Genomic DNA, 54,115 nt, shown 5'->3' on the forward strand with positions numbered 1-54,115 from the left:
ATGCGGGCGGCGCATCGCTTGCGATCCGCAGCACCGCCCCGCCGACCTCCAGCACTATCGCGCATCCTGCCGCGGGCTCAGGCTCGGCGCCGACCGTCACCGCCGCGAAGCCCGGCGACACCGGCTCGGCAAGATCGCGTCGCCACCGATAAAGCTGGCTCGGCCGCAGGTCGGCACGCCGCGCGATCTCCGCCACGCTCGCTCCCGGCTCGCAGGCCGCCGCCACCAGCGCCCGCTTCTGATCGTCCGTCCAAACCCGGCGCCGCTCCGCGCCCGAAATAATCGTGATCTGACTCATCGCACCATCGCTAACACCGGTGCAAACACCGTCGCTTGCACCAGTGCTACGTCAGCCGATCACCCGTTCCCGGCAAGGCGGTCCACACCGGAGGGGTACGCCGAAACGACGAGCTGCGCGCAGGAAATGAGGCACGCGATCGCCGCCGTAGGAGATCCCAACATCAGAAAATACATCGCGAAGGCGGCAGCGCCTGCACTCTGAATTTGGACGACCTTTTTATAGTCGCTGAAAAACGGCCAGCTGATGACGCACAAAAGAGCCATGCAACCGAACGCGGTGGCAATCACGACGGCCCCCGCGCGGTTGTTCCTGTGTTGATCTGCGTGCCGCGCTCAGCTCTGTCTTTTCCCATAGCTGAAGCGTGAAGGAACGAGGTTAATTACGCTTTAATGGCCCTCATGAAATCGACCATTCAAGGCTTCTTTTGGATTGCTGTCACCTCACCCGCACTGCCAACAAGCGTGACATCAAAATCGACCTTGTCGCCGACCTTGGCGGCATCGGTGATCCCAGGCGCTGCCTTGAACGCCATCGTCATCGCCGGCCATTTGGCTTCCGGGATCGGGCCATGGTCGAGCGTGATCGTGCCTGCCGCCTTATCGATCTCCTTCACCGTCCCCTGTCCCTTGGCCTTGATCGCGGATGTCGCGGAGGGCGCCATTGCCATATTCGCCATATCGCCGCTCATCGCCGCATCGGGCGATGCCTGATTGGTCTCGGTCGCGATAGGTGCTTCCGCTTTTTTGCCGCACGCGGCGGTCAGGGCGGCGAGGCCGAGGGCGATAGTCAGTCGTGCATAGTTCATGGTCTTCTCCTTGCATGTTAGGCGGGTTGATGGGTGGGCTTGGTCTTGGTCTTGGGCTTGCGCAGCAGCAGATAGGCGGCGGGCAGAACGAACATGGAGAGCAGCGGCGCGGTCAGCATGCCACCGATCATCGGCGCTGCGATCCGGCTCATGACCTCCGAGCCCGCGCCCGAGCCGAGGAGGATCGGCAGCAGGCCGGCAAGGATCACCGCGACCGTCATTGCCTTGGGGCGGACGCGGAGAAGAGCCCCCTCTCGAACCGCCGTCTCGACCTGGCTCGCATCGGGATCGTGGCCGCGCTCTTCGAGCGCGTTCTTGAGGTAGATCAGCATCACCACGCCGAACTCGGCGGAGACACCGGCGAGGGCAATGAACCCGACCCCGGTCGCAACCGACTGGTTGAAGCCAAGGAGGTACAGCGTCCAGATACCGCCGGTGAGCGCGAACGGCAGCGTGCCCATGATCAGGGCAGCTTCGTCGAAGCGCCCGAAGATCATGTAGAGCAGCACGAAGATGATCAGCAGCGTCGCTGGCACCACCAGCTTGAGCTTGTCGATCGCCCGCTGGAGATATTCGAACTGGCCTGAGTAAGCGATGCTGACGCCCGGCGAGAGTCTGACCTGCTTCGCCACCGCCCTTTGCAGATCGCCGACCACCGAGGCGAGGTCGCGCCCGCGCACATCGACATAGACCCAGGTCGATGGCCGGGCATTCTCGGTCTTGAGCATCGGCGGCCCTTCGGCGATCGATATGTTCGCAACTGTACCGAGCGTGATCTGCTGCCCCGAAGGGGTCAGGACCGGCAGTGTCCGCAGACCCTCCAGGCTGTCGCGCAGTTCGCGCGGATAGCGCACGGTGATCGGATAGCGGGCCAGCCCCTCGACAGTCTCGCCGATCGTCTCGCCGCCGATCGCGCCCGAGACGATCGCCTGCACATCGGTGATGTTGAGCCCGAACCGCGCGGCGGCAGCGCGGTCGATATCGACATCGACATAGCGCCCGCCGGTCAGCCGTTCGGCGAGGGCAGAGGAAACGCCCGGCACGGTCTTGGCGACCGTCTCGACATCATGCGCGATGCGATCGAGCTGGGCGAGATCGGCGCCCGACACCTTGACCCCGATCGGGCTCTTGATGCCGGTCGCCAGCATGTCGATGCGGTTCCTGATCGGCGGCACCCAGACATTGGCGAGGCCGGGCAGCTTCACCGTGCGGTCGAGTTCGTCGACCAGTTTGTCCGGCGTCATTCCGGGACGCCATTGGTCGCGGGGCTTGAACTGGATCGTCGTCTCGAACATCTCCAGCGGCGCCGGATCAGTCGCGGTCTCGGCGCGGCCGGCCTTGCCGAACACGCTCTCGACCTCGGGCACCGTCTTGATCAGCCGGTCGGTCTGCTGGAGCAGTTGCGAGGCCTTGGCCGCAGAGAGGCCGGGCAAGGCCGAGGGCATGTAGAGCAGGTCGCCCTCGTCGAGATTGGGCATAAACTCACCGCCGAGCCGGGTGAGTGGCCAGGCCGTTGTCGCGAAGACCAGCGCAGCGATCACCAGCACCGCCTTCGGCTTTCGCATCGTCCAGTCGATCGCGGGGCGGTAGAGGTTGGTCAGCCAGCGGTTGACCGGATTGGCCTGCTCGGCTGGGATGCGGCCCCGGATCAACCACCCCATCAGGATCGGAACGAGGGTCACCGACAGGATCACGGCGGACGCCATCGCATAGGTCTTGGTGAAGGCGAGCGGCGCGAACAGCCGGCCCTCCTGCGCCTCCAGCGTGAACACCGGAATGAACGACAGCGTGATGATCAGCAGGCTGAAGAACAGGGCCGGGCCGACTTCGGCCGCGGCTTCGGTGACGACGATCCAGCGCATCTCGCCCTCGAGATGCTCGTCCGGATGATCCTGCTCCCAGCGCTCGATCTTCTTGTGGGCATTCTCGATCATCACCACGGCCGCATCTACCATCGCGCCGATGGCGATGGCGATGCCGCCCAGCGACATGATGTTGGCGTTCACGCCCTGAAACCGCATGACGACGAACGCGGCGAGCACGCCCAAGGGCAGGGTCAGGATCGCCACCAGCGCCGAGCGGACGTGCCAGAGGAACAGGCCGCAGACGATCGCGACGACGATGAACTCCTCAATTAGCTTGTGGGTGAGGTTATCGACCGCGCGATCGATCAGTTGCGAGCGGTCATAGACCGTCACGACGTCAACGCCGGGCGGCAGGCTTGCCTTCAGGGCGGCGAGCTTGTCTTTGACCGCTGCGATCGTTTCGCGGGCATTCTTGCCCGAGCGCAGGATCACGACGCCGCCGGCGACGTCGCCTTCGCCGTTCAACTCAGCGCTGCCGCGCCGCATCTCCGGACCGATCTGGATCGTGGCGACGTCGCCTAGCCGGACCGGAACGCCACCGCTTGCTGTCTTCAACGGGATCGCCCGGAAATCGTCGAGCGTCTTCAGATAGCCCGAGGCGCGGACCATATATTCGGCTTCGGCCATCTCCAGCACCGAGCCGCCCGACTCCTGGTTGGCTTGTCTGATCGCCTGGACTGCTTGTTGATGGGTGACGCCGTAGGCAGCGAGCTTCACTGGATCGAGCAGCACCTGATATTGCTTCACCATGCCGCCGATGCTGGCGACCTCGGCGACGCCGGTCACGGTTTTCAGCTCGTAGCGCAGGAACCAGTCCTGAAGCCCGCGGAGCTGCGACAGGTCATGCCGGCCGCTCCGGTCGACCAGCGCATATTCATAGACCCAGCCGACGCCGGTCGCATCGGGACCGAGCGCGCTACGCGCGCTCGCCGGCAATCGTCCCTGCACCTGGTTGAGATATTCGAGCACACGGCTGCGCGCCCAGTAGAGGTCGGTGCCGTCCTCGAAGATCACATAGACGAAGCTGTCGCCGAAGAAGGAGTAGCCGCGCACCGTCTTCGCCCCTGGCACCGACAACATGGTGGTGGTGAGCGGATAGGTGACCTGGTTCTCGACGATCTGCGGTGCCTGGCCCGGGTAGCTGGTGCGGATGATGACCTGCGTGTCGGAGAGATCGGGCAGCGCGTCGATCGCGGTCGATCGCACGGCCCAGACGCCCACGCCGATGAGGGCCAGTACGCCGATCAAGACGAAGAAGCGGTTCCTGACCGACCAGCGGATGAGATGAGCGATCATTGGCCCGCCACCTTGGTCATACGTCGTATCGTTGGCCCCGCGGGAGGCCGGTCGAAGCCGAAGCGAACGCGGTCCCCTGTCTTCAGGCCACGCGGAATCTTCGGATCGGGAAGCTGGAACGTCATCGTCATCGCCGGCCAGCCAATCGCCGGCACGGGCTCGTGGCTCAGCGTCACCGAATTGGCGGTGATCTGTTCGATCTTGCCGACGGTCTCGTAAAGCGTTCCCGTAGCCGCGGGCTTCGCGGCGGCGGTTGGCGTGGCAGCTCCGATTGGCCGCGCTTCGACACCGGACAAACTTGCCTCGGAATCAATCAGGAACTGGCCCGAGGCGACAACCTTCTCACCTTCGGAGAGCCCGGCGAGGATTTCGGTGTCATCGCCGGATTCCCTTCCGATTTGCACCTCTGCGGGTCGGTAGCGGCCCTTGTCGAGGGCCAGCATCACCAAGGTCCGCTTGCCGGTGCGGATCAGCGCTTCGGAGGGCACAAGTAACGCCGGTTGCGTGGCTCCACCGAACGAGACGGTAGCAAACATGCCGGGACGCAGACGTCCTCCGCGATTGGGCAGCTCGATCCGGACAGTAAGGGTGCGGCTGTCGGCCTGAGTCTCGGGCAGGATCGCCGAGACACGGCCCGACAAGGTCTCGCCAGGAAAAGCGGCAAGCGTGGCCTGCACGGTTTGTCCGGGTTTGAGCGGACCGGCGATCGCCTCGGGTACAGCGGCATTGAGCCAGACCGTGCCGAGGCCATTGACCTCCGCGAGCGTCTGGCCTGCCATCATGGTCATGCCCGCCCGCACGTTCAATGTCTTGATGACCCCGCGGGTGGGCGTAGAGATTGTGATGACATTGTGCGGCCGTCCCGCTCGCTCGACCGAGGCGATCGTGCCCGACGACATGCCGAGCAGCATGAGCCGCTGGCGCGCGGCCTGGGTCAGCGCCGCGTTGCCGGTGCGGCGGACCGCAAGGAATTCAGCCTGCGCGCCGCCCCATTCCGGCACCAGTAGGTCGGCAAGAGGTGCCCCTGCCCCGATGATGTCGCCAGGTGCGCGCGCATAGACGCGCTGGACGAAACCTCCAGTGCGTGCCTGGACGACTGCGATATCACGCTGATTGAAATCGATCGTCCCCGTCGCGGTCACGCTACTCGCCAAAGCGCCACGTCGGACCAGGACGGTGCGCAGCCCGAGCGCCTGAGACGCGGAAGGATCTATTGAAATCCCCGGCGCTGCCGAGCCTGCCCCCGCCTCATCTGCATAGCGGGGGATCGTCTGCATCCCCATCGACGAAAGGCCGGGACCGTCATGATGTTCGGCCGGGATCATCGGGTCGTACCAATAGAGAATCTTGCGCGCGGCGGGCTTCGCGCTCTCCGGATCGTGCGAACCTTCCCATTGTTGGGCCACGGTAAAACCGATCCCGCCAGCAGCGAGCGCAAGAAGAGCAGCGGCACCAAGAAGGCGGCTGCGGGTAATTGTAACTTGGCTCATCGCGGTGCGCTCCCGTAAGTAAAGTTCAATCCGGCTCCGTCCGCTGCGACCTTGGCTTCGCGATCAACGGTCGTCAGGGTGGCATCGGCGAGCGCGGCAAAAGCGTCCGCGACGTCAATCAGACTGGCGCGGCCCGCACCATAACTCGCTGTTTCCAACTTCACGCGCTGCTCGGCGAGCGGTTGCAGCGTGCCCTGCGCGCGCATCCACTGCTCATGATGCATGACATGGTCGGCGATATCAGCGTCAAGGTCGGCGGCAAGCGTGCGCCGCGCGGCCTCGCGTTCGGCCAAGACCCGCCCGGCACTGGCCTGGGCCGCCGCGATCCCGGCATTCTGGCGATTGCGGGTGAAGAACGGCAGGCTGACCGTCACGCCGGCCGAGATAAAGTCGCCGAAACGGGGGTCGCGGCGTTGATAGGCCAGGTTGACACCGAAATCAGAGCGCCGACCGGCGTCGGCCACACGCACATCGGCATCCGCCTGGTCGGCCTGGGCATCGATCATCTCGATGGTGGGATGGTGATCAAGGCCGGCACGCAGCTTGGCGGCATCGACCGGGAATTCAGGGATTGGTCCAGCGATCTCAGGCGCGGGATCGCCTGTCCAGCGGGTCAGCGTCGCGCGGGCGCGCGCCACGTTGGAGACCAGTTCGCTGCGGCGATCCTGCATCGCCGCGACCGCCTGCTGACCGGCAAGCGTCTGCGCCGGCCGTGCGTTGCCCGAGGCGACAGCCCCCGGCGTCGTTCCCACCACGCGCTCGAGCCGGGAGAGAACATCGTCGAGAGCGGCAAGCCGGCGTTCGGCGTAGGCGAGATTGATCCAGGCAAGCGCGGTGCCCACCTCGACGGTGCGCGCCTCGACCGCGGTATCGGCCTCGGCCACCTTGATGTCGCTATCGGCGCGCGCCTGCTGGGCATGGCGCTTGGCGAGGTTGGGAATGTCCTGGGACACGCCGACCCGCGCCATGGTGAAATCGTCGCGATTGGGCTCGAACGCGAGCGGTCCCGAGATCGGGAAGCTTTCGACGCTCACGCCGAGCGTCGGATCAGGCAGAGCTCCGGCCGCGCCGCGCGCGTAACGCGCGGCATCGGCGCCGAGCGCCTTGGCCTTGATCGACGGGGCTTCCTGTCGGGCGCGCTGGAGCGCAGCTTCGAAGGTGAGCGGACCGGCGAATGCAATGCCGGGGATCGCCGCAAGAAGCGGCGCGCAAAGAAACAATCGCATGGAAAACTCCTGATCGGAGGGTCAGGCCGGCATCGCGCAATATGACAGGCATGTCAGTGGCGGCGGGATGGGGGGCATCCCGCCGCCACTGCTGGCCTAGCCGTCTATGCGACCTGTAGCGGCCAGAACCTGTGCTTAGCCGGCCGAAGGGGTCGACGAAGGCTGTGCCATGCTGTGCATCTGCTTCATGCAATCAGCAGCGTCTGTGCTGCTCATCTTCATCATGTCGCAGTCGCAAGTCGCCACTTGCGTGGCATCAGGCACCCAGACGCGCCGCTGGGCCGGTCCCGTGGCACGCGGGCCATATTGCGGGACCGACTTCCACTCATAGTGGCCGGACTGTTGGCTGTGGTTGGGCTGGCCGGCGAATGCGGCGCCAGGTGCGGCAAGGGCTACGCCGAGCAGGGCATAGAAAACACGGTTTTTCATGACTGTAATCCTTTGGCAAAACATCGTGGTAGCCGCAGATCAGACGGGATGTTTGGGTGCGCAAAGGCGCAACGATCCTGTCAGCCTGACGGCCGGTTTCGATCAGCCAAGGAGAGTCGGTGGTTCCGGTTCGGGCGTAAGGTCACTGCCGCGTAGGACCGTGGTGGTCGGCCAGAAGGCCAAGATTGGATTCGCCTCGCGAGCCGCAAGCGCTGGCGAGTCATTGCGAACGGCCATGGGAACTACGCACCCCATCGCGGCTATGCAGGCAAGGGTCATGCCCTTGCAGGGCTTCTGCGCAGGCTGTTGTTGCTGCGCCATCATCTTCATGCAGTCCTCGGACATGCTTGAAGCGGCCATACTCGACATCGCCACCGGCGCGGACACTGCAGGCGGGCCGGACGCAAAGGCGGCTTCCTGGCCGAGCAGACCGATCAGGGCTCCAAGCAGGAGAAAGAGATGAAGCGCACATTTCACAGACGTAACCGGATACACCACTCATGATCCAGGGACAACGCGATACTCATCCGCCGTGGCGTGCAAAGATGGTTTCGCGTTCCGCGCCAAAGGCAATGACATTGAAGGGTTGGGCGGACTGTCCGGGAACTTCCATGCCGGGTGATCCGACAGGCATACCAATTACGGCGAGACCGCTCACACCACGCGGACGCAACGCAAGAACGCGCTTCATGTCCGCGATGGGGACGTGTCCCTCGAAAACCATGCCATCGACGATCGCTGTGTGACACGATGATAGCCGAGCCGGTACGCCGTGTACCCGCTGAAAGGCGGGTCGCCCCCGATCGTCGATCATGTTCACGCGTCGCCCGAATTGTTGACGGACCTGGGCCGCCCATTGCTCGCAGCAACCACAGCCGGGATCCCGGTGAACGACGATCGGCTCAGCAGCAATGCTGACGACGGAGAGTGACGCGCCGAGCGCAGCAAGTACGATCTTGAGTTTCATATCAACCTTCAATGGTCCCTGCGGGACGGGGGAAATCTCCTACTGCGCGCGCTTGCCGTGGGCTTTTAGCCAGCCCTCGAGTTCGCCGACCTCACGCGTCTGCTCGGCGACGGCTTTGTTGGCCATCATCCGAACCTTTGAATCTTTGGTCTCTCGCAGAACGATGCGCGACATTGCGATCGCGCCGCGATGATGCTCGACCATCTTGCGCACCCAGGTTTCGGTGGCATCCGCGCCCATCGCGGACGTCATCTTCTGGTGCATTTCCATCTCAGCCGACGGGTAGGGGTTAGCAGGGTTCGGCTTCATCATTTGACCCATGTCCATCATGGAATGGTCCATGCCCTGCATTTGCGCGATACCGGGCGTGGCCAACAATCCGACGATCATGACGGCGATTATTTTCTTCATAATATTCTCCTCATCGTCCCCGCACTGTTAATACGCGCGAGCGTGCTTTCCCCCCCCCCCCCGCGAAACGCAGACATTTCCAGGAATTAGGGATCAGGCTGCTATTTACGGGCCAAAATTGCCTTCATCTCGTCGATCTCGCGCCGTTGAGATACCTCGATGCCGCTGCAGAGACGAACGACTTCCGGATCTTTGAGAGACGCCTCACGACACATAAGGATCGCCCCCGAATGGTGGGGGATCATTGACCGCAAGAACGCGGTATCGCCGATCGTCGTTTGCGTCCGGATGAGCGCGAACGATCCAGCAAATATCGCGACAGAGCCGATCAAAAGGGCGGCGTTCGCGGTTTTCGATGGAAACATATGCCCCATTGCGAGGATCATCAACACCACCATGGGTGCGACCATCATAAGCGTCATGTAGACCATGTTGAGGTTATTGTAGAAGCTTCCCAGACTATCGATCATGACGAACATCACCAAATACATGATAATGCCGCCGACGAGGGTCTGCAGCGCGAGGCTGGTATAAGCGTTCTTCATCATCGGTCGTCTCCTTCGGCCCCCGCCCAAGAATCCCCCATGGTCGTTCAACTCTTGCGGCGCCGCTTTCGCGGCCAGCGGAAATACAAAAGAGCAGAACCCGCGATCGCGAGCGCAAGCCCCCCACCGGCAAATCCAATCAGCCAGGGCGTGTTGAAATCTTCGTGGTTCTTCCAATCCATGATGTGGAGGCCCCAGAAGAAGTCATAGAGACGCCAAGTGCCGTTCCTGACGGCAACGATCCGACCACTATTTTGCGCAATATAGACGCGGGTCGAATCCTGATCTGGAAAGTCGATTCGCCATGCCGGAAGCACGCCCTTATATTCGGTGCTCGCGGACGTAACGGCACGGACGCTCGGCGGCGCCGACTTCCCACGATATGATCGCACCGCCACCGCGCGAGCCATCGCGGCGTTGACGCGCGGGATGGCCGACGCTGTTTCTGCGTCGTGGAGCCGTACCGAGCCGTCAGCCATCTCGACCTCTGTAACCTCTCGCCCGGCGAGCATACGGTACCGCACCTCACGGACAGGAGCGCCCGCTTGGCGTAGAACGATATCGAGCGGCGCCCGGGCATGGCCCTGGGCGAGCGTCGCCAGCGATGCGCGATCTACGACATGTTCACCGCGGACCCGATCGATGGGCAGCACGCTCATGATCAAGCCGCTCGCAAACCACAGTAACAACTGAACGCCGATGATCAGGGCCAGCCAGCGGTGCACCCGGCTAACCCCGACATGGAGGCGAAGCCGATTGCTCCTCAGAACCAGGTCCGCACGCCAATGACAAAGCTTGTCGCCTTGACACCTTCGCCATCAGCTCGCGCATAATCCGCGGTCTTGCCCAGCTTGCGATCGTAGGAGACGCCAATATAGGGCGCAAATTCGCGTCTGACTTCGTAGCGCAGACGCAGCCCAAACTCGGCGTTCGATATACCAGCGCCGATGCGGGTTTCCGGGACGTCCTGGGCTGATAGATTCAATTCGACCCGGGGCTGAAGGATCAAACGTTGCGTAATGCGCTGATCGTAATAGCCCTCGATCCGCCCCAGGACCTCGCCCTTGTTCGACAGGAACAAGGCTGCCTCCGTTTCGAACCAGTAAGGCGCGACTCCTTCGATCCCGACTGTAGCGTAGGTGCGCGAGGGATTGGGTTTGAAATCATATCGGACACCAGCCTGCAGGTTCCAGTATGGATCGAGCGCGCGGCTGTAGAGCGCCTGAATCTCCGCAGTTTCCATAAAGGTGCCGTTACGACCGCCTAGGACGCCCTCGCCTTCTGACTTGATTGTCAACCGATCGAGATCCTTGCCGAACCACGCTTCGCCATCCCAGCGATAACCGTCCCGACCATTTCGGACCTGATATTCCGCCAGATTGAACAGGATCATCGAGGAGGTGCTGGCGCCATGCTCGTTGTGCAGCATGGACCGTGAATCGACCATCGCACCGTTCTGATAGATCCGATCGGCATAATGATCGCTTGGTGCTGCCGGTGCCGGTGCATTGCCCGGTGCAAGGCTCGTGCCCCCTGCCCCATGACCGGCCATCTGCCCGTCCATCGACATGCCGGGCATGGACGACATGTCATGCTCCATTGGCTGACCGCCTCCACCAGCAGGCATATTCATACCGGGCATATCGTGGTTCATGGCGCCACCCGCCGTGTCCGGCATTGTCATGCCAGGCATGCTCGACATGTCATGTCCTGCATGGGGATCGGGCTTCGGAGACGCCTTGCTTCCTACCGTTCCCGACATATCCATTCCGGGCATGGCGCCCATTCCCGACATGTCATGGGCGGCCGCTTTAGGTTTCGCGACGGGCGCCCCGCGCTTTGCTGAAGTTGGTTTAGCAGCCGGTTTGGCGGCCGTTTTGCGCTTAACGGGAGTCGCGGGTTTGGTTGCCGGCTTTTTCTTCGGAGGTGCTTTGGCCGCAGGCATGTTCATGCCCGGCATATTCTGCATCGATTGCGCGTTAGCCGGAGCCGCGAGGGCAAGCGGCGCTACGCTGATGAGGAGAAGCAATGCCTTCATGCTGCGTCTCCCCGAGGCCGGACAGAGACGACGCGCATCATCCCGGCATGCATGTGATAAAGCATATGGCAGTGGAAGGCCCAGTCGCCGATCGCGTTGGCGGTGACGTCAAAACTCACTTTGCCGCCCGGCGCGACGTTGACCGTATGCTTGCGCGGCGAATATTCGCCATGCCCGGTAACCAACTCGAAAAAATGTCCGTGAAGATGGATCGGATGCGACATCATCGTGTCGTTCACCAGCGTCACACGCACCCGTTCGTTTTCCAGGAATGGAATCGGCTCGCGCTTGTCGCTCATCTTCACGCCGTCGAACGACCACATATAGCGTTCCATATTGCCGGTCAGGTGGATTTCCATCGCCCGATCAGGCGCTCGCACGTCGGGGTTGCGATCCACCGCCATGAGGTCGCGATAGACCAGGACGCGGTGTCCGACATCTTCCAGGCCCTGCCCGGGCTCTCCGGTGCGATCCATCGGCATAGGTGAAATCGTCTGGACGCCAGGCCCCATCTTGACCTGCGGGGCTTTGCTGCCGTCGCGCATATTCATGCCGCCCATCCCGCCCATCGCCATGCCTGCCATAGCGTCGCCGGCCGGGGCGCCCATTCCAGGCATGCTCGCCATCGAGCCGCCGGGTGTCTTGTCCGTTGTCGGCATGGATGCGCCGGAGCCCATGTCCATGCCCGCCATGCCACCAGCAGCGGCGCCGCCTGTCGGCATGTCATGACCCATTGCTGCATGGTCCATGCCGGCCATCGTAGAACCGCCGGAAGCGTCCATGCCTTGCATGCCGCCCATGTCCATCTCGCCCATGCCCATATCCTTCATATCGGCAAGGGGACGTTTGCGAAGCGCGGGCACCTGGGCTGCCATGCCTTCGCGCGGGGCCAGAGTTGCGCGCGCCATGCCAGACCGATCAACAGATTCGCCGATCAGAGTGTAGGCACGGTCATCAGTCGGGGTGACGATGATGTCGTAGGTTTCCGCCACCGCAATTTGGAACTCGTCGACCTCCACCGGCCGCACGTCTAGACCATCGGCCTGAACGACCGTGAGCTTGAGTCCTGGAATCCGGACATTGAACGTCGTCATCGCCGAGGCGTTGACAAAACGTAGTCGAACTCGCTCGCCGGGCCGGAAAAGCGCTGTCCAATTGTCCTGGGGACCATGGCCGTTGACGAGATAGGTGTAGGTTGAACCTGTGACATCAGAGACGTCCGTGGGGTCCATCCGCATTTTGCCCCAGTCGAGACGATCCTTGAGCGGTTGATCTTCTTTTGCCATCAGGCCAGCCAGCGTCTGGCGCTGATAGTTGAAATAGCCCCCGCCCACCTGCTTGAGCTTTCTGAAAATCGCGTGCGGATGCATCTGGCTATGGTCGGACAGCACGATCACATGCTCGCGATCCGACTTGATCGGATCTTCGCCTGCCGGATCGATCACGATCGGCCCGTAATGGCCCATCTGCTCCTGCAAACCCGAATGGCTATGATACCAATAGGTGCCCGCCTGGACGATCGGAAACTCATAGACGAAGGTCGATTTTGGTTTGATGCCGGGGAAGCTGATTCCCGGTACGCCATCGAACTGGAACGGTACCAGTAACCCGTGCCAGTGGATCGAACTGTCTTCTTCAAGATCGTTGATCACCGACAGGCGCACCGTTTGCCCTTGGCGCAACCGGATCAAAGGCGCCGGCACGGTTCCGTTGATGCCGATCGCATGGCTTGCGCGGCCATCGATCATCATCATCTGATGAGCGATCTTGAGAGTGATATCGTTGCCGGTAACGGTCGGGAGCGGCTTCACAATACCCGCCGAGACGGGTTGAGCCCATGCCGGCATCCAGGCCGACAATGCCAGGCCACCGCCGGTCAGCGCGGCACCGCGGAACAGATCGCGGCGGTTCAATACCGGGGGCATATAATCTCCTTGTTCATTGTTCAGCACCCTCTTGTCCACAGCGAGGCTCGAGCGCGGTATCTCTCTCATCCTTACGCACGAGCGCGGCGCACCCCTCAAATGTCGGCCAAGATTTCAGCAAGTCGGACGCGAGCGCGGTACAGCCGCGTCTCGACAGCCTTCCCGCTGATCGAAAGTGCCAACGCAGCTTCCGATTGGTTCAACCCTTCGACGGTGCGGAGCAGCAGAACCTCTCGCAACGAAGATGGCAAGGCAGCGATCGCAGTCGAGAGTTTTTCGAGTTCCATCTTCGAAGCTGCGCTGGCATGAGCCGAAGGTGCGTCGTCTGGGACCTGTTCAATTTCGTCGTCGGACGTGGCGGCACTGAAGATGAAGAGCTGACGCACTCTTTGGCGACGGCGCCAATCACGGCATTTGTTGATCGCGATCCGCGACAGCCAAGCGCGCAGCGGTCGGGCACCATCATATTTCCGCAAATGGCTGAACGCCGAAACGAAGCAATCCTGGGTAAGGTCAAGCGCCTCTTCCGCATTGCCTACGAGTCCGCGGACCAGCCGGAATATCGCGGATTGATGCCGGTGCATGATCTCTGCGAATGCCGCTTGCCGGCCACCGAGCGTCAGCGCGGCAAGTTCACCATCGGAGCACGACTGGAGCTCCAGACTCACCGCGCATCGTCGGTAAGCGCATGTACTACCGCCTGGTCGAAGGTCTTGGCCTGATCCGGACGTAAGATCTGGCGCATGGCGAAGATATGGCCGAGCGTCTCCTTTTGGAGCTGACCCATTGCCTGATGCGACTGATCGACGGCCGCAGCGACACCCGGACCGTTGCCATGTTCAGTTTCGATGGCATCGGCAAGCCGTGCATTGTCGGCTCTCAGTTCGAGTTCCAGCGCCCGTCGGCGCACGGCAAACCGCTGCTCAAGCAACTCGATCTGAGCCTTCTGACGATCGTCCAGGTCGAGCTTGCTGTGCAATACGTCATGCAGTTCGACGCCGCCAGCCACAGGATGTGGCAGGAAATGACGGCCCAGAAACACGCCCGCGACGGCTGCGACAAAGGCGACAATCGCGACCAGAACGAGCAGCCGCGGCTTCATCGCGGACCTGCGAGCAACGTGGAGGGAGCAAGCGGATTGGATGGCCCAAAAGGCGAGAGCGTAACGGAGGCCTCGACTGGCGTCGTAACCCCGTTGCTGGCAACACCCAGCAGCACTGCGCCAAAGGCGGCGACCGCGCCAAGCCTCAACTGGGAGCCCGCCGAAACCTGCGTCCTGGCGGCAATGCGCCTGAACACTGCCTCTTCAAGACCGGCCAGACCGGGATGCCCCGGTTCGTTGCGTAAGCGGCTCAAGAGCCCATCCAAGTCTACATTCATCTCAAATTCCTATTTCTTCAATCCATCCGACGCGCTGGCGCAAGACCCGTCTTTTCCACCTCCGCTATCAGCCCGTTCGTCAAAAGCGCCCCTCGGTTTTCGGGGGGCTGAACGACGACCTTCAAGGCACGGTGCCACATAGTTACGGCATCGTCTTTGTCATGCCAGGCATATCCTTCATCATCGCATCGTGATCTTCAGGCGCACTGGAAATCACCGCCTGATATTGCGCAGGACTCATCTTCGGCATCTGCCGCACGAAAGCCACCATGTCCCAGATCAGCTCGTCGCTATGGGTTTTGCCCCAGGCCGGCATCGCTGTGAGCTTGACCCCATGCTTGATGATCCAGAACTGCTCCTTTGCCGATCTCTGCGGCTCACGGAAAAGCTCGGGAGCCCTGGGATAGAGGCCCTGGCTGATCTCGGACTTCTCAAGGCCCGGCGCGAGATGGCAGCCGCTGCACATCTCGGTATAGAGCCCCGCTCCGCTCTGCAGACGTTTCACATCCATCAGGTTTGCCGGGACGCTGATGTCGCGAGACCTTACCGCGATCGAGCGATCACGGAATTGCTCCACGAGCCAATAGACTGGTTTGCTGTGGGGGGCATCAGCGCCAATATCGTAAGCGCCGACATACACGACGATGCCGGCGAGCGCGCCACCGGCCAGCGCCGCCGCCGCGACGAAGCCCACGCTCGGAAAATGTCTCCGGAGCCATGCTTTCCTTGAATCTTCCATCGCGTCCTCCCCAGCAGAAAGTCTTTGGACGATCGATGATTTCACACCCCATCCAATTGATCATACGCGCGGCGCGCCTTCACCCCTCAACCCTACGCCGATCCCGCGCGCCGGCCGGTTTCCATACAACCGCCGAAGAAATTTCGCGGGTTTGATGAGGGGTTGCACTCTGCGGTGCGTAAATCGCTGTGTCGGCAGTATCGCCGCCTATGGAGAAATCGATGTTTCGTAAAACAGCTTTTGCCGTCGCCATGGCGGCTTCTGTCTTTGCCGCTACCGCCGTCCAGGCTCACCCCAAACTGAGCAGTGCCACGCCAGCCGCCGACACCGTCGTCGCCGCCCCGACGAAGATCCAGCTCGTCTTTTCCGAAGCGCTTGTCGCGCAGTTCTCCGGAATCGACCTGACGATGACCGAAATGCCCGGCATGAAGATGGGGCCGATGAAAATGAACGGCGTCAAGGCAACGCTGGCTCCCGACGGCAAGACACTCGTTGCCACGCTCGCCAAGCCGCTGACAGCTGGAACGTACAAGCTCGATTATCATGTCGTCTCGACCGACACCCATCGCATCCAGGGCGGATACACGTTCAAGGTCAAGTAAGACCATGCCGGACATGGTGGCAATCGCCGTCAGGCTTGGACTCTATCTTGACCTGATGCTTCTTTTTGGGCTGCCGATGTTCGGGCTCTACACATTGCGCGGGACCGAACGGGAATCCGGCTCGGTCCTGCGCTTCCGCTCCGTACTCGCGTCCATCGCCTTGGCCGGCATAGGTCTGTCGATCCTCGGCATGATGGTTTTGGCGGCCTCGATGGGCGGCGTGTCGGTCGATCAGGTAGACCGCGCCACAATCAACATGGTGATCTCGGGCACCTCGATCGGAACGATATGGCAGGTACGAGTGGCCGCACTCTTGCTCGTCCTTTATTTTTCGATTGTCGGATGGCGTCGTCCCGCTTTTGCTCTCGGTTCACTTTCGTTCACGGCAGCGATCGCTCTTGCAACATTGGCCTGGACCGGTCACGGCGCTGCCGATGAAGGCTTGCTGGGATGGGTTCATCTTGGCGCCGATATCACCCATTTGTTGGCAGCAGGGATATGGGTCGGGGCGTTGGCTGCTCTATGCCTACTCATATTTCGCCCCGCCGACCGAATGGCTGTGGACCATATTCACCTTTCGCACCGAGCCTTGGACGGCTTCGCCAGGATCGGCTCAATCGTGGTCGGCCTCCTCATCCTCTCTGGTGTGGTCAACAGCTGGATACTGGTGGGGCCGTCCAGATTGGGATCGCTTTTCACAAGTCTCTATGGTGCGCTGCTGACAGCGAAATTGCTGCTGTTTGGCGCAATGCTCATCCTTGCAGCAGCCAATCGCTTCTTCCTCACGCCTGCGTTGGCGATGGCTGTCGAAAGCGGTGACGCACCAGCCGCGATACGGTCGCTTCGCCGAAGTCTGATTGTCGAGAGCGGGTGTGCGCTTGCAATCCTTACGCTCGTTGCCTGGCTCGGACTATTGGCGCCTCCCGCCTCCGGCGTATAGACATTCGCCCATCACGGCAGCGCGCGCGATATGGCCTTGATCGCTTTCAGGCCCGAACCAAAACGGGAGATCGCTTCCTTGTGGCGTTCCAGCTCACCATAGGGAAGATAGGCGATCTCAAGATCTGCGATACGGCTGAAGGCGGGCCGTGCGAGTTGCGCCCGCACCTCGCTCTCGCGGGCATCGGGTGCGACAAGGAACAGCCCGGCGGTGGCGTGCAACTCGCTGCCGCTCAGGGCCAGGTCGAGCATCCGGACGATGCCCGAATAAATCGAAGTCGAATGCTCGACTTCGAAGGCCGCGGCGACACGATCGCTCGCCCGCTCCAGCCACAGTACATCAATAAGACGGATGGCATCGGCACCGGTCGAAGTGGAAATCGACTCCGGCAGGCACTCAAGGCATCCCTCACCAAGACGCACCCCATCATGGAGACGCCCGCGGTCGTTGGCTGCGATCCAGACATCATAGCCTAGCGCATGACCGATGTCGCGAAGCCAGGCCTGAATCTCCGAATGGGTCCGATCGCTTTCGCCCTGCTTCTGAAGGGCCTTGTTGAGACTTTGCGCCTCGGTCCTGGCCTGTTCGAGCCGCGCCGCCCAGGAACCGGCTGCCTGATCGCCCTCGTCGCGTGGTGGCGCAGGATAACGCCCCGAGCCGATATCAAACAACAGCCCCCCAATGGCGCCGAGATCGTTCGACAGCAAATCGCGGAACTGCTCGTTCAGATCAAGGACGCCCGAGCGCATCGCGAGAAAATGCTGCCAGCTGCCCAGCTTCACCTTCCCGCCCGTCAGCTTGTTATAGCCATTGACGATCGCCGTGTTGAACGGCGGGACCAGCGTGGGATGCAGGAAGTAGAGGAGATTGGCGACCGCTGGTCCCAGGCCTTTGATGTTCAGGCGATCAATGGTGTGGATTCCCGCGATAATCTCTTCAGCGGTATCACAGCACGCGCAATGATCCAGCAACCGGCCAAAAGCGCGCTGGTTCGCTGGGTTTTCATAGATGTCAGGGATGCGCAATTTTGGCTTCCAAAGAAACGCATGATCCGCACCTTTGAATATCTGCCGTTGCTCGGCGACCGAATGAACGACCGTTTCCAGCGAAGATCCGCGATAAGCGACGCCGAACCTCCCGGCTTCGATTTCAGCGACCACCTGGGCGAGGCCCCGTCGGATCGAGCGGAAATTCTTGATGCGCTCGTCCCAAAGAAACCAGCTCTGATAGGTCGCGTTCGGGTCTTCCTTCCATCGCTGGATCAGTTGCCGCGCCAGCAATTCAAAGTCTGCCAAACCCTGCTCCCCCCTTCGCCCCAATCTCCTCGGACGCTAGCACTCTGTTTCGCGGACCACCAGATTTGCGGGAGCCGCCCGGGCCTAATAAAAGGCCTGCGATCAACGTATGTCGTCCGGAATATGCATCAGCAGGTCGCGGGTATAGTCGATCAGGAGATCGCCGACGGTAGCCCCGTAGATTGCAAGAAACAGGATGAACGCCAGAAGCTTCGGGACAAAGCTGACCGTCTGTTCGTTGATCGATGTCGCGGCCTGGACCATGGAAATAACCAGCCCGACGACCAGCATCAAAATGAGCGGAGGCCCTGCGATGATCATGATGACCCAGAGTGCTTGGCCCATCGAAACCGAAAAAGGACTGTATGTCTCCAATTCGCCTCCCCCGGTGACGGGGTCGCGGCGCCAGGACGTGCGCCTAGCGATCCTTGCGGGGCGAGTGGCGTGGAGAGAGATCATTGCTTCCGATCCGTCTTCGCCACGTCCACTCGCCCCCGCGCCACGCTGCGACCCGTGGGCACCTCATTTGTCCATCCTGTCGGTTGATGGGCTACATCTGACTTACGCATCGACGGCTCTGACCCCTCGCGCCCATCTGCATTTTCTCGAGAGAAGCGCCTGCTTTCGAGGGCACGTGCCGCATGCCGCGTAATAGCAATGTCGATCAACGTCAGCGAAAGGCATGCATGTACGACTGCATTATCATTGGCGGAGGTCCCGCAGGCCTAACGGCTGCCACCTATCTGGGCCGGTTTCTGCGAGCTACGCTGGTCGTCGATGCGGGGCCGGGCCGGGCGGCCCGAATCCCAACGACACATAACCTCCTTGGATTTCCAGACGGAATATCTGGCGCGGATCTGCTGTCGCGTATGCGTCAACATGCAGTTCGCTACGGTGCCGAATTGGCCAATGGAGTCGTCGAGCGCGTCGAACGCGCCGATACTGGATTTATCGCCTATACGGGCTCCCAGGCCATCGAGGCACGAACCATATTGCTCGCCCAAGGCGTGACAAATCATCGACCGAGAATAGAGCAGGAAGCGCACGATCGAGGCGTTGCCCAAGGGTTGATACGCTATTGTCCGATCTGCGATGCCTACGAGATCCGCGGCAGGAGAGTCGCCGTGCTGGGCTGTTCCGACCACGGCGCGGCCGAGGCGATTTTCGTTCGCCACTACAGCGATACCGTCACCCTGCTCACTCAGGATGCTTCGGAACTCTCGCAAGCTGACGAGGCAAATCTGGTTCGGAACGCTATTAGGGTCGAGCGAGCACCTGTCAGCGATTTGTCGGTCAACGAGAAAGACCTTCTCGTCCATTTAGCCGATGGCCGATCGCTCCAACTCGACACTCTATATGTTGCTCTTGGGACCTCCGCTCACTCAGAACTGGCGCGGATGGCTGGTGCCGAATTGGCTCCGTCAGGTTGCATCGTCGTCGATGAGCATCAGCAAACGACGATCAGCGGTATGTTCGCCGCCGGCGACATGGTCGAAGGGCTGGACCAAATCGCGGTAGCGGCGGGCCAGGCGGCCAGGGCGGCGACCACCATTCACAATCGATTGTCTGGATGACCCTGTAGACGGGGTCGAGCACGCAAAAATATATGAGAGGTGGGGGTTGACCCTGACATGATGTCAGACCCCACATTGCCTTTCGTCGATAAGGAGACGAGCCGTGACTGATCCTATTCCTGCGAGCAAATCTGGTGCGCATAGCTGCTGCGCGGGCAAGCACGATGCCACCACGGGCGCGAAGACGGCCAAGGATCCGGTATGCGGCATGATGGTCGATCCGGCTGTCACCTCTCATCATGTCTCGGATGGGGGAAAGGAATATTATTTCTGTAGTGCGGGATGCCGCGCCAAGTTCGCCGCCGACCCCGAGCGCTATTTGTCTGAGGATAGTAACAGGCCCGCGGCGGCCCAGCCCGGCGCCATCTGGACCTGCCCCATGCACCCGCAGATCCGTCAGGATCATCCCGGGCCATGCCCGATCTGTGGCATGGCCCTCGAGCCGGAGGTTGTAACTGCAGACTCGGGGCCAAGCGCTGAACTGCTCGATATGTCTCGCAGGTTTTGGATCGCTTTGGCGCTTACGGTGCCCATCTTCGTACTGGAAATGGGCGGACACCTGTTCCCGGCGCTGCACAGCCTCATTTCCGAGCGCATATCGGGCTGGCTCCAGTTCGCTCTGGCAACCCCGGTCGTGATCTGGGCGGGCTGGCCATTTTTCGAACGTGGTTGGGCCTCTGTCCGGACGCGCAACCTCAACATGTTCACCTTGATCGCGATGGGGACGGGCGTGGCCTGGGCTTATAGTGTGGTGGCCACTGCAGCGCCGGGCATATTCCCTGCAGCTTTTCGTATGATGGACGGCACGGTCGCGATCTATTTCGAGGCGGCTGCCGTGATCACCGTCCTTGTCCTCCTGGGCCAGGTTCTTGAGTTGCGCGCTCGCGAGCGTACCTCGGGCGCAATCAAGGCTCTTCTCAATCTCGCTCCCAAGACCGCGCGCAGGATTATGGCGGACGGGAATGACGAAGAAGTCGCGATCGACCTGATCGCTGTCGGCGACCGACTGCGGGTCCGCCCCGGCGAAAAAGTACCCGTAGATGCCATCGTCGAGGAGGGCCGCTCCTCCATAGATGAATCGATGGTCACCGGCGAATCCATGCCGGTGACGAAAACGGTCGGCGCCCATGTAGTGGCCGGAACGGTGAACCAGACGGGATCGCTCATCGTGCGCGCCGACAAGATCGGCCGCGATACAATGCTGGCGCGGATCGTTCAAATGGTCGCCGATGCGCAGCGATCGCGCGCTCCGATCCAGCGCATGGCTGACAAGGTCGCTGGCTGGTTCGTACCCGCTGTGCTCGGCATCGCGCTGCTCTCCTTCGCGATTTGGGCGATCTGGGGTCCAGAGCCGCGATTGGCACACGGCCTCGTTGCGGCCGTTGCGGTATTGATTATTGCTTGCCCCTGCGCGTTGGGGCTTGCGACTCCGATGTCGATCATGGTCGGTATCGGGCGCGGCGCTGGGCTTGGTGTCCTGATCAAGAATGCCGAGGCGCTCGAGCGAATGGAGAAGGTCGATACGATCGTCGTCGACAAGACCGGCACCCTGACCGAGGGACGCCCTTCCCTGACCGCCATCGTGGCGATGGACGGCTTTTCGGAGGATGATATTCTTCGGTTGGCCGCTGGCGTCGAACGGGCATCCGAACATCCCTTGGCGCTTGCGATCGTCGCTGCGGCCAAGCTCCGCCAGCTCGACATTCCTGAAGTTTCGGATTTCGACTCGCCCACGGGCAAAGGCGCTGTCGGCACCGTCGGTGGCAAACGCATATTCCTGGGTGCTGGAGCTTATCTAGACGAGAATGGCATCGATGTATCGACAGAAGCCACGCAGGCAGATGACATGCGGGCGGACGGCGCCACTGCGATCTTCGCGGCGGTCGATGGCCGCGTCGCAGGAATTCTCGCAATTGCAGATCCTATCAAGGCAACAACTGCTGAAGCGCTGGCGGCGCTGCGAAAGGAAGGCATCAGCGTCGTCATGCTGACCGGCGACAATCGAACGACAGCCCAGGCCGTGGCTCGTAAACTTGGTATCGACGCGGTTGAAGCGGAAGTCCTGCCCGATCAGAAAAGCGCAGTCGTGCTGCGCCTGCAACGCGAAGGCCGTGTGGTTGCAATGGCGGGCGATGGAGTGAACGATGCGCCAGCGCTGGCGGCGGCCGACGTCGGCATCGCCATGGGTTCGGGGACGGACGTCGCCATCGAGAGCGCAGGCGTGACGCTGCTCAAAGGCGATCTCAATGGGATCTTGCGCGCGCGACGGCTGAGCGAGGCGACGATGGCCAATATCCGCCAGAATCTTTTCTTTGCCTTCATCTACAATGCCGCAGGCGTCCCCATCGCTGCAGGTTTGCTCTACCCGGTGTTCGGCATTCTTCTGTCGCCCATTATCGCTGCAGCAGCGATGGCCCTCTCGTCCGTCAGCGTCGTCACCAATGCGCTGCGTCTCAACCGCGTGGCACTGTGAACATCGGCGGCGCATCAGCGGCGAGCAGCGTCTCGCAGCGGATGATCCGCCACTACGAGAAGATCGGTCTCATTCCGCCGCCGCCGCGGCGTGACGGTGGCTATCGAGACTATTCTGACGCTGACGTACATCGGCTGCGTTTCATCGCCAATGCCCGCGATCTCGGTTTTCCGATCGAAGAAATCCGAAAGCTGCTTGGTCTCTGGTCTGATCGCGATCGCGCGAGCGCGGAAGTCAAGGCGCTGGCGGAATCGCGCGCCGCGGACCTCGGCCGGAAGGCGGACGCGCTCAATGCGATGCGCGAAGCATTGCTCGACCTGGCGAAGGGCTGCCACGGCAACGAGCGGCCCGAATGTCCGATAATCACGCGCCTGGCCTCCTGAGCCTATCTGGCGGGGTCGGAAGATCGCCAGCAGGGCACGCTAGCCGCAAGGCTAGCCGATTCACTTGTGCAGGCCGCGTCCTGCCAGCTTCGCGAGCCGGCGCGGTAGGTCGGCAGCGATTTTGCGTTGCTATTGCGGCTGCGCCTTCTTCCATGTCCTGCATTCGGGTTTGGACCTGCCGCACCCTCGGCACCAGCCGGTCGAACCGTTGAACGCGCACAAGTCTATGCACGGGGACTTCACGCGTGCGCTTTCAATGGCATTCGATTGTCAGATGCTTCAACTCGTGGACGGGGACGAGCCGGTTACGGATAACACCCGCATCGATGCCCACGCCACCAACAACACCGACGATCGCGGCATGGGCGTCAGGGCCGACGCGCCAGACATGGAGATCGGAAATGCGCGCATCTCCTGGTCCTTCGACAAGATCCTGTATTTCCTCGGCAACGTGATTGTCTGTCGTATCGAGAAGGACTGCGGCGGTATCGCGCATCAAGCTCCAGGACCAGCGAGCGATCACCACTGCCCCGACGATTCCCATGACAGGGTCCATCCAGACCCAGCCCAGATAGCGGCCTGCCAGAAGAGCCGTGATCGCCAACACAGAGGTGAGAGCGTCGGCGAGGACGTGCACATAGGCTGAGCGGAGGTTATTGTCGCCGCCATGGGCATCATGGTCATGGGCGTGATCGTCATGACCGTGATGATGGTGGCTACCCGAGAGCAGGAATGCACTGACGATGTTCACGCCGAGCCCAATGACCGCAATCACCGTTGCTTCGCCAAACGCGACCTTGATGGGTTCGAACAGCCGCAGGATCGATTCGACCCCGATCCCCAAGGCGATAAGGCCTAGCACGAGCGCCGAAGCGAAGCCTGCCAAGTCGCCGACCTTCCCGGTTCCGAAGCTGAACCGTCCACTGGATGCATGCCGCTTGGCATAGGCATAGGCAATCGCTGCGACACTCAGCGCCCCGGCATGGGTCGCCATATGAAAACCGTCGGCAAGGAGCGCCATCGAGCCGGTAACATAGCCGGCGAAGATTTCGCCGATCATCATCACAGCCGTCAGCACCACAACCCACAAGGTCCTGCGGGCGTTCTCGTCGTGAGAGGCCCCAAGATACACATGGTCGTGTGTAAAGGCTTCAATGTCGCGGGACGTGGTCAATATCTCAGCCTCATTTTGCGTAGCGGCGTATGACCGCGATCAGTTCTTCCGCCCCTGCGGCGCGCTCCTCGGCCGGAAGATCGGGATGCGCCACATGGGCGCGGACATGCTCTTCGATAATCTCGTCCATGAGGCCGTTGATGGCACCGCGTGTCGCTGCAACCAGGTGCAGCGTCGTCGTGCAGTCCGTCCCTGCCGCCAGCGCTTTTTCAATCGCCGTGACCTGACCGGCGATGCGGCGCACCCGCTTCAGGAGTTCATCATTGCCTTCGGTCAAATGTCCCATAGCATACCCCCCTATCCTATAGACAGGCGCGCCGCCATAGCGATCAACTGGAAAATTGATTCACTGAATGGGGCTGGCGTCCGCACCATATATCTATAATAGCGGATATATGGAATCGGTATCTGCTATCTCGGCGCTAGGAGCGCTTGCGCAAACAACGAGGCTCGATGCCTTTCGTCTTCTGGTTCGGCACGAACCCGATGGACTCGCCGCGGGCGAGGTCGCGCGGGCGCTCGACGTGCCGCAGAACACCATGTCAGTGCATCTGGCGACCCTCGCGCGCGCTGGGCTCATTCGTTCCGAGCGACGCAGCCGGATCATCAACTACCGTGCCGACCTCGACCAGTTGAAGGCGCTCACGCTGTTCCTCGTCAAGGATTGCTGCGGCGGCAAGGCGGAGCTGTGCGAGCCGCTGATCGCCGAACTTTTCCCCTGCTGCTGATGGAGCCCATCATGTCCGATCGCGTCTTCAACATCCTCTTCCTGTGTACAGGTAACTCGGCACGCTCGATTCTCGCGGAGAGTGCGCTCACCAAGCTGGGCAACGGACGCTTCCGTGCCTTCTCCGCTGGGAGCTATCCCAAGGGTGCGGTCAATCCCGACGCCATCGCCTTGCTCGAACGGACCGAATATCCGACCGATGGCCTGCGATCGAAGAGCTGGGACGAGTTCTCCGGACCTGACGCGCCGGTGATGGATTTCGTGTTCACCGTCTGCGACGACGCGGCCGGCGAGACCTGCCCGATCTGGCCCGGCCATCCCGTCACCGCCCATTGGGGGATCGAAGATCCGAGCCACGTTCTGGGCACCCCTGTCGAACGTGAGCGCGCCTTCGGCACGGCGCTCCGCTACCTCGAGAACCGCATCAAGCTCTTCATCGCGCTCCCGTTCGAGAAACTCGAGGCTCGTGCGCTGCAAGCCCAGGTTCGCGAGATCGGCCATGGCGAAGGTGCGAGCAGCCGTCGCGGGGATGCGGCCTGATGCCAATCGACATGATCATCTACCACAACCCTGAGTGCGGCACCTCGCGTAACACGCTGGCGATGATCCGTAATGCCGGGATCGAGCCGCATGTCGTGGAGTATCTGAAGACCCCGCCGTCGCGGCCTATGCTGGTGTCGCTGATCGAACGTATGGGGATCGCACCCCGCGCTCTCCTGCGCGAGAAGGGCACGCCGTTTGCGGAACTGGGGCTTGGTGATGTGTCGCTCGGCGATGACCAATTGATCGATGCGATGATGGCGCATCCGATCCTCATCAACCGCCCGATCGTCGTATCGCCGCTCGGCGTGAAACTCTGTCGCCCTTCCGAACAGGTGCTCGACCTGCTGCCGAACGCGCAGCTTGGCGCCTTCGCCAAGGAGGACGGCGAACAGGTCATCAACGCAGCCGGCAACAGGGTCGGCGCATGACGGCCCCGATCGCGGCGCCGGCCAAGCCGGCGATCAGCACGTTCGAGCGCTATCTCAGTGCCTGGGTTGCGCTCTGCATCGTCGTCGGCATTGCCCTTGGCTACGCATTGCCAGGCTTGTTCAGGGCGATCGCATCGGCCGAAGTCGCGCGGGTCAACCTCGTGGTCGCCGTGCTGATCTGGTTGATGATCATCCCCATGCTGCTCAAGATCGATCTCGGCGCGCTGGGGTCGGTCAGGCGGCACTGGAAGGGCGTCGGCGTGACGCTCTTCATCAACTGGGCGGTGAAGCCGTTCTCCATGGCGCTGCTTGGCACGGTCTTCCTTGGCTGGCTGTTTCGGCCGCTCCTGCCGGCCGCCGACATCAGTTCCTATATCGCCGGCCTGATCCTGCTGGCGGCCGCACCCTGCACCGCGATGGTGTTCGTCTGGTCGAACCTTTGCGACGGCGACCCGACCTATACGCTGAGCCAGGTCGCGCTGAACGACGTCATCATGGTGTTTGCCTTTGCACCGCTGGTCGCCCTGCTGCTCGGCGTCGCATCGATCACGGTCCCGTGGGACACGCTGCTGATCTCGGTGGCGCTCTACATCGTGGTGCCGGTGATCGTTGCACAACTTGTCCGTCGCGCCCTGCTGTCGGCGGGCGGTCAGCCGACACTGGATCGGATGTTGGCCCGGCTGGGTCCGGTGTCACTCATGGCGCTCCTGACGACACTCGTCCTACTGTTCGGCTTTCAGGGTGAGGCAATCATCGCCCATCCATTGGTGATCGCCCTGATCGCGGTGCCGATCCTGATCCAGGTCTATTTCAACGCTGGCCTCGCCTACTGGCTCAGCCACCGGTTCGGTGTCGCCTGGTGCGTGGCCGCGCCCGCCGCGCTGATCGGCGCATCCAACTTCTTCGAGTTGGCGGTCGCCGCTGCGATAAGCCTGTTCGGGCTCAATTCGGGCGCGGCGCTTGCGACCGTGGTCGGCGTGCTGGTCGAGGTTCCGGTCATGCTGTCGGTGGTGAAGATCGTGAAGGCGACCCGGCCCTGGTATGAGGAGCGGGTGCCGGCATGATCGCGACAGCGCTCGACACCACCGTGCTATCCGATCTGGCGGCCGATCTTGCTGAAGCCGGCCTGCCGACCAGTGACCTTGCCGAACCGGGACGTCGCTTCTTCCGGTTCGAGGATGCTGCCGGTATCGTCGGATATGCTGGCATGGAGGGCGACGGGCCTGATCGGCTGCTGCGATCGCTGATCGTGAAGCCTAATCGGCGCAGCGGCAGCATGGGCACTGCCATTCTCGGCGCGATCGAGCAGGCGGCGACCGAGGAAGGCGTTGCTTCCCTCTATCTGCTGACCACCACGGCCGAACCGTTCTTCCGGCGGCATGGCTATGTCATGGCCAACCCTGCCGATGCGCCCGACGCCATAACCGGATCGGCCGAGTTTCGGTCGCTGTGCCCGGCGAGCGCCGCCTTCCTCTCCAAGCGGATTGCCTGATGTCACGTCTTCGTATCCTTGCCGACCCCGATTTCACGCCGGCGCTCGATCGCGACGTGATTCGCCCTGATTTCGCGACGGGGCTCGGTTCGCTCGATCATCCGCCGCGCATCCTGCTGCTCTACGGTTCGCTCCGCGAGCGGTCGTTCAGCCGGCTTGCTGTCGAGGAAGCGGCACGGTTGTTGATCCTGTTCGGCGCCGAGGTGCGAATATTCGACCCAAGCGATTTGCCATTGCCCGATCAGGTGAAGGCCGATGACCACCCCGCCGTCCACGAATTGCGCGAGCATTCCTTGTGGTCGGAAGGTCAGGTGTGGTGCAGCCCGGAGCGGCACGGCCAGATCACCGGCATCATGAAGGCCCAGATCGACCATCTTCCACTGGAGTTCGGCGGCATGCGGCCGACACAGGGCCGAACGCTCGCTGTCATGCAGGTGTCAGGCGGATCGCAGTCGTTCAATGCCGTCAACACGCTTCGGCTGCTTGGTCGCTGGATGCGGATGTTCACGATCCCCAACCAGTCGAGCGTCGCGATGGCGTTCAAGGAGTTTGACGAAGCGGGGCGAATGAAGCCGTCCAGCTATTATGATCGCATCGTCGATGTGATGGAGGAACTGGTTCGGTTCACTGTTCTTACCCGGGGTCATGCGGATCAACTCGTCGATCGATATTCCGAGCGCAAGACGGCGGCCGCCAAGCGCGACGCCGTGAAGGACCTTGCGTCGCAGTCGGTCGGCTGACCTGATCCGGACAGCCTCCGGGTCTACCGCGCTTCTGCAGTGCAAAGCGTTTCTAGCAAGGGACAGCCCAAGGTGTCGCCGGCTTCGCAGGCGGCGACGGTGTCGCCGAGCACTTGTTCCATACGGCGAAGGTCGGCGATTTTCAGGCGGATATCCCGCAGATGCTTGCTCGCCAGATCGCGCGCCTGCGCGCACGAGGCAACGCCCCCGTCGGCAAGTGCCAACAGCGCTCGCACCGCGTCGATCGGGAAGCCCAGTTCGCGCGCACGTCGCACGAACGACAGTCGCCGAACATCCGACGGGCAATAGGCGCGGTATCGCCCGCGGCGCAGCGGTACCGGGAGGACACCGATGCGTTCATAATAGCGGATCGTCTCGATGTTGCAGCCCGTGCGCTGCGAGAGTTCGCCGATCGGGATCGTGGTACCGGACGTCGCCATCATCAAATTTCCCTTGAGTCTGTAGTAGCTACAGACACTAGGCTAGGATCGCACCGGTCTCAAGGAGTCGCCATGTCTGAACCTTCTTCCAATCCACATTCGCCGAAGGGATTGGGAACCGCGTCTCTCACTCTCGGAGGAATCGCGGCAGGTTTCGGCGTTGCAGCTTGCTGTGCCCTGCCGATGCTGCTGGCTTCAGTCGGTATCGGATCGGCATGGCTGGCCGGAATCGCCATGGCCGCGCTCCCCTATCGCGTGGCGCTCCTTGCGATCGGCGCACTATGCCTCCTTGCAGGCGCCGCACTTCTCGTTCGTCAGCAAGCGGCGGCAGCGCGCTGCGCATCGGACGCCGCATGCACCTCTCGCGTCACGCGGCTCATCACTCTTGCCGGCCTGCTGATCGGTGCCATCCTGCTCTGGCTGGGCTATGTCTATGTCTGACATCAGCCCGGAGCTAAGTTCGACGATCACCTGTCCCGAGTGCGGCACGATGACGACCGAGCAGATGCCAACGAACGCCTGCCAGTTTTTCTACGACTGTACTGGCTGCAACGCTATGCTTCGGCCCAAGCCCGGCGATTGCTGTGTGTTCTGTTCGTATGGAACTGTTCCCTGTCCGCCGATTCAGATCGATGGCAAGGGCGCGCACTGTTGCAGCTAGTTTCCGGTGTTGTCGTGGACGAAGTATAATAGAACGAAGGATCGAAGCGAAACGGCCTGCAACAATCTGTGTCGAGGTCGCGGTCAGGTGTCCGCAACGTAAAGGGCGTCACCTCAAGGTTTGTTCGCCAGACAACGATTTCTCGGACATAAGCGGAACATGGGCTACGCTACACGCTTCAACCGCGCCATTGGCTCGTTGAGTGGGTGGAATTCACCTGCTGGAAGTCGCCTGGCCTGCTCCCAGAGGTAATCGCCGGTCAGACTGATGTGCGCCCAGCCCATCGGAGAAAGGTGCGCAAGCAGTGCCGCATCGAACGTCGTGCCGACAGCGTTGAGGTGCTGGGCGGCCCGGTCGAGATAGACCGTGTTCCAGTAGGAAATCGCCGCAATCAGCAGGTTCAGCCCAGATGCGCGAAATTCCTGATTTTCCAGCGAGCGATCGGTGAACCGACCCTGCCGGTTGGTATAGATGGCGGCGGCAAGCGTGTGCCTCGCCTCGCCTTTGTTGAGACCGGCCTGACAGGCACGTCGCAGTTCCGGTTGTTCAAGCCAATCGAGCGTGAACAAAGTGCGCTCGATACGGCCCAGTTCAGCCAATGCAAAATCCAGCCTGTTCTGGCGTTTGTAGGCGGCAAGTTTTCGCAAGATTACTGACGGCGCCACCGTGCCATCCTTGATTGAGGCGACAATCCTGACGATGTCATCCCAATCGGCCTCGATCGCTGCCGTTTTGATGGTACGGCCAATCAGATTTTCGATGCCCTTGTATGTCGATGGCGCAGCGATCGAACCCAGCTTGCGGTCGCCAATATCGCGCAGCCGGGGCGCGAAGCGGAACCCGAGTAGGTGGCAGAGTGCGAAAACATGATCGGTGGCGCCGCCGGTATCGGTATAGTGCTCATGCAACGGAAGGTTGCCGGCGCCCAGGACAAGCCCGTCGAGCACGTAAGGCGCTTCACCTGCCGTCGCGGACATGATCCGTGATCCGAATGATGCGAAGTGATCGGAAAGGTGAGAATAGATTTTCACGCCAGGTTCGGCGCCATATTTGGCATTGACGTCCGCCGCCCCTGAACGGCTCCGCCCCGACCGGAAGAACTGGCCATCGGACGACGAACTGGTGCCAGCGCCCCAATGCCGCGCGAAGGGTAATTCGTGATGGGCTGAGATGATCATGGCCAGCGCGGCCTGATAGTTCTCGGGTGAAAGATACCAGTTGTGGGTCCATGCGAGTTGGGCATAGCTGACGCCTTCGCTGGCATTGGCCATCCGCTCCAGCCCGAGGTTGGTGCCATCAGCCAGAATTGCGGCGAGTACCGTGCTGGGGTTGTCGTGCTCCTTGCCTGAGCGCAGGTCACGGAATGCGTTCAAAAAACCAGTGCGTTCGGCGACTTCAAGCAGCAGCTCGGTGATGCGCACGCGGGGAAGCAGGGTATCGAGCTTGCGATCGAGGGCTTCAGCTTCCGGTGGGGTGACAGGCGGCATTTGCTGAAGCTTGAGCCGGTCTCGTTCGAGCGACACTCCCTCAAGCTTGTTTGTTTTCAACTGCTTGGCAAATCGGCGCAGCCGCCAGTCAAGATTTCGTGCCCGGTCAGCGAGGTAGGATGCAGCATTTGAATCGAACGGAAGCACATCCGCCACTTTGGCGGCGTCGCGCCGACCCAGCAAATAGGCATCGAAGCGCTGATAGTTGCGGGTTCCCTCGATCCATACATCACCGGCGCGCAAACGATCACGCAAGGTTGCCATGATCGCAATTTCATAACGTCGGCGGTCGATACGGCCGCTTTCGGTGATGAGACGCTTCCACTGCCGATTGGGGAATGGCAGTGGAACGCCATCGGGAAGGTCGCGCGACTTTCGTGTGTTCGCATCGCGAATGACATCGATGGCTTTGATCAGTGCCGTCCCTGTTCCAGACGCCTTGAAGGTGAAGGCGTCCAGAAATGCCGGGCTGAAACGCCGTAGCGTGGCGTAACGCTCGGTTGCCGTTACCAGTGCGTCCTCGCCGGCAAGATCAGCAAGGGCATCTACTTGGGCCTTTGCCGCAACAAGCCGGTGCCAGCCCACCGCTTCGTCAATCAATTCGAGCGGATCGCCGCCATTCTGGACAGCCTCATCAAGTGCTGTAATCGTGGCGCCAAACAGCCGCATGAGTTGCCCCACCGACTGAATACTATCTTGGTAGCGACGCTCGCGCCCACGCCGCGCGCGCGTGAACATGCCGCCGATAAGTCGGTCAAACATTTGGATCGCGCCATCGGCAAGTCTGGCCTCAAGGTCGATCACTGCGGCCGTCAACGTCGCCCGCCTGCGATTGACGCTGTAATCCGAAAGCAGGAATGCCGGTGCCACGCCGCCCTCGCGGACAAATTGGGCAAAGCGGAATTCCGGAATGGCGCCCCCAACTACCGGGTGGATACCTATGCCGCGAACATAGCGCAGGCGCTCAAGCAAGCCATTGATATTGGCCGCAGTCGGGGCTTCTTCGAAATTACGCAACCACGCCAGCGGTGTCATGCCGAAATCCGGGTTGTTGATTACGAGTTCGTCTAGCCGTGTCAGTTCAGCAGAGCTGAGGCCTTCGACGATTGCGGCTGCGGCAGCTTTGCGTGCGCGTGCCCGGCCAGCAAGACCGGCGCGTTCCAGTGTGTCGCCTGACGGAAGAATGAACCGCTCACCCTTCAGGCCAACCATGAGGGCGCGAACAATCGGTTCACCTCTGTCTGTATACTCGGCGGCTTGCGCGGCAAGATTCAGGGCAAGTGCCAGGTCGCCGCGTCGAAACGGGCGTATGCCAAGATAACGCGCCACGAGATCGGCATGATCGGTACGGGTTTGCGCGCGCTGACCATATGCAGAGAAGGAGGAAGGATCGACGAATAACTGTGCCGCGAGGTACTGAAGAATGACGTCGGGAAGCCCGATCTCGGGTTGCAGACCAAAGCCGGGATGTCGCATCAAAGCGATTTGTGCAGCCAGACCGAGGCGATTTGCTGGACCATAGCGGCGCCCAACCAATTCAACATCTTCCGCAGAAAGGGTATAATGCCCAATGATCGCGGTTTCTTGGACAGGAGGATCGAACAGGCGCCGGCGCTCGTCTCCGGTCAGAAGTCGGCGTCGTGCCATTTTGCTCTCCCGCTGAGGCGAATAACAAAATTGACACCAAAGCGGCTTGCACTGGAGGGAGGCCATTCGTTGCCGGTTGATCCCCGAGCAATCACCCGGCGCAGCAAGACAGTTTGGCGACATCCTTATCAAACGTTTGGGCCGCCAGTTTGAGGCCTTCCACAGTGGTCAGGTAAGGAAATATCGTTGCACCCAATTCCAGGGTGGTCATGCCGTGTTTGATCGCCAGCACCAGTGTCTGGATCGAATCCGCGCCTTCGGGTGCCATGATCTGGCCGCCCAGCAAACGGTCGTTCGCCTTGTCGGCAATCAGTTTGATGAGACCCCGCGTATCGCGTGCTGCCAGTGCCCTTGGCACAGCATCGAGCGGGAGCAGCGAAACCTTGATGTCCAGGCCTTGCGCCCGTGCTGTCGTTTCAGTGAGGCCGGCGCTGGCGACTTGCGGGTCGGTGAAGACGACGGATGGCATGGAGGAATTGTCGTAGCGGTATTGGTTGCCCGTCACCGCGTTGCGCGCGGCCAGTTTTGCGCCATAGGCGGCCATGTAGACGAACTGGTCCCGTCCCGTTACATCGCCCGCCGCGTAAATGCCTGGAACCGACGTTTCGAGGTGGTCATCGACGACGATTCCACCATTACGGGCAAGCACTATGCCGCGCTCCTCCAGCCCAAGCCCGTCGCTATTGGGTCGGCGTCCGGTGGCGATGAGCACCTGTTCCGCCGCGACGGTGTCACAATGCCCCTCGCAGGTCAATTCGACCCCGCTCTGTGTTTGGGCGATACGCTGATAGCCGACACCTGCGCAAACCCGCACGCCCTCGGCTTCCAAATAGTTTTTCAGCGCGGCACTCACTTCCGGGTCCATTTCGGGGAGCAGGCGGCTTCGGCAGCAGATGGTGACATCAACGCCCAGACGCGAAAACATCTGTCCCAGTTCTACCCCGATCACCCCGCCACCGATCACCAGCAGCGATTTGGGCAAGCGATCCAGCGCCAGCGCCGATGTGCTGGTTAGGTAGGGCACGCTGTCCATCCCCGGAATCGGCGGCACGGCGGCGTGCGCACCCATCGCCAATATGACCTTGCCGACCTTCATGGGCGCATCGCCGACAATCAGCGCACCATCGGCAAAGCGTGCCTTGCCCTCGATATAGCTCACACCGTCATAGGCGGGCAGCAGATCGACATATTTTTTTTGGCGCAGCGTCGTGACAAGATCGTCCTTCGACGCCGCCAATACGGACCAGTCATCCATCTGGACAGCGCCCCCAAGGCCGGGAAAGCGCGCGGCGGCAAGCCCACCATGCACCGCTTCGGCGGCGCGGATCAGCGTCTTGGAAGGAACGCAGCCAACATTGACACAGGTGCCGCCAATCGTGCCGTGACCGACGAGCGCCACTTTCGCGCCCAGATCGGCAGCGGCGATCGCGGCGGAGAACCCGGCAGAACCCGCGCCGATGACGGCCACGTCAAATCCTTCCTGCCCGGGGCGGTTGCAACAGTCGTTCATTGCTTATCGCTTTCTTGAGGCGCTGGCGGCGCCCCGCTCAGTTTTGAATAGCGCGCGCCGGATAACCCGCGTTGGTTGATGCAGCGGCAATCGCAGCAGCATTGGTGCGGCGCGGGTTATAGGTTGCGCGCGCGGTCTTGGCTGCGAAATCGACCGTGACCGCCGTTACCCCGGCGACGCCTTCCATCGCCTTCTTCACGGTGATCGGGCAGGTGGCGCAGGTCATGTTCTCTATGGCAAAGGTGGTTTGCTTCTGAGCGGTTGCGGTAGCCGCGGGGCGATCTTGCGCCGTGCCACTAACTGCATAGGCGACCCCGCCGCCAGCCATAGCCAGCACGGCCATAGCGATACATACTGTCTTTTTCATGGGTATTTCCTTTCAATAGAACCAGGGTGCCCACCAGTCGATGGTGAGCGCCAGGATGGCGACGGCAAGGCCCAGCCACAGCACCGCCTTGGTGGTCCAAGCCGATTGTGGACGAGCGCAGTAGGAACCGTCTTCACAGGGCGGTTTCGGCTTGAAATAGACATGCCAGAAGCCGTAGCCGAGCAGCGCGAGCGTTACGCCTGCGACATAGGGCTTGTAAGGTTCGAGCGCCGTCAGGTTGGCGATCCACGCGCCGGAAATTCCGAGCATAACCAACAGTAGCGGGACGACGCAGCAAGCCGAGGCGAGCCCCGCGCCGATCAATGCGCCCGCCGCAACCCAGTTTGCCTGCTTCGGCTCGTGGTTTTCGGTGAGGGCTGGCTGTCCCGCTTCCGGCGTTGAGACCATGGCTTGAATCCCTTGTTCCAACTGAGTGATTCGCAGTGTAGGCTCTGTAGCCACTACAGACTCAAGAGGTATTTTCATGGAGCAACAGGTCGGCATCTTGCGTGCCCAGCTTGCCCGGAAAACAGGCTGCAATCTCGAAACCATCCGCTATTACGAGAAGGTGGGATTGCTGCCGGGGCCGCCTCGCAGTTCCAACGGCTACCGCGTCTATTCGCCGGAACTGGTGCAAAGGTTGCAGTTCATCCTGCGCGCGCGCGACCTTGGCTATGCAATGGATGACATACGGTCATTGTTGTCGCTCACCGATACCGGTGCACAAACCTGCGCGGAGGTTATGGCGAGAACCGAACTCCACCTTGAAGATGTCCGCCGCCGCATTGCAGATTTGCAGAAGATAGAGGTGACGCTGGCGACCACGTTAGCCAGATGCACTGGAGATGACGTTGCCGAATGTCCCATCCTGGAAGCACTCCAGTTTTTACCCCATCAAGGCAATTGACGCCATCTTTGAGGGATTTGATTTTGTGATGTCAGCTTGGAGTATAGCCTAACCGGACGTCAGGGCGCTACCGCGGTTTCTGTCAGATTAGGGTACTAAACGGAATTTGTTGACGAATGTCGTTGCGTATCATAGATTTCAACCTGACATTTTGATGGAGAGAGTGCGCAGTGAAGGGGCAACGGATCGGCTATGTCCGGGTCAGCACGTTCGATCAGAATGTGGATCGCCAATTGGAAGGTCAGTCGCTCGATCGGACCTTCACCGACAAGGCATCGGGCAAGGACGTCAACCGCCCCCAGCTTGAGGCTCTGCTCACTTTCGCCCGCGAAGGCGATACCGTCGTCGTCCACAGCATGGATCGGTTGGCCCGCAATCTGGATGACCTGCGCAAGCTGGTCCAGGGCCTCACCAAGCGAGGTATCCGGATCGAGTTTGAGAAGGAAAGCCTGTCCTTCTCGGGGGAGGACTCCCCGATGGCCAATCTGATGCTCTCGGTCATGGGTGCGTTTGCTGAGTTCGAGCGCGCCCTGATCCGCGAACGGCAACGCGAAGGCATTGCGATCGCTCGGCAGCGCGGCGCCTATCGGGGGCGGAAACGGTCGCTCTCGGATGAGATGATTGCCGATCTGCACCGCCGCGTTGCCGCCGGTGAACGCAAGGCGACCATCGCGCGCGACATGGGCATCAGCCGCGAAACCCTCTACCAGTACCTTCGCGCCGCTGCCTGACACCAATGTTCACATTATGTCCGGAAAATCGTTGTTCAGCGTACAAAGCTTGAGGTGACGCCAGTCCAGGCGCTCGCCTTCCAGCAAGCCGATGGCCAACAGCGCCAGTCCCAGCGGCCCGGTCGCAAACCCGAGCCAATCGATCTCACGAAAGCGCTCGGTGCGCACCGGGTCCTGCGGCAGGCCCCACCAAACCGCCCAGAGAGCGAGCAGGCCGGCCGGGATGATCTGCCAATAGACCAGACGCCAGTCGCCGAGATCATCCACCCAGGCGGACGCAAGCCAGGTGGCGAGGTTGGGCGCGAAGGTTGCCGTCAGCGAGTACAGGCCGAGCCCGTGCAGCTTGATGGAAGGGGGCAGGAAGCGCAGCGCTGCGGTCATCAGCAGCGGGATCATTGCTCCGCCCAGCAGGCCTTGCAGCGCGCGGAGCGTCAGCAGCGAGCCGTAATCCGGCGCGAGCGGGAGCAGCATGCCAAGGGCCAGGAATCCAGCTACCAAGCCGAGGTGGAAGCGGCGGAACGAGAGGGTGACCGCGAACCAGGCAGCGATCGGCATCGCCGCAAGTTCGGCCGCGGTATATACGGTACCAAGCAGATGACCCGCATCGGCGCCAAGGCCGAGGGCGCCTTGCACATCCGTAAGGCCAAGCGCTCCGACCCTGTTGTTGAGGCCGGACATCATCGCGGCGATGAGGACGCCCGTTAGGCCCGTGGCAAGCTTAAGACCGAATGGAGCGGGCGGCGGAGCGCCGACAGGTGGCCCATCAAGCGATGGAGGCGCGTGGGTGATGGTAGTCACGAGGACTTCCCGACTGGTGCGGCGGGCGGCACCCAGCCACCGCCGAGCGCTTTGTAGAGGCTGGTCACCGCCACCGCGTGGGCCGCGCGGGCATCCGCCAATTCTACTTCGCGCTCCAGCTCGGCGCGCTCAGCGATCAACACGTCGTTATAGCCGGTGGCGCCGCTGCGATAGCGCCGCTCGGCGACATGGACGGCAATACGGCTTTGCTCGACGCCCTGCTGGGCCGCCGCGTAGCGGGCGCGTTCAGCGCGCATCGTCTCCAGGGCATCATCAATCTCGTGCCAGGCGCGCAGGACGGTGGCGCGGTAACGGATCGCCGCTGCCTGCTGGTCGGCCTCGACAAGCTGAAGCTGTCCCTTGAGGCGCCCGTTCTCGAAGATCGGCAGGTGCAGGCTGGGTCCGACGATGAACTGTCGCGCGCTCCAGCCTGCGAGGTCGGACAGGCCGAGCGCCTGCGTGCCGAAGCTTCCGGCCAGGGTCAGGCTCGGATAGAAGTCCGCCTTGGCGACACCGATGCGCGCCGTGGCGGCGTGTAACGCCGCTTCGGCGGCCAGGATATCGGGACGTGCACGCGCCAGATTGGAGGAAAGGCCCCCTGCGAGATCATCCGGCACGGTGACAAGTTCGGCAGCGGTCGACGCGAGAACGGTGTCGAGTGCATGCGGCTCCTGCCCGCAGAGCAGAGCGAGGGCGTTGCGCGCCGCAGCTGCTTCGCGAACCGTGCCGGGAATGCTGGCCTCGATCGCGGAGAGCTGAGCGGCTGCGGTCGCCGCGTCATACTGGCTGGCAGCGCCCTGCTGCTGGCGCTGCCGTGCGATCTCCAGCCCACGGGCCACCGTGCCGCGGTTGCGCTTCAGCACCTCGAGCCGGGCTTCGGCACCGCGGAGGGTCGCATAGACGCGTGCGACTTCAGCGCTCAGCGAAACCTGGAGCGCCTGCTGGTCATAGAAGGAGGCCTGAGCGTCGGCACGCGCAGCTTCACGATTGCGGCGGTTCTTGCCCCAGAGATCGATTTCCCACGACGCATCCACGCCGACTTGGAAGAGATCGTAAGCAGGTGAGCCGTTGCTGCCTGGCAGTGTCGTCGCACCGAACGGGTTCGAACCACCGGCGGCATCCGACGCGGGAGCTTCCGCTCCGGTCAGACCGAGGATACCCTTTGAGCTTGCCCGTTCCCGCATGTAGGACGCTGCCGCACCCGCACGCGGGCCCAGGTCGGCGCCGGCAATGCGCAAGGCGGCGCGGCTTCGCTGCACGCGCGTTGCCGCTTCCTGGATATCGAGGTTTCCCGCCAGCACCTGTTGTTCGATGGCGTCGAGGACTGGATCGCCAAATGCCTTCCACCAGTCCGCTGCGATGGGCCTGGTTGCGGCAAGGTCGGTGTTGATGGACGTAGAGGTCGCAGCAGGCGGCGGTGTCACTGTGGGACGGGAGAAATCCGGCCCGACAGTGCACGCCGCCAGCATCGACGTCGCGAGCAGGGCGATAAGGCGCCCAGTGCGGCCAGCAGTTGAAGCATGGCCAGTCATCCCTGCGCCGCTTCCTTTTTGGCGCCGCCTTTCAGCTGCTTCATGAACGTTCCGAAGTGCGGGAAGAGGTCTGCAAACAGCGGCTCGCGGCGATGGCGCAGCATGACCTCGCTGAACAGCTTCAAACCGATGGTGAACTCGGCCACCTCTTCTTCCGGCAAGACGCCACCACCTCGAACGCGCTCGATCAGTTGGAAGAGTTCGTCATGGTTGGTCACATCAAAGCTGAGACCCTCAGGATGGATCGCCGGAGGATCGGTCGCGAGGCTCTGGACGGTAATGCGATAAGAATGAGGCATGTGCGAATCCATCAGTTGATAGAATCAAGTGACATGGTTGCTTGATAGTGTCAACTGATATGGTATGATGAGTCATGGACGAATTGGTCAGCCTCCTCGGGGAAGTCTCCGCCGCCTTTCAGGCCCGCCTTCAGGAACTTGGGGCTATCCGGGTATTGGGGCTAGCGCCCTTTCAGGGGCGATTACTCGCAATCCTTCACCGGCGTCCCGGCAGCTCCCAGCAGGAGTTGGCCGCGTGGACAGGGCGTGACAAGGCGCAGATCGCACGCACGATCAAGGAACTGGAGGCCGCTGGCCTGCTTGCCCGCACCGCGCATGAGTCCGATTGGCGATCACATCGATTGAGCCTGACCGGCGATGGCGAGCGAGCGTGTGCTTTGTTGCTGAAAGAACGTGCCGCTCTCAGCGCCGCGGCAATGGCAAATCTGTCAGTGGAAGAGCGTCACCTGATGGCTGGCGCCCTTAGCAAGATGAAACAGCAACTCGACAATCTCGATGCCGGCGAGACGAACCACTCAAGCAGCGAGTAGAGAAGGAAAGAACCTTAGCCATCACAGCCGGGGCCCCGTATGTGGCAATCTACGCGATCTACGTGTCACAACCGGACGGTTTGACAACTTTACCCCCTAGCTCATCCAACGGCTTGCAGGGGTCAGAACGACCCCCAGAATGTCGGCTTCCGAAAACGGCAAATTGCCTCCGTTATGACCGCCTTTGGCTCGACAACCGGCAGGTCATACGCCGGAAGCCGCCATACGACCGAGCCGCAAGGAACGGCAGATTTTTCCCAAACCACATTATTCCCGACGGCTGTCCGACAAACAGGTGTTTGCCGACACCTGAGCGGGTCTGTCGGCGCTTAGCGTATATCTGGGTCCGTTCTATGTACTGACCCCGTGACGGCCGATCGCGAATATCGAGCAGCCTGATAGTGCTAAAACTCAGTGATGCGCGATCGAGCCCTGCCCGACTTCAGACCATCATAGCGCCAAGACCCTTCGCGACGCAGCGAAGGGGTTCGTCGGCGACGTGCGTTCGCAGGCCTGTCGCCTGCGTTATAGCATGCTGAAGAATCTTCACTGAGGCACTGCCACCGCTGAGGTAGATCCCGCGATCATGAATATCGCGGGATAGCTCTGGCGGTGTCTCGTTCAAAGCGTCTCGAACAACGTCTACGATAAGAGCCGCATGGCGGTCGATAACGCCGATTAATTCTTGCGCGCTGACACAAAAAGTAGCGGGGCCTCCCGACAAAACGTTATGGCCTTTCAATTCCAGATCCGACGTATTGGATTGATCGTCAAAGAGTCGCTCAGAGATCTCCAGCTTTACGCGTTCGGCTGTTTCTTGCCCGATCAGAAACTTATGCCTGGACTGAAGATGATCGATGATAGCCTGGTTTAGGGCATGCCCGCCGATACGCACCGACCGTTGAACGCAAAGTGCACCAAGTGAGAGCACGCCGACTTCCGTCGTCCCGGCGCCACATTCTATGAGCATCGAACCTTCCGGCTCTTCCACGGGTAGTCCCGCCCCGAACGCTGCTGCGAGCGGCTCGGGCACCAGTTCAACAACGCGGACACCGGCATCGTTGGCGGTTGTTACCAAGGCGGTTCTCTCGGCATGTGTCGCATCGGCGGGCACTCCGATGATCGCGCGCGGTGATCGGAGTCGACGGCGACCGATGCTTGCATGGATCGCATGGCGCAACATTTCGCGGCCAGCTTCGATGTCGTTCAACACCCCACGGGCCAAGGGACGCGCTATGCGAAGCGGCCCCGACGTTCGACCGACGATGCGAGTGACGGCTTCACCAACAGCGAGCAACTTCGGTTCCCAGGTCTCATCGCTGAAACAGCAAAGCGAGGGTTCTTCGAACACGATTCCAGAACCGCGCACATAGATCCGCGTGTTCGCTGTTCCAAAATCGATCGCAAGGTCGGCAGCACCTCTTTTGAGGGCTGCATGCTGTGTCGTTGTCATAAGGACGCGCTAGCAGAATCTAGCTGGTTTGTATTCCTCGTGGGCATCGCGTGCGTTAACACCACGGTAGCCCGACATGCTGCCAGCGTTCAGGTCGGTTCGCTCAGCTTGTTGTGGTGCCGCCTTTCCTTAACGATAGAAACTTCACCCTCTCAGTCTTGCTATTTATATCGTAACGCGATATATAATGAGAAGCAGAAATGGAGGGGATTGCGGTCGAGCGAGTCACCGGAATCGGTGGCGAACTGACCCGTCCACATTCGATGAACATGCTTGATATCGCTTTTGAAGCAATCACGGCAGTCTTGGGCGGTCTAGCAGCCGCACTGGTGCTTACATGGCTGGGCTGGACTGCCTTCAAGGTCGTCCGCCATCCCGAATGGGGGCCGCCAGCCATGCTGGTTTTGCTCGTGGCAGTTTCTGGTGGTGCCCTCAGATCGAGCGACTTCCTGCGCATGGTGGTTCTGTTTAGCGCAATCGCGGGCATGCTCGTTTGGGCCGAAGGCGGCGACTGGCGCGAACGCCACAAATCAAAAGGACGAAACGCGAGTCCCGATGCACACCCTTCGTCTGAGAGTGGCGCATTACCATCCACGCGGGGAGCCAAATTCCTGGATCGAAATCACCTGAAAGGATGACGTAATGCCACGTACCTTGGCCATCTATCCTGCGATCGTGGCATGCATCAACGAAACGCGCTTGCCGGAGCGACAGGAGATCGAACTGGTTGCCGCTCGCGTGTGGAATGAGACCCGGGACGCAAAGACGCGGCGGTCGTCGATGCTTGTCCCCGGATCAGCGGAGCACAGGAAAGTCCTTCGAGTTGCCGTAGTAGCGCTCGGTGTCAGAGGCGAAACTGCCATCACGAAAATGCTCGAACGACTGAACGACAGGCACACAAAGCTTTAGGGAACCGAATTCGCGGGGGAGCTTAAAACAAAGGACCGATATTGTGACAACCACCGGCCTAATCGTTGCGGCGGTAGCTGCTCTCGTCGTGCTCGGGTACATTGGTTGGATAACGCGACGCGCGAAGACAGGATCAGGCGCTGCTGCACCCCGTCAAAGACAGGGCTGATGCATTTTGTCGATCTCATGGCCGCGAACAACCGACGTGTGCAGTTTTCTCATTGCTTTGACGGTGTTGACCATCCTCCCCCGAGGGCCAAAAAAAGCGCAATCTGATCGCGATTGATATCGGTCTGCGCGGCTGTAACGGCTTGCTCGGCAATGATCCGACTGCGCTGGGCATCCAGCGCAACCAGACCTCCCAGCTTGCCACCCCGCCGCAAAGCGGCCGTTCGCTCGGAAACCTGTACCGCGCCATCGCGTGCCGCTTTCAAATCTTCCAGTCGCACAAGATCGGCCGCATAGTTGTTCAGTGCGCTTTCCACCTCCCGCAAGGCGCTCAGCACCGTGCCGTCAAAGGCCGCGAGATTAGCGCGTGTCTGCGCCTCGCTCTGCGAAATTCGCGCCCGAATTGCGCTTCGGTGGATGTTCCAGCTGATCAATGGGCCAATGCCAAACCGATTGGTCAACGACGATAGCAGGTCTGTCGCAGCGCCGGTGGAGCCAAGCGAAGCCCCGAGTTTGATGTCGGGATAGAGCGCGGCCGTTGCTATACCGATCCGTGCCGTCGCCGCAGCCAATCGGCGTTCGGCCGCGCGAACATCGGGTCGTCGCTTGAGCAGCCCCTGTCCGTCCCCAACCGGCATCAGCGAGCGCAGCACCAACGGCGCGTGACATCCTAGCAGGCCGTGATCGAATTCTGCAGGCACCCGTCCCATCAACGTCGCAATGCGGAATACAGCGTTCCGCTGGCCTGCTTCCATGCGGGGCAAGCGCGCCCTGGTGTTTGCCAGCAGGCTTAGCTGGCGATCCTGCTCGAACTTCGGCGCACGGCCATGCGCAATCATAAGGCGGGTGAGGCGCAGGTCTTCGTCCAGTACAGCAATTAGCTGGCGAAGGTCCGCGATCTCGTGCCCGGCGTTGCAGACATCGGCATAGGCCTGCGCTGTCTGGGCCGCGACGTTGATCCGGACCAGATCGCGGGCGGCAACCGCGGCTTCGTCCTCGGCGGTGGCTGCCTCGACACCGCGCCGGATCCCGCCAAACAGGTCAAGGTCGTAACTGATCGAAAGCCCGCCATTGTAGATCTGATGTTCCGGCGGTTGGACATGTTGCATGACCGCTTCTGCTGAAGGCTGCGCCCAGCTCGTCTCCAGATTTGCGGTGCCTCCGACCTCTCGACCGGTTCGTGCCTCGGCGAGCAGCGCGTCACTGCGCTGAAGATTGGCTTCGGCAACCCGCAGATCGGTGTTGGCGATGAGCGCTTGTTCGATCAAACGGTTCAAAACCTGGTCGTCGAATAGCTTCCACCATTGATCGGGTAGCGGATCGTTAGTGGTCCCCTGCCCGCCGGATATAAACGCGCCCTGCCCTTTTGGCGCGTTGACGAGGGCCTCGTCCGGCATCCGATAATTCGGGCCAACGGTTGCGCAGGCGGACAGGCAGAAGAGCGCGAGCGGCGCCAGCAGCCGGCGAAGGTTCACCATGGCAGGCTCCGGCGACCGGGCACATCGACAGCGCGGGCATGAACGATCACGGTCGCCGTTTGGCCCGGGATCAGCCGGACATTACTGGGCACTTTGTCGATTTTGATTCGCACAGGAATGCGCTGCGCCAATCTGACCCAGGTGAAGGACGGGTTGACGTTGGCAAGTTGTGCTTCCCCCCCGGCGCGTTCGCGATCTTCGACCCCGGCGGCGATGCTTTCGACATGACCGGTGATTTCGTCGGCGACGCCCATCAGGTAAACGCTCGCGGGATCGCCGAGATGGATAGCGGGCAATTTCGTTTCCTCGAAATACCCCTCCACCCGCAGCGACTGGCCATAGACAAGCGCGACCGCTGGCTTTCCGGCGTTCAGGTAGACGCCAGGCTGTAGCGTCATGTTCGACACCGTCCCGTCGACGGGCGCACGTACATAGGTACGATCCAGATTGAGCCGCGCCAGATTGCGCGCGGCAATGGCCTGATCCAGTCCAGTCCTAAGGGCATCGACCCGCGCCCGCCCCTGCTCGATCACCTCGGCCGCCAGCAACTCGGTCATCGAACGATTGCGACGATCCTCCCGCGCGGCCTGCGCCAGGCTCACCCGCTGGGTCGCCAGGTTCGCGTCAGCCTGATCGAGTGCCAGCTGATAGCGTGGGCGGTCGATGACCAGCAGAATCTGGCCCTTGCGCACGAATTCATCGTCACGGATGCGCACTTCGGTGACAAGCCCACTGACATCAGCGGCGACCGGCACGAGATCGGCCCGAACCTTGCCGTCACGCGTCAGCGGTTCAACCTGGTAGCGCATCCACAAGGCGTAGATTGCCGCGAGCACGATGCAGATCACCAGCGCGGTGACCGCTGTGCGCAGAAGGGAACGACGATGGATCATATCAGGATACCAGAGCACGGGAGAGGAAGTTGTCGGCAAGGAAGGTCAGAGCCCACCAAAGCGTCGCGAACAGCGCCAGCTCGAGAACGCCCGGGTGCCAAAGCAATTGGGAGAAAGGGAGGCGCTGCAGCAGATTGCGAAGACAATAAGCGAGGATTCCCGCTACAACCGCCCAGACGAGCGCGGCTGGCATATAGATGCCAAAGAGATGCAGTTCCTCGATCATCGCGCGCGCGCACTCTCGAAAGGCAGCGCTGCCGGGAACAGGTTGCACCGCATGCCGACGAGCGCCAGCAGCGCTTGATGGCGTGGCGCAAGCTGCGCGCTCGCAAGCATATCGTCGATTGCTGCATCGATCGCTTCAAGCAAAGACACCGGGGGTGACACGGCTTCACCGGCTTGTCGGCGCGCGCGAAATAAGGAGGATGTCTCAGACAGCACCATGCCGAGGGCGTGACGGACGTCATGGGGCACGGCGACCAGCGCGCGCCGGATCGGGATGATGTTCCGGCCGATACGCAGGTCGGCAAGACCATCGGTCTCGTGTAGCGCATCGCCGGCGGGCGCAACCGCCATGCGCGCCGCGATCTGTCCCAGCCGATCGACTGCCAGGCCCGTCCAGCGTTCGGCTTCGAACGGTCTGCGAATGTTAGCGAGTTGCTCGAGATCAGCCCAATTTCCCCGTACGATCCGGCGCGCCGTCCACAGCACATTGGTCGAACGAAACAACTTGGTCACGGCGAGCGTGGTCACGACACCCCCCACCTGGGCAAGCCCGGTGTTGATGAACACGGCAAAGTCCGCCTGAAAGCGCGCCAGAAAACCAAGGCCGACGATGAAACAGGAAAACATCGGTAAAGCCCGTACGGACCGCGGCGGGTCGGCTTGGATATACCCCATCCAGAGCAGCGCTGGCGCAAGAGTGACGATCAGCATTCCGTAGCCATCGACACGCGGCAAGATCGCAAACAGGTAGAGCGCCGCCAGAGGGAATGTCATCAGCGTCGCGCCAAGGTAACGGCCAATCACGGGCGCCGGGTCGTCCTGCACCGCGAACGAGCAGGTGATTAACGCGGCAAAGGCAGCCGTGGCCGATCCATTGGGCCAGGCCAGAAGAATCCACACTGCGCAATAGAGCGCGATCGCCGTGGCTGTTGCGAGCCCAGCAAGCGCCGCGACGCTATGGTCCCGCGCAAGCGGGTAGCTTTCGCTAACCGTTTCCGGCGTGACAGGCTGTGGCCCTTCGGGCGCACCCCCAATTTGCTGGACGAGCCGGCGGCTGTCATCCAGCGCTTCCAGAAACTCAGCCACGCGCTCGCAGACGCTGACGACCAAAAGCCCCTCCCAGTCGGCTGTTTGTTCATGAAGAGCTGCCAGGGATCGACACCGATCAACAAGCGCACGCTCAACAGCGCCAGGCGTGTCGATCACGCCCCCAAGCCAGAGGATGACGTCGTCAATCAGCGCCTCAAGCGGGGCGTCGAGCGGCGAAAGCTCCCGCAGAAGGTCGAGCCGGTTTGCTGCAGCCGATGCCAGTGGCAGCACCGTTGCCAGACGTTCTTGCAGGCTCAGAACCAACCGTCGCGTTGCTGGCGCCGCGCGTTGATCAAACGGAAGGTGGATGGCGATCATGCCAAGTTCGGTCACGTCGGCGGCAAGGGTCCGACGATGCTCATATTCCAGCGCCGTATGGCGGCTTCCAAGCGCCTCGGCGGTCCAGCGGGACGCATGCGCGAGAAACGCTTCCGCCTTGCTGCGGATGACCGGGGTGGCGCTCCATGGCTGGAGCAGGGCGTGCGCGATCGAAACGCAGACGATGGCCACCGTCATTTCCTCGACCCGGGATATGGTTGTGGTGAAGATATTACCCGGGTCGTCGAGATAAGGGAAACTGATCACGGCTGAGCTGAACGCTGCCATCTGGAACAGGAAGGCACGCGGCGTACGGTCGAGAACGGCAAGATAGATGCAAAAGCCTGTCCAGGCCGCCAGGCATAATATCAGAAGCTCGGGCGAATTCTGCAGGTTCGGAACCAGCGCGACCGTAACCACAGCACCCGTCACTATACCGCCGAGACGATAGAAGATCTTGGGCCTGAAGGCCCCTGCCATAGGTTGCGCGGTGACGTAGACGGTGAGAAGTGCCCACCATGGGCGCGGCAAGCTTGCGGAAAAGGCGATCGCAAGCGTAGCCGCTGCAGCAATATAACTGCTGAAGGAAAAGAGAAACTTCTGAGAGTCGATCGCGAAGAAGGGCTGCGCTGCGCCCGCGCTAGTCTGTACTGGCATGAAGATGGCTATCGCGTCGCTGTACAGACCGACGGCAAAAGCGACGGTCATTGTGAGAACATCGTCCGAAGACGAGCGCCTATTGCCTCACGGAAGCCGGTCTCCGAAGTTCAAAATATTTATGGCATAGCGCAAATATATTGCGGTACGTCTCCACGCGCATTTGGGGTGAACATCACCAGCGACCTCAGCGGAGGTGGGAAAGCGTGAACAGGAGGGTTATCGCGACACCAAAAGCAAGGATCATCACTCCAGAAATGCGCATTGCATAGCGGGCGGGATCCTCGTCGGTCAGCGGTTGCAAGCGAGCCGGCGCATGGCATTCATGGCGCAGCACTGACCACCATCGGCGCACCAGATTCTGGCGGAACGCCAGATGGAATCCCAGAACGATCAGAATTAGCCCCAGTAGATCGATGAGTATGACAGCTGTGGGCATGGCTCGCCTCCTTTCGCCTAGTGGTCGAATTCGGCGGTGAGTCGTCGCTTCAACATGCGGACAACCCAAGATCGAGCCCTGCGATCAAATCCCTTTCATCTTCCAGGCCAACCGACAGACGCAGCAGGCCATCGCTGATGCCAGCGATGCGGCGGGCCTCATCACCCATATCTGCATGGGTCATCGTCGCAGGGTGTGCGACGAGGCTTTCGACGCCTCCGAGCGATTCCGCCAGCGTGAACATACGAACATGCGATATAAAGCGACGGACCGCCTCGACACCACCGACAAGCTCGAAGCTGAGCATCGCGCCATAGCCTCTTTGCTGACGGCGGGCGATCGTGTGGCCTGGATGGGATTTGAGACCCGGGTAATGCACCCGCGCCACTGCAGCATGATGCTCGAGATGATTGGCGATCACGGTTGCGGTCAGTTGCTGCCGTTCGATGCGAGGAAACAGCGTACGCAAGCCGCGTAAGGTGAGCCAGGCGTCAAAGGGCGCGCCGATGGAGCCGACGACATTCGCCCATTTACGCAGCACCTCGACCTGTGCGGGATCAGCCGCGATGATCGCGCCACCGATAACGTCGGAGTGGCCATTCAGATATTTGGTCGTGGAATGAATGACGTAATCGGCGCCGAGCGTCAGCGGTCGCTGCAGCGCGGGCGAAAGGAAGGTGTTGTCGACAGCAACCGCGGCACCGGCACTTTTGGCCTTGGCGGCGATCGCCGCTATATCGACGATCCGCATGAGGGGGTTGCTCGGGGTTTCGATCAGAACGAGGGCCGGCACGTCCTCAAGCGCGGCATCGAGTGCCCTGTCATTCGACTGATCGACGAAGACGACCTGAAACTGGCGGCGTTCGGCGCGCGCATTCAACAGGCGATAGGTGCCGCCGTAGCAATCGTGAGGCGCGAGGACGAGATCATCGGGGCCAAATTGACCAAGAAGGAGATCGATCGCGGCCATGCCGCTCGAGGTAATGACGGCCCCCGCGCCACCCTCAAGCTTTGCAAGTGCGTCGGCGAGCAGATCGCGGCTAGGATTGCCGGATCGGCCATAATCATGAGCACGCGGTTGGTCATAGCCTTCGAACGTATAGGTGCTGGACATGTAGAGCGGCGGCGTTACCGCGCCGAAGGCCGTATCGCTCGCGACTCCATGCGAGGCAGCGATTGTTTCCAGAGCAGGGCGCCCCGGGGAAAGATTCTCAGTCATTGCGCTGGCGCCCTTCGCTCACTTCGCGGCGGGACACTCCCGAGCGAGACACCTTTGTCCCAGGATCTGGATGTGCCCTGGAGAGTCGGTTTTCGTCATTATCTGCACAACCTCAACATTGTGGCCCCCGCGCGCTCCGGTCTGCCAAAGCAGAATCCTCTCCGGGCGCGTTTATTGGGGGGCAATTCGTATGCGAACAGGTTGACGGTAACATGAGCATAAGACAAACGAGTATTATTGCCGGTTAATAGCAATATTTTGTGGATTTACCTGCGTGGAGCCACCCTAACCGAATTTGGCCAATAGATCCGCAAGGAGAGGTTTCAGCCGACGGATCTCCTCGCAATGGGTCGCAGATAAAGCAGCGAGCATCGTTTCCGCCTTAGGTGTGAGCCGAAGCATTGCCCGACGGCGGTCGACGCTTGCCTCGTGCCGGGTAACCAGCTCAAGCGCCTCCAGTCGATCAACCAGTCCGGTTGCGCTATGCGGCTTGAGGATAAGCCGCTCGGCGATAATGCCGACGGTCACCTCGGCCGGAGACGCCGCGCGGATTGCCAATAAGGCCTGATGCTGTTGGGGCGTGAGACCAACATTCGTCGCATTCGCCTCGCTGAATGCCTGGAAACGACGCAACGCATGGCGAAAGTCGGCCAGCGCAATGTAATCCTCATCCGTCAACGCAACGCTATTTGTCATGCAACCCCATCTCACCCATTGAATTATATCGCACTGCGATATAACGGATCGCCCACCCCGTATCAAAGGCGATTCATGACGTCCGCAGCAAAAGCCATATCAGAAACACATCGTCTGGCCGACCATAGCGCGAATTGGCGCATGCTCATGCTCGCCGCCATGGCGCTCGTCGTCGGCACGGGCGGCGCGCTCGGCGCCTGGATCCTGATCCGCCTGATCGCGATCGCTACCAACCTGTTCTGGTTTGGGCGGCTTTCGGCGCAATCGGTATCTATAACCGATACCACCGTCGGATTGTGGATCATCGCCATTCCGATCATCGGGAGCCTGATCGTCGGGCTGATGGCCCGCTATGGCTCCGATAAAATTCGTGGGCATGGTATCCCCGAGGCGATCGAGACGATCTTGTATGGCGAGAGCCGGTTGTCGCTCAAGGTCGCGATCCTGAAGCCGCTTTCGTCTGCGGTATCGATCGGCAGCGGCGGCCCCTTCGGCGCGGAAGGACCGATCATCATGACCGGCGGCGCGATCGGATCGCTGTTCGCGCAATGCTTTCATCTGAGCGCGGCCGAGCGCAAGACATTGCTCGTGGCCGGCGCCGCAGCCGGGATGACGGCGATCTTTGGTACGCCGCTCGCCGCGATTCTGCTGGCGATCGAGGTGCTGCTCTTCGAATGGAAACCCCGCAGCTTCGTGCCGGTCGTGGTCGGTGTTATAGTTGCGTTTGCATGGCGCCCCTGGCTGATTGGCAGCGGCGCCATGTTTCCGTTTGTCGCGCTCACCCCGACGGGCCTTTGGCCAATCGCGGCGGCGGCGGGCGTTGGTATTGTCGTGGGACTCGAGGCGGCCCTGCTCTCGACATCCCTCTACCGCGTCGAGGATCTGTTTCACCGACTGCCAGTTCACTGGATGTGGTGGCCGGCAATCGGCGCCATCGTGGTTGGTTTCGGCGGCCTGATCGATGCCCATGTGCTGGGCGCAGGTTATCAGAGCATCCAGGCCTTGCTGGACGGGTCGCTGACAACGCGGGTCGTCGTTGCGCTGCTCGTCGTCAAGGCGGTCGTCTGGCTCGTAGCGCTGGGTTCGGGGACATCGGGCGGTGTGCTGGCGCCGTTGCTGATTTTGGGCGGCGCGGCCGGGTGTCTGCTCGGACATCTCCTGCCAGGTGGCCCCGGCTTCTGGGCCATGATCGGCATGGCAGGCATCATGAGTGGTGCCATGCGGGCGCCCATTACCGGCGCCCTTTTTGCCGCTGAACTCACGGGCCATTTCGACGCTCTGCCGCTTACCGTCACGGCGGCAGCCTGCGCATATGCCGTCAGCGTCCTGTTGATGCGTCGATCGATCCTGACCGAAAAAATTGCGCGGCGGGGTCGCCACATTCTCCAGGAATACAGCGTTGATCCACTGGACCTCGTGCAAGCCGCTCAATTGATGACACGCGATCCCGCCACGCTTCCGGGTACAATGACGATCGCTACGGCCGCAACCTTCTTTGCCGATGGTGCGGATCATCGTAGCTATCCCGTTGTCGATGACGATAATGCGCTGCTTGGCCTCGTCTCCCGAACGGATGCCTTGCGGTGGCAGGTTGGCGAGCATCCCGCCGATACCAGCCTTGCCGAAACGCTCTCCGACGCATCGCTTCTTGTCGCCTACCCCGCGACGCCGATCGGCGTGGTGGCCGACCTCATGGTCGATTCCGGGGTCGGCCGGATACCGATCGTCGAACCGGGCAGCCGCCGCGTCGTCGGCATTCTTTCCCGCCAGGATCTGTTGAAGGCACGCAGCGCGCATCGCCAATCGGAAACCGGTCGTGCCCGTTTTGTCAGTCCGTCGAGCAAAGCGCCAGAAACTGCACTGTAGAACGGCATAGAAGCCTCTCGGGAATCAGTGCTTATCAAGTTCGCGACGGATCGAGATTTGTGCGACCCGCGCGCCTTCGCCGTGCAGCGCCGTCGTCCAGACGATGTCCGCAGCGTAATAATCATCGATAGTGGTCCTCTGGGAGTAGACGCACTCGATCACTTCAGGATTACGGCGTTGCGGCTGGCAGCGCGCACCAGCACGCACCAATATCGCTTGGGCATCCGGTAGCGGCATGCCGATCGGTAGGGCGGCGGCGACAGCAGCTTGCGCTGCCGGCAATTGGTCCGTTTGGCCAAAAGCTGTCTCAATGTCCGCGAACCGCAAAGTCGGAGCGGCCGGATGCTCAGGGGTGCCAGCATATACTGCGGAGGTAGCCAAGCCGACAACCAGAACTGGTAGCCACTGCGGCGATATAAGCCACGAGCGCACGGTCTAGGCGCTGGCCAAGGCAGGCGTGCGCGACATGATCGCTTCATCGACTGCCTCGTTGATCAGAATGGCGAGCTTCGCGCCAGCAAAGCGGGCGCTCGGAAGATGCCACACTCTGCCAACGACGTAGGCCTTGCGGTCGATCTCGACCTCTTCACCGCACGAAGGCAGGGCGTCAAAATGCATTGCGCCCTTGTCTTTGGCGGTACCGACGTCAACGCCGTGATAGACGGTGACGAGCATTTCTCTTTCTCCAGAAGGGGGATGATGATCAAAATGACGGAATGAGAATAATCACCTTGACGGTGACATCCCCTTGAGCCGCGCGTGCATGCGCAAGCACGCGGCGGATATCGCCAGCGGTTCCAGAACATGCCTCGCCGAAACTGCATCGTCGCTGCCGGGCCCGTAGATCCAGATGCGATCGGGCAGATTCGCATCGCGTTCCATCCAGTGGCCCGGTGGAACGAGGGTCGCCGCCGCTGCCTTCTCGCCGGAATATCGTAGCGCGCGAACGCGGCTACCGTCGCCATAGCGCCAAACCGCTATCTCAAGTTCTTCCAGATCCACCAGTCCGGGAAATACCGTTCGGGCAATTCGACCGTCCAGTTCCCGGCTGGCCGCGCTTGTCGCCTCGCAAAGGTGGGCGAGATCCCGGCATTCTCGGGCCAGGTTCGAGGTTCCTGCAGCACAGAGCGTCTGATCGCTCACAATATATTCTCGTCATCATCATCGTCGCGGACATGAGCCTTACCCACGGGGATGCGCGAGACTGGCTCGCAAACACTTTGCAGGAGGCCGTCGCCGATAGCGTAGATAAGCCCATGTACCCTCAGGTCGTGACCATCTCGCCATGCTTGCTCGACCACAGCATTGGCGCAGACCTGCTCAACCTGGGCGATGACGTTGAGCTCGCACAGTCGATCCTCGCGTGCCTGCTCATCCGGTAAAGCATGAAGCGCAGTGCGATGTTGCCAGTATAGGGCTCTGACGGGTGCAAGCCACGAACCGATTGCGTCGTTCGCAACGGCATTTCGAGCCGCGCGAATGCCCCCGCAGCCATAATGCCCCACCACCAGAACATGCCGGACGCGGAGCACATTGACGGCAAACAAAAGAGCGGCGTTGAAATTGGTATCGCTGGCCGGCACGAGATTGGCGATGTTGCGGTGGACGAACATTTCGCCTGGATCGAGATCGACAATCTCGGTTGCTGGAACGCGACTATCTGAACAACCCACCCAGAAATATCGCGGGCTCTGTTGACCGACGAGGCGTGCGAAAAAGCGAGGGTCGCTTTGGGTCTTCCGGCCCGCCCATTGCCGGTTTCGTTCAAGCAAATCGGCGATATCATCATTGCCGGCTTGTACGACTGATTCAGGCTGCAGCGGGTTGCTCACCGGCCGAACCTCCCTCGAGATCGACGATCCGCAAATATGGTTTGAGCGTCGCGTAGCCTTGTGGGAATTGTCGCGAGGCTTCCTCGTCCGACAGTTTCGGAGAGACGATGACTGGGTCGCCAGGCTTCCAATTCACAGGCGTCGCGACGCTGCGTCGGTCGGTCAATTGCAGGCTGTCGATCGTCCGCAGAATCTCGACGAAATTGCGCCCCGTGCTTGGCGGATATGTGAGGATGAGGCGGACTTTTTTTAGCGGATCAATGACGAAGACGGACCGCACGGTGACGGTCGGATCGCTCATCGGATGGATCATGCCATAGAGCTGCGCGACCGTTTGATCGTTGTCAGCGAGCATCGGGAAGTTGACCTGCTGCCCTTGAGTAGACTCGATATCGGCCTCCCAGATGCGGTGCGCTTCGACAGGATCGATCGAGAGGCCGATAACCTTGACATCTCGCCTGTCCCACTCCGACTTGAGCCGACCAACCTCGGCCAACTCGGTCGTGCAAACCGGCGTAAAGTCCTTGGGATGACTGAAGAGAACGCCCCACGAGTCTCCAAGCCATTCATGGAAACGAATGCGTCCTTCGGTGCTGTTCTGATCAAAATCAGGCGCTAATTGTCCGAGCTGAATACTCATGCTCATTCCTCATTTTTGCTTGGCTCCTTATCCGCGCGCAATACGCCTCCAACAAACGAATGTTATTGGTTGTTTGCAGCGATATCTTTGCGGTAAAAAAACCGAGGCGCTTATTGGGTCTGGTCGACCCGAGCCGCCCCCGCTCCGTCGAGATTGCGCGAAACGAAATCCCAGTTGACCACTTTAGACAGCAGTTCTTCTGCAAATTTTGGTCGTGCGTTGCGGTAATCGATATAATAGGCGTGTTCCCAGACATCGATGGTCAGCAACGGCGTCATGCCGTGCACGATCGGCGTATCGGCATCGTGAAGCGATGTGATCCTGAGCTTGTCTCCTTCGAGTATCAGCCAGGCCCAGCCGCTCGCGAAGTGACCGACAGCCTCAGCCGCCAGTTTTTGAATTAAATTTTGATGCGAACCAAAGTCGCTCTCGATCATCTTCAAGAGCTTCTCCGACGGCTTGGTCGAGTCCATGGGTGCGAGGCATTGCCAGAAGAAACTGTGATTCCAGACTTGGGCTGCATTGTTGAACAGCGGCTTGTCACCACCTTCTTTCGCAAACGCCGCAATATCGATGATCGTTTTACCCGCCAGACCCTTTTCGTCGATCCAACCATTGACCTTATCGACATAGGCTTTGTGATGTTTGCCATGATGATAGTCAAAGCTTTCAGCCGAGAGCACAGGTTCAAGAGCAGACCGATCGAAGGGAAGTGGGGGAAGCGTAAATGGCATGACAGTTAACTCCATGGATGATGCCCAATATGTGGCGATGCCGGCATGCTGCTTCCACGCTCTGTCGGATCACGCATTTTACCGTCGATCGCGAGGGGCTTCGTCACCGTCCGGTCATCGCGTAGGTGCGTGCTGTGAGGTTTTGCCTTGGGCCGTTTCGCGCCGGCGACAGGAAGGTCCGTCATTTGACCGATTGGTGGAAGCAACGAGCGCTTTAAGGGCGGCACGGCATCTTGTTGGCTTGTAGGTCGGCGGAAAAGAGCCCTGGCGCCATCGTCGGCGAGGAAAAACGCCGCGACCGGGACCGCGATCACGATCGCCAATGTAATCGTATCCGCACTGACGATTTCGCTCGCGCAAAGCCAGTATATGAGCTGCCCTCCTGCAGCGCACGCGACCGTTAAAAGGATCGGCCACCAGCGGCGAAAAGGGCGCGACGACGGAGCAGGCCGGATCGGTCCGGGATATTTCATGGTGGCGTGCCTCCTTGCCGACCCCTCGTTCCTCCTGCTATTGTCATCATGCAAATGAATATAATTGTTATTTAACCAGAAAACGAGTGCTGGATGGATATCGGAGTTGCGCGGACATTTCTGGAAGTTGTGAAAACGGGCACGTTTGTGAACGCGGCTGCCAATCTCAATCTCACCCAGACAGCGGTGAGTGCCCGAATCCGCGTGCTCGAAGAGCAGCTTGATCGGCCGGTCTTCATCCGTAACAAATCAGGCGCGAAGCTTACCCCGGCCGGGGAGCAATTCTTGCGATTTGCGACTACCCTTGTGCAAGTGTGGGAGCGCGCGCG

Annotated in this window: 64 protein-coding genes (2 of these 64 cut by a window edge); 19 read left to right on the plus strand and 45 right to left on the minus strand. The window is 61.2% G+C overall.

The window, feature by feature from the left end; genetic code table 11:
• The 17 genes from tnpA to H4W01_RS19875 all read right to left on the minus strand — a co-directional run.
• A protein-coding gene (tnpA, locus tag H4W01_RS19795; protein ID WP_209611178.1) for an IS66-like element accessory protein TnpA crosses the window boundary here: on the minus strand, nucleotides 1-298 show its 5' portion. 35 nt of this gene lie to the left of the window's left edge; 298 of the gene's 333 nt are visible here — the first part of the coding sequence; it begins with the start codon at nucleotides 296-298; its stop codon lies beyond the left edge, outside the window.
• A 59-nt stretch (nucleotides 299-357) separates the two neighbouring features.
• On the minus strand, nucleotides 358-588 hold the full coding sequence (locus tag H4W01_RS19800) for a YgjV family protein (RefSeq protein WP_334685373.1): 231 nt from the start codon (nucleotides 586-588) through the stop codon (nucleotides 358-360).
• 125 nt (nucleotides 589-713) lie between these two features.
• On the minus strand, nucleotides 714-1,106 hold the full coding sequence (locus H4W01_RS19805; protein ID WP_010405537.1) for a copper-binding protein: 393 nt from the start codon (nucleotides 1,104-1,106) through the stop codon (nucleotides 714-716).
• Nucleotides 1,107-1,123: 17 nt separating this feature from the next.
• Nucleotides 1,124-4,267 carry an efflux RND transporter permease subunit gene (locus H4W01_RS19810; RefSeq protein WP_033963083.1) on the minus strand — a complete coding sequence of 1,048 codons (3,144 nt, stop codon included), beginning with the start codon at nucleotides 4,265-4,267 and terminating at the stop codon, nucleotides 1,124-1,126.
• Nucleotides 4,264-5,757: an efflux RND transporter periplasmic adaptor subunit gene (locus H4W01_RS19815; RefSeq protein ID WP_010405530.1), complete on the minus strand. Its 1,494-nt coding sequence runs from the start codon at nucleotides 5,755-5,757 to the stop codon at nucleotides 4,264-4,266. Before H4W01_RS19815 ends, H4W01_RS19810 begins: the two co-directional genes overlap by 4 nt.
• Nucleotides 5,754-6,983 carry a TolC family protein gene (locus H4W01_RS19820; RefSeq protein WP_066112623.1) on the minus strand — a complete coding sequence of 410 codons (1,230 nt, stop codon included), beginning with the start codon at nucleotides 6,981-6,983 and terminating at the stop codon, nucleotides 5,754-5,756. The genes H4W01_RS19815 and H4W01_RS19820 overlap by 4 nt, the downstream gene beginning before the upstream one ends.
• 135 nt (nucleotides 6,984-7,118) lie before the next feature.
• Nucleotides 7,119-7,412: a hypothetical protein gene (locus H4W01_RS19825; RefSeq protein ID WP_033965547.1), complete on the minus strand. Its 294-nt coding sequence runs from the start codon at nucleotides 7,410-7,412 to the stop codon at nucleotides 7,119-7,121.
• A 523-nt stretch (nucleotides 7,413-7,935) separates the two neighbouring features.
• The gene (locus H4W01_RS19830; RefSeq protein WP_010405522.1) at nucleotides 7,936-8,379 is read right to left on the minus strand and encodes a DUF411 domain-containing protein; all 444 of its coding nucleotides are present in this window, start codon (nucleotides 8,377-8,379) and stop codon (nucleotides 7,936-7,938) included.
• A 39-nt stretch (nucleotides 8,380-8,418) separates the two neighbouring features.
• A complete protein-coding gene (locus H4W01_RS19835) occupies nucleotides 8,419-8,790 on the minus strand; it encodes a DUF305 domain-containing protein (RefSeq protein ID WP_126849284.1) in 372 nt (123 codons plus the stop codon).
• A 101-nt stretch (nucleotides 8,791-8,891) separates the two neighbouring features.
• Complete coding sequence (locus H4W01_RS19840) at nucleotides 8,892-9,338, minus strand: DUF305 domain-containing protein (RefSeq protein WP_081988752.1); 447 nt, start codon at nucleotides 9,336-9,338, stop codon at nucleotides 8,892-8,894.
• A 44-nt stretch (nucleotides 9,339-9,382) separates the two neighbouring features.
• On the minus strand, nucleotides 9,383-10,060 hold the full coding sequence (locus tag H4W01_RS19845; RefSeq protein WP_010405516.1) for a PepSY domain-containing protein: 678 nt from the start codon (nucleotides 10,058-10,060) through the stop codon (nucleotides 9,383-9,385).
• Between the two features lie 38 nt (nucleotides 10,061-10,098).
• Nucleotides 10,099-11,373 (minus strand): copper resistance protein B, encoded by a 1,275-nt coding sequence (locus H4W01_RS19850; protein WP_040601624.1) that lies wholly within the window; start codon nucleotides 11,371-11,373, stop codon nucleotides 10,099-10,101.
• A complete protein-coding gene (locus tag H4W01_RS19855; RefSeq protein WP_029622637.1) occupies nucleotides 11,370-13,298 on the minus strand; it encodes a copper resistance system multicopper oxidase in 1,929 nt (642 codons plus the stop codon). The genes H4W01_RS19850 and H4W01_RS19855 overlap by 4 nt, the downstream gene beginning before the upstream one ends.
• A gap of 95 nt (nucleotides 13,299-13,393) precedes the next feature.
• Nucleotides 13,394-13,966, minus strand: coding sequence for an RNA polymerase sigma factor (locus H4W01_RS19860; protein ID WP_010405508.1), 573 nt, complete (start codon nucleotides 13,964-13,966; stop codon nucleotides 13,394-13,396).
• Complete coding sequence (locus tag H4W01_RS19865; protein WP_010405505.1) at nucleotides 13,963-14,400, minus strand: periplasmic heavy metal sensor; 438 nt, start codon at nucleotides 14,398-14,400, stop codon at nucleotides 13,963-13,965. Before H4W01_RS19865 ends, H4W01_RS19860 begins: the two co-directional genes overlap by 4 nt.
• Complete coding sequence (locus tag H4W01_RS19870; protein WP_033965533.1) at nucleotides 14,397-14,678, minus strand: hypothetical protein; 282 nt, start codon at nucleotides 14,676-14,678, stop codon at nucleotides 14,397-14,399. Before H4W01_RS19870 ends, H4W01_RS19865 begins: the two co-directional genes overlap by 4 nt.
• 142 nt (nucleotides 14,679-14,820) lie before the next feature.
• Nucleotides 14,821-15,462, minus strand: a complete 642-nt coding sequence (locus H4W01_RS19875) for a c-type cytochrome (protein WP_245535556.1) — start codon at nucleotides 15,460-15,462, stop codon at nucleotides 14,821-14,823.
• Nucleotides 15,463-15,638: 176 nt separating this feature from the next.
• Between H4W01_RS19875 and copC the strand changes: the two genes are divergently transcribed.
• On the plus strand, nucleotides 15,639-16,019 hold the full coding sequence (gene copC, locus H4W01_RS19880; protein ID WP_066110674.1) for a copper homeostasis periplasmic binding protein CopC: 381 nt from the start codon (nucleotides 15,639-15,641) through the stop codon (nucleotides 16,017-16,019).
• 4 nt (nucleotides 16,020-16,023) lie between these two features.
• Entirely contained in the window at nucleotides 16,024-16,959 is a 936-nt protein-coding gene (gene copD, locus H4W01_RS19885) for a copper homeostasis membrane protein CopD (RefSeq protein ID WP_010405497.1), read from the plus strand.
• Between the two features lie 11 nt (nucleotides 16,960-16,970).
• Here copD and H4W01_RS19890 read toward each other — a convergent pair whose 3' ends face one another.
• Nucleotides 16,971-18,254, minus strand: a complete 1,284-nt coding sequence (locus H4W01_RS19890; RefSeq protein ID WP_010405495.1) for a hypothetical protein — start codon at nucleotides 18,252-18,254, stop codon at nucleotides 16,971-16,973.
• Nucleotides 18,255-18,356: 102 nt separating this feature from the next.
• The gene (locus H4W01_RS19895) at nucleotides 18,357-18,713 is read right to left on the minus strand and encodes a flagellar biosynthetic protein FliQ (protein WP_066110663.1); all 357 of its coding nucleotides are present in this window, start codon (nucleotides 18,711-18,713) and stop codon (nucleotides 18,357-18,359) included.
• 182 nt (nucleotides 18,714-18,895) lie between these two features.
• Here H4W01_RS19895 and H4W01_RS19900 point away from each other — a divergent pair, with 182 nt between their 5' ends.
• From H4W01_RS19900 to cueR, 3 genes are all read left to right on the plus strand, one after another.
• Nucleotides 18,896-19,828 (plus strand): NAD(P)/FAD-dependent oxidoreductase, encoded by a 933-nt coding sequence (locus H4W01_RS19900; RefSeq protein WP_260591667.1) that lies wholly within the window; start codon nucleotides 18,896-18,898, stop codon nucleotides 19,826-19,828.
• A gap of 208 nt (nucleotides 19,829-20,036) precedes the next feature.
• Nucleotides 20,037-22,301, plus strand: a complete 2,265-nt coding sequence (locus H4W01_RS19905) for a heavy metal translocating P-type ATPase (protein ID WP_156440437.1) — start codon at nucleotides 20,037-20,039, stop codon at nucleotides 22,299-22,301.
• The gene (gene cueR, locus H4W01_RS19910; protein ID WP_126849286.1) at nucleotides 22,298-22,684 is read left to right on the plus strand and encodes a Cu(I)-responsive transcriptional regulator; all 387 of its coding nucleotides are present in this window, start codon (nucleotides 22,298-22,300) and stop codon (nucleotides 22,682-22,684) included. Before H4W01_RS19905 ends, cueR begins: the two co-directional genes overlap by 4 nt.
• 129 nt (nucleotides 22,685-22,813) lie before the next feature.
• On the opposite strand, the gene H4W01_RS19915 is transcribed toward cueR, so the two are convergent.
• From H4W01_RS19915 to H4W01_RS19925, 3 genes are read right to left on the minus strand one after another with little or no spacing between them, the layout of a single operon-like run.
• The gene (locus tag H4W01_RS19915) at nucleotides 22,814-22,927 is read right to left on the minus strand and encodes a DUF1289 domain-containing protein (protein WP_081988753.1); all 114 of its coding nucleotides are present in this window, start codon (nucleotides 22,925-22,927) and stop codon (nucleotides 22,814-22,816) included.
• Nucleotides 22,928-22,937: 10 nt separating this feature from the next.
• A complete protein-coding gene (gene dmeF / locus H4W01_RS19920) occupies nucleotides 22,938-23,858 on the minus strand; it encodes a CDF family Co(II)/Ni(II) efflux transporter DmeF (protein WP_029622632.1) in 921 nt (306 codons plus the stop codon).
• A gap of 10 nt (nucleotides 23,859-23,868) precedes the next feature.
• Complete coding sequence (locus H4W01_RS19925) at nucleotides 23,869-24,144, minus strand: metal/formaldehyde-sensitive transcriptional repressor (protein ID WP_010405486.1); 276 nt, start codon at nucleotides 24,142-24,144, stop codon at nucleotides 23,869-23,871.
• A gap of 109 nt (nucleotides 24,145-24,253) precedes the next feature.
• Here H4W01_RS19925 and H4W01_RS19930 point away from each other — a divergent pair, with 109 nt between their 5' ends.
• The 6 genes from H4W01_RS19930 to arsH are packed head-to-tail and all read left to right on the plus strand — an operon-like array spanning nucleotide 24,254 to nucleotide 27,788.
• Complete coding sequence (locus H4W01_RS19930; RefSeq protein WP_029622631.1) at nucleotides 24,254-24,586, plus strand: ArsR/SmtB family transcription factor; 333 nt, start codon at nucleotides 24,254-24,256, stop codon at nucleotides 24,584-24,586.
• Between the two features lie 11 nt (nucleotides 24,587-24,597).
• Nucleotides 24,598-25,125, plus strand: a complete 528-nt coding sequence (locus H4W01_RS19935; RefSeq protein ID WP_010405484.1) for an arsenate reductase ArsC — start codon at nucleotides 24,598-24,600, stop codon at nucleotides 25,123-25,125.
• A complete protein-coding gene (gene arsC, locus H4W01_RS19940) occupies nucleotides 25,125-25,556 on the plus strand; it encodes an arsenate reductase (glutaredoxin) (protein WP_010405483.1) in 432 nt (143 codons plus the stop codon). Before H4W01_RS19935 ends, arsC begins: the two co-directional genes overlap by 1 nt.
• A complete protein-coding gene (gene arsB, locus H4W01_RS19945) occupies nucleotides 25,553-26,620 on the plus strand; it encodes an ACR3 family arsenite efflux transporter (protein WP_010405482.1) in 1,068 nt (355 codons plus the stop codon). The genes arsC and arsB overlap by 4 nt, the downstream gene beginning before the upstream one ends.
• Nucleotides 26,617-27,048 carry an arsenic resistance N-acetyltransferase ArsN2 gene (gene arsN2 / locus H4W01_RS19950; protein ID WP_010405481.1) on the plus strand — a complete coding sequence of 144 codons (432 nt, stop codon included), beginning with the start codon at nucleotides 26,617-26,619 and terminating at the stop codon, nucleotides 27,046-27,048. The genes arsB and arsN2 overlap by 4 nt, the downstream gene beginning before the upstream one ends.
• Complete coding sequence (gene arsH, locus H4W01_RS19955; RefSeq protein WP_010405480.1) at nucleotides 27,048-27,788, plus strand: arsenical resistance protein ArsH; 741 nt, start codon at nucleotides 27,048-27,050, stop codon at nucleotides 27,786-27,788. Before arsN2 ends, arsH begins: the two co-directional genes overlap by 1 nt.
• 23 nt (nucleotides 27,789-27,811) lie before the next feature.
• Here arsH and H4W01_RS19960 read toward each other — a convergent pair whose 3' ends face one another.
• Nucleotides 27,812-28,228: a MerR family transcriptional regulator gene (locus H4W01_RS19960; protein WP_010405478.1), complete on the minus strand. Its 417-nt coding sequence runs from the start codon at nucleotides 28,226-28,228 to the stop codon at nucleotides 27,812-27,814.
• Nucleotides 28,229-28,300: 72 nt separating this feature from the next.
• Between H4W01_RS19960 and H4W01_RS19965 the strand changes: the two genes are divergently transcribed.
• Both H4W01_RS19965 and H4W01_RS22940 read left to right on the plus strand, forming a co-directional pair.
• Nucleotides 28,301-28,669 carry a hypothetical protein gene (locus H4W01_RS19965; protein WP_050810912.1) on the plus strand — a complete coding sequence of 123 codons (369 nt, stop codon included), beginning with the start codon at nucleotides 28,301-28,303 and terminating at the stop codon, nucleotides 28,667-28,669.
• Complete coding sequence (locus H4W01_RS22940) at nucleotides 28,662-28,889, plus strand: GDCCVxC domain-containing (seleno)protein (protein ID WP_299110964.1); 228 nt, start codon at nucleotides 28,662-28,664, stop codon at nucleotides 28,887-28,889. Before H4W01_RS19965 ends, H4W01_RS22940 begins: the two co-directional genes overlap by 8 nt.
• Nucleotides 28,890-29,053: 164 nt before the next feature.
• Here H4W01_RS22940 and H4W01_RS19970 read toward each other — a convergent pair whose 3' ends face one another.
• The 4 genes from H4W01_RS19970 to H4W01_RS19985 all read right to left on the minus strand — a co-directional run bounded on the left by H4W01_RS19970 (nucleotide 29,054) and on the right by H4W01_RS19985 (nucleotide 34,308).
• Nucleotides 29,054-32,023 (minus strand): Tn3 family transposase, encoded by a 2,970-nt coding sequence (locus H4W01_RS19970; RefSeq protein ID WP_209609247.1) that lies wholly within the window; start codon nucleotides 32,021-32,023, stop codon nucleotides 29,054-29,056.
• Between the two features lie 91 nt (nucleotides 32,024-32,114).
• Nucleotides 32,115-33,533, minus strand: a complete 1,419-nt coding sequence (gene merA, locus H4W01_RS19975) for a mercury(II) reductase (RefSeq protein WP_004213247.1) — start codon at nucleotides 33,531-33,533, stop codon at nucleotides 32,115-32,117.
• Between the two features lie 37 nt (nucleotides 33,534-33,570).
• A complete protein-coding gene (locus tag H4W01_RS19980; RefSeq protein ID WP_004213249.1) occupies nucleotides 33,571-33,900 on the minus strand; it encodes a heavy-metal-associated domain-containing protein in 330 nt (109 codons plus the stop codon).
• 12 nt (nucleotides 33,901-33,912) lie between these two features.
• Nucleotides 33,913-34,308, minus strand: coding sequence for a mercuric transporter MerT family protein (locus H4W01_RS19985; RefSeq protein ID WP_014072602.1), 396 nt, complete (start codon nucleotides 34,306-34,308; stop codon nucleotides 33,913-33,915).
• 76 nt (nucleotides 34,309-34,384) lie between these two features.
• Here H4W01_RS19985 and H4W01_RS19990 point away from each other — a divergent pair, with 76 nt between their 5' ends.
• Both H4W01_RS19990 and H4W01_RS19995 read left to right on the plus strand, forming a co-directional pair.
• The gene (locus H4W01_RS19990; RefSeq protein ID WP_039330852.1) at nucleotides 34,385-34,807 is read left to right on the plus strand and encodes a MerR family transcriptional regulator; all 423 of its coding nucleotides are present in this window, start codon (nucleotides 34,385-34,387) and stop codon (nucleotides 34,805-34,807) included.
• Nucleotides 34,808-34,977: 170 nt separating this feature from the next.
• On the plus strand, nucleotides 34,978-35,538 hold the full coding sequence (locus H4W01_RS19995) for a recombinase family protein (protein ID WP_004213255.1): 561 nt from the start codon (nucleotides 34,978-34,980) through the stop codon (nucleotides 35,536-35,538).
• A gap of 9 nt (nucleotides 35,539-35,547) precedes the next feature.
• Here the strand turns inward: H4W01_RS19995 and H4W01_RS20000 are convergent, their stop codons facing one another.
• The 3 genes from H4W01_RS20000 to H4W01_RS20010 form a co-directional block, all read right to left on the minus strand.
• Nucleotides 35,548-36,219: an MFS transporter gene (locus tag H4W01_RS20000; RefSeq protein ID WP_209612918.1), complete on the minus strand. Its 672-nt coding sequence runs from the start codon at nucleotides 36,217-36,219 to the stop codon at nucleotides 35,548-35,550.
• 113 nt (nucleotides 36,220-36,332) lie between these two features.
• Nucleotides 36,333-37,805, minus strand: coding sequence for an efflux transporter outer membrane subunit (locus H4W01_RS20005; protein WP_209609306.1), 1,473 nt, complete (start codon nucleotides 37,803-37,805; stop codon nucleotides 36,333-36,335).
• Nucleotides 37,806-37,864: 59 nt separating this feature from the next.
• Nucleotides 37,865-38,167 (minus strand): DUF3861 domain-containing protein, encoded by a 303-nt coding sequence (locus H4W01_RS20010; protein ID WP_209609303.1) that lies wholly within the window; start codon nucleotides 38,165-38,167, stop codon nucleotides 37,865-37,867.
• A gap of 74 nt (nucleotides 38,168-38,241) precedes the next feature.
• Between H4W01_RS20010 and H4W01_RS20015 the strand changes: the two genes are divergently transcribed.
• Nucleotides 38,242-38,697: a MarR family winged helix-turn-helix transcriptional regulator gene (locus tag H4W01_RS20015; protein ID WP_209609301.1), complete on the plus strand. Its 456-nt coding sequence runs from the start codon at nucleotides 38,242-38,244 to the stop codon at nucleotides 38,695-38,697.
• A gap of 442 nt (nucleotides 38,698-39,139) precedes the next feature.
• Here the strand turns inward: H4W01_RS20015 and H4W01_RS20020 are convergent, their stop codons facing one another.
• Nucleotides 39,140-40,150, minus strand: a complete 1,011-nt coding sequence (locus H4W01_RS20020; RefSeq protein ID WP_209612919.1) for a rod shape-determining protein — start codon at nucleotides 40,148-40,150, stop codon at nucleotides 39,140-39,142.
• A 200-nt stretch (nucleotides 40,151-40,350) separates the two neighbouring features.
• Here H4W01_RS20020 and H4W01_RS20025 point away from each other — a divergent pair, with 200 nt between their 5' ends.
• Nucleotides 40,351-40,788 (plus strand): hypothetical protein, encoded by a 438-nt coding sequence (locus H4W01_RS20025; RefSeq protein ID WP_033965537.1) that lies wholly within the window; start codon nucleotides 40,351-40,353, stop codon nucleotides 40,786-40,788.
• Nucleotides 40,789-41,277: 489 nt separating this feature from the next.
• Here the strand turns inward: H4W01_RS20025 and H4W01_RS20030 are convergent, their stop codons facing one another.
• From H4W01_RS20030 to H4W01_RS20060, 7 genes are all read right to left on the minus strand, one after another.
• Nucleotides 41,278-42,705, minus strand: a complete 1,428-nt coding sequence (locus H4W01_RS20030; protein ID WP_133722802.1) for an efflux transporter outer membrane subunit — start codon at nucleotides 42,703-42,705, stop codon at nucleotides 41,278-41,280.
• Complete coding sequence (locus H4W01_RS20035) at nucleotides 42,699-43,598, minus strand: efflux RND transporter periplasmic adaptor subunit (protein ID WP_033965539.1); 900 nt, start codon at nucleotides 43,596-43,598, stop codon at nucleotides 42,699-42,701. The genes H4W01_RS20030 and H4W01_RS20035 overlap by 7 nt, the downstream gene beginning before the upstream one ends.
• Nucleotide 43,599: 1 nt before the next feature.
• On the minus strand, nucleotides 43,600-43,824 hold the full coding sequence (locus H4W01_RS20040) for a DUF1656 domain-containing protein (RefSeq protein ID WP_033965540.1): 225 nt from the start codon (nucleotides 43,822-43,824) through the stop codon (nucleotides 43,600-43,602).
• Entirely contained in the window at nucleotides 43,821-45,887 is a 2,067-nt protein-coding gene (locus tag H4W01_RS20045) for an FUSC family protein (RefSeq protein WP_033965552.1), read from the minus strand. The genes H4W01_RS20040 and H4W01_RS20045 overlap by 4 nt, the downstream gene beginning before the upstream one ends.
• Before the next feature lie 187 nt (nucleotides 45,888-46,074).
• Nucleotides 46,075-46,326, minus strand: a complete 252-nt coding sequence (locus tag H4W01_RS20050) for a hypothetical protein (protein ID WP_033965541.1) — start codon at nucleotides 46,324-46,326, stop codon at nucleotides 46,075-46,077.
• 49 nt (nucleotides 46,327-46,375) lie between these two features.
• The gene (metB, locus tag H4W01_RS20055) at nucleotides 46,376-47,545 is read right to left on the minus strand and encodes a cystathionine gamma-synthase (RefSeq protein WP_033965542.1); all 1,170 of its coding nucleotides are present in this window, start codon (nucleotides 47,543-47,545) and stop codon (nucleotides 46,376-46,378) included.
• Nucleotides 47,546-47,830: 285 nt separating this feature from the next.
• Nucleotides 47,831-48,241 carry a MarR family winged helix-turn-helix transcriptional regulator gene (locus H4W01_RS20060; RefSeq protein ID WP_033965543.1) on the minus strand — a complete coding sequence of 137 codons (411 nt, stop codon included), beginning with the start codon at nucleotides 48,239-48,241 and terminating at the stop codon, nucleotides 47,831-47,833.
• A gap of 75 nt (nucleotides 48,242-48,316) precedes the next feature.
• On the opposite strand from H4W01_RS20060, the gene H4W01_RS20065 reads away from it, so the two are divergent.
• Complete coding sequence (locus H4W01_RS20065; protein ID WP_334685374.1) at nucleotides 48,317-50,107, plus strand: chloride channel protein; 1,791 nt, start codon at nucleotides 48,317-48,319, stop codon at nucleotides 50,105-50,107.
• A gap of 24 nt (nucleotides 50,108-50,131) precedes the next feature.
• Here the strand turns inward: H4W01_RS20065 and H4W01_RS20070 are convergent, their stop codons facing one another.
• From H4W01_RS20070 to H4W01_RS20100, 7 genes are all read right to left on the minus strand, one after another.
• Nucleotides 50,132-50,488 carry a hypothetical protein gene (locus H4W01_RS20070; protein ID WP_133722798.1) on the minus strand — a complete coding sequence of 119 codons (357 nt, stop codon included), beginning with the start codon at nucleotides 50,486-50,488 and terminating at the stop codon, nucleotides 50,132-50,134.
• A gap of 54 nt (nucleotides 50,489-50,542) precedes the next feature.
• Nucleotides 50,543-50,782: a hypothetical protein gene (locus H4W01_RS20075; protein ID WP_033967482.1), complete on the minus strand. Its 240-nt coding sequence runs from the start codon at nucleotides 50,780-50,782 to the stop codon at nucleotides 50,543-50,545.
• A gap of 51 nt (nucleotides 50,783-50,833) precedes the next feature.
• Complete coding sequence (locus H4W01_RS20080) at nucleotides 50,834-51,250, minus strand: hypothetical protein (protein ID WP_133722796.1); 417 nt, start codon at nucleotides 51,248-51,250, stop codon at nucleotides 50,834-50,836.
• Entirely contained in the window at nucleotides 51,247-51,939 is a 693-nt protein-coding gene (locus H4W01_RS20085; protein ID WP_249340887.1) for a carbonic anhydrase, read from the minus strand. Before H4W01_RS20085 ends, H4W01_RS20080 begins: the two co-directional genes overlap by 4 nt.
• On the minus strand, nucleotides 51,917-52,579 hold the full coding sequence (locus H4W01_RS20090; RefSeq protein WP_133722795.1) for a peroxiredoxin: 663 nt from the start codon (nucleotides 52,577-52,579) through the stop codon (nucleotides 51,917-51,919). The genes H4W01_RS20085 and H4W01_RS20090 overlap by 23 nt, the downstream gene beginning before the upstream one ends.
• 110 nt (nucleotides 52,580-52,689) lie before the next feature.
• On the minus strand, nucleotides 52,690-53,313 hold the full coding sequence (locus tag H4W01_RS20095) for a superoxide dismutase (RefSeq protein ID WP_137903132.1): 624 nt from the start codon (nucleotides 53,311-53,313) through the stop codon (nucleotides 52,690-52,692).
• Nucleotides 53,314-53,318: 5 nt separating this feature from the next.
• The gene (locus H4W01_RS20100) at nucleotides 53,319-53,786 is read right to left on the minus strand and encodes a hypothetical protein (RefSeq protein ID WP_133722793.1); all 468 of its coding nucleotides are present in this window, start codon (nucleotides 53,784-53,786) and stop codon (nucleotides 53,319-53,321) included.
• 93 nt (nucleotides 53,787-53,879) lie between these two features.
• Between H4W01_RS20100 and H4W01_RS20105 the strand changes: the two genes are divergently transcribed.
• Nucleotides 53,880-54,115 carry the 5' portion of a LysR family transcriptional regulator gene (locus H4W01_RS20105; RefSeq protein ID WP_133722792.1) on the plus strand. Its footprint extends 613 nt past the window's final position, so the window shows 236 of its 849 coding nt (coding positions 1-236); the start codon lies at nucleotides 53,880-53,882; its stop codon lies beyond the right edge, outside the window.

The sequence above is a fragment of the Sphingomonas sp. PL20 genome, assembly GCF_017875905.1.
GTDB lineage: Bacteria > Pseudomonadota > Alphaproteobacteria > Sphingomonadales > Sphingomonadaceae > Sphingomonas > Sphingomonas echinoides.

Coding starts and splice junctions, on each gene's coding strand:
- H4W01_RS20060 (WP_033965543.1), bottom strand. CDS start 48,241: ATGACAAATAGCGTTGCGTTGACGGATGAGGATTACATTGCGCTGGCC.
- arsB (WP_010405482.1), top strand. CDS start 25,553: ATGACGGCCCCGATCGCGGCGCCGGCCAAGCCGGCGATCAGCACGTTC.
- H4W01_RS20040 (WP_033965540.1), bottom strand. CDS start 43,824: ATGATCGAGGAACTGCATCTCTTTGGCATCTATATGCCAGCCGCGCTC.
- H4W01_RS19970 (WP_209609247.1), bottom strand. CDS start 32,023: ATGGCACGACGCCGACTTCTGACCGGAGACGAGCGCCGGCGCCTGTTC.
- H4W01_RS19835 (WP_126849284.1), bottom strand. CDS start 8,790: ATGAAGAAAATAATCGCCGTCATGATCGTCGGATTGTTGGCCACGCCC.
- H4W01_RS19815 (WP_010405530.1), bottom strand. CDS start 5,757: ATGAGCCAAGTTACAATTACCCGCAGCCGCCTTCTTGGTGCCGCTGCT.
- copC (WP_066110674.1), top strand. CDS start 15,639: ATGTTTCGTAAAACAGCTTTTGCCGTCGCCATGGCGGCTTCTGTCTTT.
- H4W01_RS20065 (WP_334685374.1), top strand. CDS start 48,317: ATGACGTCCGCAGCAAAAGCCATATCAGAAACACATCGTCTGGCCGAC.
- H4W01_RS19805 (WP_010405537.1), bottom strand. CDS start 1,106: ATGAACTATGCACGACTGACTATCGCCCTCGGCCTCGCCGCCCTGACC.
- H4W01_RS19825 (WP_033965547.1), bottom strand. CDS start 7,412: ATGAAAAACCGTGTTTTCTATGCCCTGCTCGGCGTAGCCCTTGCCGCA.
- arsH (WP_010405480.1), top strand. CDS start 27,048: ATGTCACGTCTTCGTATCCTTGCCGACCCCGATTTCACGCCGGCGCTC.
- H4W01_RS19830 (WP_010405522.1), bottom strand. CDS start 8,379: ATGAAACTCAAGATCGTACTTGCTGCGCTCGGCGCGTCACTCTCCGTC.
- H4W01_RS19870 (WP_033965533.1), bottom strand. CDS start 14,678: ATGAATGTAGACTTGGATGGGCTCTTGAGCCGCTTACGCAACGAACCG.
- arsC (WP_010405483.1), top strand. CDS start 25,125: ATGCCAATCGACATGATCATCTACCACAACCCTGAGTGCGGCACCTCG.
- arsN2 (WP_010405481.1), top strand. CDS start 26,617: ATGATCGCGACAGCGCTCGACACCACCGTGCTATCCGATCTGGCGGCC.
- H4W01_RS20035 (WP_033965539.1), bottom strand. CDS start 43,598: ATGATCCATCGTCGTTCCCTTCTGCGCACAGCGGTCACCGCGCTGGTG.
- H4W01_RS19965 (WP_050810912.1), top strand. CDS start 28,301: ATGTCTGAACCTTCTTCCAATCCACATTCGCCGAAGGGATTGGGAACC.
- H4W01_RS19820 (WP_066112623.1), bottom strand. CDS start 6,983: ATGCGATTGTTTCTTTGCGCGCCGCTTCTTGCGGCGATCCCCGGCATT.
- copD (WP_010405497.1), top strand. CDS start 16,024: ATGCCGGACATGGTGGCAATCGCCGTCAGGCTTGGACTCTATCTTGAC.
- metB (WP_033965542.1), bottom strand. CDS start 47,545: ATGACTGAGAATCTTTCCCCGGGGCGCCCTGCTCTGGAAACAATCGCT.
- H4W01_RS20095 (WP_137903132.1), bottom strand. CDS start 53,313: ATGCCATTTACGCTTCCCCCACTTCCCTTCGATCGGTCTGCTCTTGAA.
- H4W01_RS20000 (WP_209612918.1), bottom strand. CDS start 36,219: ATGATGTCCGGCCTCAACAACAGGGTCGGAGCGCTTGGCCTTACGGAT.
- H4W01_RS20050 (WP_033965541.1), bottom strand. CDS start 46,326: ATGCCCACAGCTGTCATACTCATCGATCTACTGGGGCTAATTCTGATC.
- H4W01_RS19900 (WP_260591667.1), top strand. CDS start 18,896: ATGCCGCGTAATAGCAATGTCGATCAACGTCAGCGAAAGGCATGCATG.
- H4W01_RS19960 (WP_010405478.1), bottom strand. CDS start 28,228: ATGGCGACGTCCGGTACCACGATCCCGATCGGCGAACTCTCGCAGCGC.
- merA (WP_004213247.1), bottom strand. CDS start 33,533: ATGAACGACTGTTGCAACCGCCCCGGGCAGGAAGGATTTGACGTGGCC.
- H4W01_RS19895 (WP_066110663.1), bottom strand. CDS start 18,713: ATGATCTCTCTCCACGCCACTCGCCCCGCAAGGATCGCTAGGCGCACG.
- H4W01_RS19865 (WP_010405505.1), bottom strand. CDS start 14,400: ATGAAGCCGCGGCTGCTCGTTCTGGTCGCGATTGTCGCCTTTGTCGCA.
- H4W01_RS19840 (WP_081988752.1), bottom strand. CDS start 9,338: ATGATGAAGAACGCTTATACCAGCCTCGCGCTGCAGACCCTCGTCGGC.
- H4W01_RS20090 (WP_133722795.1), bottom strand. CDS start 52,579: ATGAGTATTCAGCTCGGACAATTAGCGCCTGATTTTGATCAGAACAGC.
- H4W01_RS19855 (WP_029622637.1), bottom strand. CDS start 13,298: ATGCCCCCGGTATTGAACCGCCGCGATCTGTTCCGCGGTGCCGCGCTG.
- H4W01_RS19810 (WP_033963083.1), bottom strand. CDS start 4,267: ATGATCGCTCATCTCATCCGCTGGTCGGTCAGGAACCGCTTCTTCGTC.
- H4W01_RS19930 (WP_029622631.1), top strand. CDS start 24,254: ATGGAATCGGTATCTGCTATCTCGGCGCTAGGAGCGCTTGCGCAAACA.
- H4W01_RS20020 (WP_209612919.1), bottom strand. CDS start 40,150: ATGACAACGACACAGCATGCAGCCCTCAAAAGAGGTGCTGCCGACCTT.
- H4W01_RS20045 (WP_033965552.1), bottom strand. CDS start 45,887: ATGCCAGTACAGACTAGCGCGGGCGCAGCGCAGCCCTTCTTCGCGATC.
- H4W01_RS19905 (WP_156440437.1), top strand. CDS start 20,037: ATGATGGTCGATCCGGCTGTCACCTCTCATCATGTCTCGGATGGGGGA.
- H4W01_RS20025 (WP_033965537.1), top strand. CDS start 40,351: ATGGAGGGGATTGCGGTCGAGCGAGTCACCGGAATCGGTGGCGAACTG.
- H4W01_RS20075 (WP_033967482.1), bottom strand. CDS start 50,782: ATGCTCGTCACCGTCTATCACGGCGTTGACGTCGGTACCGCCAAAGAC.
- H4W01_RS19985 (WP_014072602.1), bottom strand. CDS start 34,308: ATGGTCTCAACGCCGGAAGCGGGACAGCCAGCCCTCACCGAAAACCAC.
- H4W01_RS19850 (WP_040601624.1), bottom strand. CDS start 11,373: ATGAAGGCATTGCTTCTCCTCATCAGCGTAGCGCCGCTTGCCCTCGCG.
- H4W01_RS19935 (WP_010405484.1), top strand. CDS start 24,598: ATGTCCGATCGCGTCTTCAACATCCTCTTCCTGTGTACAGGTAACTCG.
- H4W01_RS22940 (WP_299110964.1), top strand. CDS start 28,662: ATGTCTGACATCAGCCCGGAGCTAAGTTCGACGATCACCTGTCCCGAG.
- H4W01_RS20015 (WP_209609301.1), top strand. CDS start 38,242: ATGGACGAATTGGTCAGCCTCCTCGGGGAAGTCTCCGCCGCCTTTCAG.
- H4W01_RS19925 (WP_010405486.1), bottom strand. CDS start 24,144: ATGGGACATTTGACCGAAGGCAATGATGAACTCCTGAAGCGGGTGCGC.
- H4W01_RS19990 (WP_039330852.1), top strand. CDS start 34,385: ATGGAGCAACAGGTCGGCATCTTGCGTGCCCAGCTTGCCCGGAAAACA.
- H4W01_RS20030 (WP_133722802.1), bottom strand. CDS start 42,705: ATGGTGAACCTTCGCCGGCTGCTGGCGCCGCTCGCGCTCTTCTGCCTG.
- H4W01_RS20100 (WP_133722793.1), bottom strand. CDS start 53,786: ATGAAATATCCCGGACCGATCCGGCCTGCTCCGTCGTCGCGCCCTTTT.
- H4W01_RS20010 (WP_209609303.1), bottom strand. CDS start 38,167: ATGCCTCATTCTTATCGCATTACCGTCCAGAGCCTCGCGACCGATCCT.
- H4W01_RS20005 (WP_209609306.1), bottom strand. CDS start 37,805: ATGCTGGCGGCGTGCACTGTCGGGCCGGATTTCTCCCGTCCCACAGTG.
- H4W01_RS19980 (WP_004213249.1), bottom strand. CDS start 33,900: ATGAAAAAGACAGTATGTATCGCTATGGCCGTGCTGGCTATGGCTGGC.